Annotated in this window: 57 protein-coding genes and 5 pseudogenes (2 of these 62 running past the window's edge); 31 read left to right on the forward strand and 31 right to left on the reverse strand. The window is 65.7% G+C overall.

What is annotated here, in order from left to right; all coding sequences use genetic code 11:
* The 6 genes from MCBMB27_RS12770 to MCBMB27_RS29590 all read left to right on the forward strand — a co-directional run.
* Positions 1–112 carry the 3' portion of a hypothetical protein gene (locus MCBMB27_RS12770; RefSeq protein ID WP_159020334.1) on the forward strand. The gene continues 89 nt to the left of window position 1, outside the view, so the window shows 112 of its 201 coding nt (coding positions 90–201); the start codon falls outside the window, past its left edge; it ends in the stop codon at positions 110–112.
* Between the two features lie 104 nt (positions 113–216).
* Complete coding sequence (locus MCBMB27_RS12775) at positions 217–573, forward strand: hypothetical protein (protein WP_075380586.1); 357 nt, start codon at positions 217–219, stop codon at positions 571–573.
* Positions 570–1,043 (forward strand): hypothetical protein, encoded by a 474-nt coding sequence (locus tag MCBMB27_RS12780; protein WP_139231590.1) that lies wholly within the window; start codon positions 570–572, stop codon positions 1,041–1,043. The genes MCBMB27_RS12775 and MCBMB27_RS12780 overlap by 4 nt, the downstream gene beginning before the upstream one ends.
* Positions 1,040–1,294, forward strand: a complete 255-nt coding sequence (locus tag MCBMB27_RS12785) for a hypothetical protein (protein ID WP_075380588.1) — start codon at positions 1,040–1,042, stop codon at positions 1,292–1,294. Before MCBMB27_RS12780 ends, MCBMB27_RS12785 begins: the two co-directional genes overlap by 4 nt.
* The gene (locus MCBMB27_RS12790) at positions 1,291–2,658 is read left to right on the forward strand and encodes a metallophosphoesterase family protein (protein ID WP_091955129.1); all 1,368 of its coding nucleotides are present in this window, start codon (positions 1,291–1,293) and stop codon (positions 2,656–2,658) included. Before MCBMB27_RS12785 ends, MCBMB27_RS12790 begins: the two co-directional genes overlap by 4 nt.
* A complete protein-coding gene (locus MCBMB27_RS29590; RefSeq protein ID WP_075380589.1) occupies positions 2,655–3,215 on the forward strand; it encodes a deoxynucleotide monophosphate kinase family protein in 561 nt (186 codons plus the stop codon). Before MCBMB27_RS12790 ends, MCBMB27_RS29590 begins: the two co-directional genes overlap by 4 nt.
* Before the next feature lie 21 nt (positions 3,216–3,236).
* Here the strand turns inward: MCBMB27_RS29590 and MCBMB27_RS12800 are convergent, their stop codons facing one another.
* The 3 genes from MCBMB27_RS12800 to MCBMB27_RS12810 form a co-directional block, all read right to left on the reverse strand.
* Positions 3,237–3,572 (reverse strand): hypothetical protein, encoded by a 336-nt coding sequence (locus MCBMB27_RS12800; protein WP_075380590.1) that lies wholly within the window; start codon positions 3,570–3,572, stop codon positions 3,237–3,239.
* A gap of 659 nt (positions 3,573–4,231) precedes the next feature.
* Positions 4,232–4,483, reverse strand: a complete 252-nt coding sequence (locus MCBMB27_RS12805; RefSeq protein WP_075380591.1) for a hypothetical protein — start codon at positions 4,481–4,483, stop codon at positions 4,232–4,234.
* A 15-nt stretch (positions 4,484–4,498) separates the two neighbouring features.
* Positions 4,499–4,744 carry a DUF6894 family protein gene (locus tag MCBMB27_RS12810; RefSeq protein ID WP_075380592.1) on the reverse strand — a complete coding sequence of 82 codons (246 nt, stop codon included), beginning with the start codon at positions 4,742–4,744 and terminating at the stop codon, positions 4,499–4,501.
* Positions 4,745–4,894: 150 nt separating this feature from the next.
* Between MCBMB27_RS12810 and MCBMB27_RS12815 the strand changes: the two genes are divergently transcribed.
* The 4 genes from MCBMB27_RS12815 (at position 4,895) to MCBMB27_RS30225 (ending at position 6,439) form a co-directional block, all read left to right on the forward strand.
* Positions 4,895–5,086, forward strand: a complete 192-nt coding sequence (locus tag MCBMB27_RS12815; RefSeq protein ID WP_236952961.1) for a hypothetical protein — start codon at positions 4,895–4,897, stop codon at positions 5,084–5,086.
* A 4-nt stretch (positions 5,087–5,090) separates the two neighbouring features.
* Positions 5,091–5,570: a hypothetical protein gene (locus tag MCBMB27_RS12820; RefSeq protein ID WP_075380594.1), complete on the forward strand. Its 480-nt coding sequence runs from the start codon at positions 5,091–5,093 to the stop codon at positions 5,568–5,570.
* 131 nt (positions 5,571–5,701) lie between these two features.
* Positions 5,702–6,184 (forward strand): hypothetical protein, encoded by a 483-nt coding sequence (locus MCBMB27_RS12825; RefSeq protein WP_075380595.1) that lies wholly within the window; start codon positions 5,702–5,704, stop codon positions 6,182–6,184.
* Positions 6,185–6,268: 84 nt separating this feature from the next.
* Positions 6,269–6,439 (forward strand): hypothetical protein, encoded by a 171-nt coding sequence (locus MCBMB27_RS30225; protein WP_167380417.1) that lies wholly within the window; start codon positions 6,269–6,271, stop codon positions 6,437–6,439.
* Between the two features lie 203 nt (positions 6,440–6,642).
* On the opposite strand, the gene dnaQ is transcribed toward MCBMB27_RS30225, so the two are convergent.
* The 7 genes and pseudogenes from dnaQ to MCBMB27_RS29140 form a co-directional block, all read right to left on the reverse strand.
* A complete protein-coding gene (gene dnaQ / locus MCBMB27_RS12830) occupies positions 6,643–7,350 on the reverse strand; it encodes a DNA polymerase III subunit epsilon (RefSeq protein WP_075380596.1) in 708 nt (235 codons plus the stop codon).
* Positions 7,347–7,817: a hypothetical protein gene (locus MCBMB27_RS12835; protein WP_139231589.1), complete on the reverse strand. Its 471-nt coding sequence runs from the start codon at positions 7,815–7,817 to the stop codon at positions 7,347–7,349. Before MCBMB27_RS12835 ends, dnaQ begins: the two co-directional genes overlap by 4 nt.
* 181 nt (positions 7,818–7,998) lie before the next feature.
* Entirely contained in the window at positions 7,999–9,414 is a 1,416-nt protein-coding gene (locus MCBMB27_RS29595; protein ID WP_139231588.1) for a hypothetical protein, read from the reverse strand.
* Between the two features lie 100 nt (positions 9,415–9,514).
* Positions 9,515–9,712 (reverse strand): hypothetical protein, encoded by a 198-nt coding sequence (locus tag MCBMB27_RS29600; RefSeq protein WP_139231587.1) that lies wholly within the window; start codon positions 9,710–9,712, stop codon positions 9,515–9,517.
* 2 nt (positions 9,713–9,714) lie between these two features.
* On the reverse strand, positions 9,715–10,350 hold the full coding sequence (locus MCBMB27_RS12840) for an HNH endonuclease signature motif containing protein (protein ID WP_139231586.1): 636 nt from the start codon (positions 10,348–10,350) through the stop codon (positions 9,715–9,717).
* Between the two features lie 101 nt (positions 10,351–10,451).
* A complete protein-coding gene (locus MCBMB27_RS12845; protein WP_075380599.1) occupies positions 10,452–11,009 on the reverse strand; it encodes a 3'-5' exonuclease in 558 nt (185 codons plus the stop codon).
* Positions 11,010–11,785: 776 nt separating this feature from the next.
* A pseudogene (locus MCBMB27_RS29140) lies at positions 11,786–12,058 on the reverse strand (integrase core domain-containing protein); the annotation flags it as partial.
* A gap of 215 nt (positions 12,059–12,273) precedes the next feature.
* Between MCBMB27_RS29140 and MCBMB27_RS12855 the strand changes: the two are divergent.
* Positions 12,274–13,488 carry an IS110 family RNA-guided transposase gene (locus MCBMB27_RS12855; RefSeq protein WP_418287736.1) on the forward strand — a complete coding sequence of 405 codons (1,215 nt, stop codon included), beginning with the start codon at positions 12,274–12,276 and terminating at the stop codon, positions 13,486–13,488.
* A gap of 98 nt (positions 13,489–13,586) precedes the next feature.
* Here the strand turns inward: MCBMB27_RS12855 and MCBMB27_RS12860 are convergent.
* Positions 13,587–14,500: pseudogene (locus MCBMB27_RS12860) on the reverse strand (IS3 family transposase); the annotation flags it as partial.
* Between the two features lie 279 nt (positions 14,501–14,779).
* On the opposite strand from MCBMB27_RS12860, the gene MCBMB27_RS29605 reads away from it, so the two are divergent.
* Complete coding sequence (locus MCBMB27_RS29605; protein WP_158498458.1) at positions 14,780–14,923, forward strand: hypothetical protein; 144 nt, start codon at positions 14,780–14,782, stop codon at positions 14,921–14,923.
* Here the strand turns inward: MCBMB27_RS29605 and MCBMB27_RS12870 are convergent.
* Together MCBMB27_RS12870 and MCBMB27_RS12875 are read right to left on the reverse strand one after the other, a co-directional pair.
* The gene (locus tag MCBMB27_RS12870; RefSeq protein ID WP_236952962.1) at positions 14,920–15,225 is read right to left on the reverse strand and encodes a hypothetical protein; all 306 of its coding nucleotides are present in this window, start codon (positions 15,223–15,225) and stop codon (positions 14,920–14,922) included. The genes MCBMB27_RS29605 and MCBMB27_RS12870 overlap by 4 nt on opposite strands.
* Before the next feature lie 36 nt (positions 15,226–15,261).
* On the reverse strand, positions 15,262–16,743 hold the full coding sequence (locus tag MCBMB27_RS12875; protein ID WP_075380602.1) for a methyl-accepting chemotaxis protein: 1,482 nt from the start codon (positions 16,741–16,743) through the stop codon (positions 15,262–15,264).
* 224 nt (positions 16,744–16,967) lie between these two features.
* Here MCBMB27_RS12875 and MCBMB27_RS12880 point away from each other — a divergent pair, with 224 nt between their 5' ends.
* Positions 16,968–17,438, forward strand: a complete 471-nt coding sequence (locus MCBMB27_RS12880) for a PAS domain-containing protein (protein ID WP_075380603.1) — start codon at positions 16,968–16,970, stop codon at positions 17,436–17,438.
* A gap of 763 nt (positions 17,439–18,201) precedes the next feature.
* On the opposite strand, the gene MCBMB27_RS29610 is transcribed toward MCBMB27_RS12880, so the two are convergent.
* The 6 genes from MCBMB27_RS29610 to MCBMB27_RS29615 all read right to left on the reverse strand — a co-directional run bounded on the left by MCBMB27_RS29610 (position 18,202) and on the right by MCBMB27_RS29615 (position 25,615).
* A complete protein-coding gene (locus MCBMB27_RS29610; RefSeq protein ID WP_139231644.1) occupies positions 18,202–18,756 on the reverse strand; it encodes a hypothetical protein in 555 nt (184 codons plus the stop codon).
* A 100-nt stretch (positions 18,757–18,856) separates the two neighbouring features.
* Positions 18,857–20,317 (reverse strand): methyl-accepting chemotaxis protein, encoded by a 1,461-nt coding sequence (locus tag MCBMB27_RS12890; RefSeq protein ID WP_043758578.1) that lies wholly within the window; start codon positions 20,315–20,317, stop codon positions 18,857–18,859.
* A 438-nt stretch (positions 20,318–20,755) separates the two neighbouring features.
* Positions 20,756–21,076: a hypothetical protein gene (locus tag MCBMB27_RS12895; RefSeq protein WP_075380604.1), complete on the reverse strand. Its 321-nt coding sequence runs from the start codon at positions 21,074–21,076 to the stop codon at positions 20,756–20,758.
* Positions 21,077–21,214: 138 nt separating this feature from the next.
* The gene (locus MCBMB27_RS12900) at positions 21,215–22,912 is read right to left on the reverse strand and encodes a methyl-accepting chemotaxis protein (protein ID WP_043758580.1); all 1,698 of its coding nucleotides are present in this window, start codon (positions 22,910–22,912) and stop codon (positions 21,215–21,217) included.
* 128 nt (positions 22,913–23,040) lie between these two features.
* Positions 23,041–25,479, reverse strand: a complete 2,439-nt coding sequence (locus MCBMB27_RS12905; protein ID WP_075380605.1) for a putative bifunctional diguanylate cyclase/phosphodiesterase — start codon at positions 25,477–25,479, stop codon at positions 23,041–23,043.
* Positions 25,472–25,615 carry a hypothetical protein gene (locus MCBMB27_RS29615; RefSeq protein ID WP_158498459.1) on the reverse strand — a complete coding sequence of 48 codons (144 nt, stop codon included), beginning with the start codon at positions 25,613–25,615 and terminating at the stop codon, positions 25,472–25,474. Before MCBMB27_RS29615 ends, MCBMB27_RS12905 begins: the two co-directional genes overlap by 8 nt.
* Positions 25,616–26,039: 424 nt before the next feature.
* Here MCBMB27_RS29615 and MCBMB27_RS12910 point away from each other — a divergent pair, with 424 nt between their 5' ends.
* The 3 genes and pseudogenes from MCBMB27_RS12910 to MCBMB27_RS30230 all read left to right on the forward strand — a co-directional run.
* Positions 26,040–27,137 (forward strand): PAS domain-containing protein, encoded by a 1,098-nt coding sequence (locus MCBMB27_RS12910; RefSeq protein ID WP_236952963.1) that lies wholly within the window; start codon positions 26,040–26,042, stop codon positions 27,135–27,137.
* Positions 27,134–27,352 (forward strand): hypothetical protein, encoded by a 219-nt coding sequence (locus tag MCBMB27_RS12915; RefSeq protein WP_091955328.1) that lies wholly within the window; start codon positions 27,134–27,136, stop codon positions 27,350–27,352. Before MCBMB27_RS12910 ends, MCBMB27_RS12915 begins: the two co-directional genes overlap by 4 nt.
* An 80-nt stretch (positions 27,353–27,432) precedes the next feature.
* Positions 27,433–27,637 (forward strand): annotated as a pseudogene (locus MCBMB27_RS30230) (IS3-like element ISAav4 family transposase); the annotation flags it as partial.
* Here MCBMB27_RS30230 and MCBMB27_RS12920 read toward each other — a convergent pair.
* Together MCBMB27_RS12920 and MCBMB27_RS12925 are read right to left on the reverse strand one after the other, a co-directional pair.
* Positions 27,626–27,784, reverse strand: a pseudogene (locus tag MCBMB27_RS12920) (IS3 family transposase); the annotation flags it as partial. The pseudogenes MCBMB27_RS30230 and MCBMB27_RS12920 sit on opposite strands and share 12 nt — an antisense overlap.
* Before the next feature lie 93 nt (positions 27,785–27,877).
* Positions 27,878–29,317 (reverse strand): aminotransferase-like domain-containing protein, encoded by a 1,440-nt coding sequence (locus MCBMB27_RS12925; RefSeq protein WP_043758585.1) that lies wholly within the window; start codon positions 29,315–29,317, stop codon positions 27,878–27,880.
* A 355-nt stretch (positions 29,318–29,672) separates the two neighbouring features.
* Here MCBMB27_RS12925 and MCBMB27_RS12930 point away from each other — a divergent pair, with 355 nt between their 5' ends.
* From MCBMB27_RS12930 to MCBMB27_RS12970, 9 genes are all read left to right on the forward strand, one after another.
* A complete protein-coding gene (locus MCBMB27_RS12930) occupies positions 29,673–30,155 on the forward strand; it encodes an MSMEG_0572/Sll0783 family nitrogen starvation response protein (protein ID WP_012317268.1) in 483 nt (160 codons plus the stop codon).
* 82 nt (positions 30,156–30,237) lie between these two features.
* The gene (locus MCBMB27_RS12935; protein ID WP_075380607.1) at positions 30,238–31,314 is read left to right on the forward strand and encodes a Nit6803 family nitrilase; all 1,077 of its coding nucleotides are present in this window, start codon (positions 30,238–30,240) and stop codon (positions 31,312–31,314) included.
* A complete protein-coding gene (locus MCBMB27_RS12940) occupies positions 31,268–32,371 on the forward strand; it encodes an MSMEG_0568 family radical SAM protein (RefSeq protein ID WP_075381954.1) in 1,104 nt (367 codons plus the stop codon). Before MCBMB27_RS12935 ends, MCBMB27_RS12940 begins: the two co-directional genes overlap by 47 nt.
* Entirely contained in the window at positions 32,368–32,913 is a 546-nt protein-coding gene (locus tag MCBMB27_RS12945; RefSeq protein ID WP_043347225.1) for an MSMEG_0567/Sll0786 family nitrogen starvation N-acetyltransferase, read from the forward strand. Before MCBMB27_RS12940 ends, MCBMB27_RS12945 begins: the two co-directional genes overlap by 4 nt.
* Positions 32,913–33,908 carry a sll0787 family AIR synthase-like protein gene (locus MCBMB27_RS12950; protein WP_075380608.1) on the forward strand — a complete coding sequence of 332 codons (996 nt, stop codon included), beginning with the start codon at positions 32,913–32,915 and terminating at the stop codon, positions 33,906–33,908. The genes MCBMB27_RS12945 and MCBMB27_RS12950 overlap by 1 nt, the downstream gene beginning before the upstream one ends.
* Complete coding sequence (locus MCBMB27_RS12955) at positions 33,905–35,080, forward strand: MSMEG_0565 family glycosyltransferase (RefSeq protein ID WP_075380609.1); 1,176 nt, start codon at positions 33,905–33,907, stop codon at positions 35,078–35,080. The genes MCBMB27_RS12950 and MCBMB27_RS12955 overlap by 4 nt, the downstream gene beginning before the upstream one ends.
* A complete protein-coding gene (locus MCBMB27_RS12960; protein WP_075380610.1) occupies positions 35,073–35,354 on the forward strand; it encodes an MSMEG_0570 family nitrogen starvation response protein in 282 nt (93 codons plus the stop codon). The genes MCBMB27_RS12955 and MCBMB27_RS12960 overlap by 8 nt, the downstream gene beginning before the upstream one ends.
* Before the next feature lie 37 nt (positions 35,355–35,391).
* Positions 35,392–36,660 carry an MSMEG_0569 family flavin-dependent oxidoreductase gene (locus MCBMB27_RS12965; protein ID WP_075380611.1) on the forward strand — a complete coding sequence of 423 codons (1,269 nt, stop codon included), beginning with the start codon at positions 35,392–35,394 and terminating at the stop codon, positions 36,658–36,660.
* Positions 36,661–37,061: 401 nt separating this feature from the next.
* Positions 37,062–38,075 carry a SphA family protein gene (locus MCBMB27_RS12970; RefSeq protein ID WP_075380612.1) on the forward strand — a complete coding sequence of 338 codons (1,014 nt, stop codon included), beginning with the start codon at positions 37,062–37,064 and terminating at the stop codon, positions 38,073–38,075.
* Positions 38,076–38,543: 468 nt separating this feature from the next.
* Here the strand turns inward: MCBMB27_RS12970 and MCBMB27_RS12975 are convergent, their stop codons facing one another.
* Positions 38,544–41,075 (reverse strand): arylsulfatase, encoded by a 2,532-nt coding sequence (locus MCBMB27_RS12975; RefSeq protein ID WP_083683513.1) that lies wholly within the window; start codon positions 41,073–41,075, stop codon positions 38,544–38,546.
* Complete coding sequence (locus MCBMB27_RS12980; RefSeq protein ID WP_075381955.1) at positions 41,072–42,079, reverse strand: formylglycine-generating enzyme family protein; 1,008 nt, start codon at positions 42,077–42,079, stop codon at positions 41,072–41,074. The genes MCBMB27_RS12975 and MCBMB27_RS12980 overlap by 4 nt, the downstream gene beginning before the upstream one ends.
* 456 nt (positions 42,080–42,535) lie before the next feature.
* On the opposite strand from MCBMB27_RS12980, the gene MCBMB27_RS12985 reads away from it, so the two are divergent.
* Positions 42,536–43,171 (forward strand): DUF938 domain-containing protein, encoded by a 636-nt coding sequence (locus tag MCBMB27_RS12985; protein ID WP_075380614.1) that lies wholly within the window; start codon positions 42,536–42,538, stop codon positions 43,169–43,171.
* Entirely contained in the window at positions 43,168–43,896 is a 729-nt protein-coding gene (locus MCBMB27_RS12990; protein ID WP_075380615.1) for an SDR family NAD(P)-dependent oxidoreductase, read from the forward strand. The genes MCBMB27_RS12985 and MCBMB27_RS12990 overlap by 4 nt, the downstream gene beginning before the upstream one ends.
* Before the next feature lie 252 nt (positions 43,897–44,148).
* Here the strand turns inward: MCBMB27_RS12990 and MCBMB27_RS12995 are convergent, their stop codons facing one another.
* Positions 44,149–45,579 carry an 8'-apo-carotenoid 13,14-cleaving dioxygenase gene (locus tag MCBMB27_RS12995; protein WP_075380616.1) on the reverse strand — a complete coding sequence of 477 codons (1,431 nt, stop codon included), beginning with the start codon at positions 45,577–45,579 and terminating at the stop codon, positions 44,149–44,151.
* A 99-nt stretch (positions 45,580–45,678) separates the two neighbouring features.
* Positions 45,679–46,314, reverse strand: coding sequence for an NAD(P)-dependent oxidoreductase (locus tag MCBMB27_RS13000; protein ID WP_043347254.1), 636 nt, complete (start codon positions 46,312–46,314; stop codon positions 45,679–45,681).
* Between the two features lie 213 nt (positions 46,315–46,527).
* Between MCBMB27_RS13000 and MCBMB27_RS30560 the strand changes: the two are divergent.
* The 4 genes and pseudogenes from MCBMB27_RS30560 to MCBMB27_RS13020 form a co-directional block, all read left to right on the forward strand.
* Positions 46,528–46,977, forward strand: a pseudogene (locus MCBMB27_RS30560) (pirin family protein); the annotation flags it as partial.
* A 217-nt stretch (positions 46,978–47,194) separates the two neighbouring features.
* Positions 47,195–48,496: an oxalate/formate MFS antiporter gene (oxlT, locus tag MCBMB27_RS13010; RefSeq protein WP_051044668.1), complete on the forward strand. Its 1,302-nt coding sequence runs from the start codon at positions 47,195–47,197 to the stop codon at positions 48,494–48,496.
* Between the two features lie 287 nt (positions 48,497–48,783).
* The gene (locus MCBMB27_RS13015; protein ID WP_051044669.1) at positions 48,784–49,485 is read left to right on the forward strand and encodes a GntR family transcriptional regulator; all 702 of its coding nucleotides are present in this window, start codon (positions 48,784–48,786) and stop codon (positions 49,483–49,485) included.
* Between the two features lie 27 nt (positions 49,486–49,512).
* Positions 49,513–49,695 carry a hypothetical protein gene (locus tag MCBMB27_RS13020; protein WP_043347259.1) on the forward strand — a complete coding sequence of 61 codons (183 nt, stop codon included), beginning with the start codon at positions 49,513–49,515 and terminating at the stop codon, positions 49,693–49,695.
* Between the two features lie 396 nt (positions 49,696–50,091).
* On the opposite strand, the gene MCBMB27_RS30235 is transcribed toward MCBMB27_RS13020, so the two are convergent.
* The 6 genes from MCBMB27_RS30235 to MCBMB27_RS13045 form a co-directional block, all read right to left on the reverse strand.
* Positions 50,092–50,229, reverse strand: coding sequence for a hypothetical protein (locus MCBMB27_RS30235; protein ID WP_164706370.1), 138 nt, complete (start codon positions 50,227–50,229; stop codon positions 50,092–50,094).
* Between the two features lie 543 nt (positions 50,230–50,772).
* Entirely contained in the window at positions 50,773–51,939 is a 1,167-nt protein-coding gene (locus tag MCBMB27_RS13025) for a M24 family metallopeptidase (protein ID WP_075380618.1), read from the reverse strand.
* 48 nt (positions 51,940–51,987) lie between these two features.
* Positions 51,988–52,668, reverse strand: a complete 681-nt coding sequence (locus MCBMB27_RS13030; protein WP_075380619.1) for a GntR family transcriptional regulator — start codon at positions 52,666–52,668, stop codon at positions 51,988–51,990.
* Between the two features lie 71 nt (positions 52,669–52,739).
* Complete coding sequence (locus MCBMB27_RS13035; protein ID WP_043758608.1) at positions 52,740–53,549, reverse strand: transporter substrate-binding domain-containing protein; 810 nt, start codon at positions 53,547–53,549, stop codon at positions 52,740–52,742.
* Between the two features lie 66 nt (positions 53,550–53,615).
* Positions 53,616–54,299 carry an amino acid ABC transporter permease gene (locus MCBMB27_RS13040; RefSeq protein WP_043758610.1) on the reverse strand — a complete coding sequence of 228 codons (684 nt, stop codon included), beginning with the start codon at positions 54,297–54,299 and terminating at the stop codon, positions 53,616–53,618.
* A gap of 34 nt (positions 54,300–54,333) precedes the next feature.
* Positions 54,334–54,410 carry the end of an amino acid ABC transporter ATP-binding protein gene (locus MCBMB27_RS13045; RefSeq protein ID WP_075380620.1) on the reverse strand. 730 nt of this gene lie beyond the right edge of the window, so only the last 77 of its 807 coding nucleotides appear in the window; the start codon falls outside the window, past its right edge; it ends in the stop codon at positions 54,334–54,336.

The raw sequence follows: 54,410 nt of genomic DNA on the forward strand, positions 1-54,410 counted from the left end.
CATCGTCCGCATCGTCGGGCAGGCCAAGGTGCTCGACCGCGCCAAGACTGCCTGCGGCCTGCGCGCCCTCGACTGGATCGCGGCGGTGCGCGCCGACTTCGCCAAACCCTGACGGCGGCCGGGCGCGCGTCGCCCGGCTCCGCTTCTCCCGACCATCCCGAACCGGCCCGACGACATTCGCCGCGACCGGACAAACCGGCCGGCCAGGGGGACACCATGACCGAGGCCCTGCCCGCCGCTGCCGGCGATCCTGAGGTGGTGCTCGCCGCCATCGCCAAGGCGGCCGCCCGGCTCGCCGTCCAGGACACCGGCCGCCGCGCCGAGCCGCCCGACGAGGCGGCCGTCGAGGAGATCTGCGAGCGCGTCGTCAACGAGGCGTTCAAGCAGTTCGGCGTCGACCTCACCAGCGTCGCCTCGGTCGAGGATTTCCGGGAGACGCTGGCCCACCTCCGGCGCTCGCGCAAATGGTGGGACAAGGCCGGCGCGGCGGTGGTGACCGCGATCATGTCCTCGATCGGCCTCGGCCTGCTCGCGGCGGTCGGGAAGTACCTGTCGCTCGGGGGCGCCAAATGATGGCGCTCCTGTTCATCCTGCGCGTCGCCGCCGCCCTCACGGTGCTCGGCGTCTCCGGCCTGCTCGGGCTCTGGGTCGGTCCCGACCTCGAGGCGGTGGTTGCCCCCGTGCTGCGCGACCAGCGTGTCGACCACGTCGACCGCTTCGACGGCGGCGCCCGCGCGTGCTGGACGTGGCGGCTCGGCAAGGTCCGCACCGCCGAGGCGGTCGACGCCGGTTGGACCATTCGGGCGGGCGACCGGATCTACCCCTACCAGCGCGTGGTGCGGGTCGCCGACAGCTTCGAGGACGGCAACGCCCTCGTCGCCCGCCCCGTGCGACCGGGCCAGTGGACGCGCAAGTGCATCGACGTGCCGCCTGACCTCTGGGGGCGGCCGTTCCGCATTACCGGCTTCGTCGAGTACCGCACCGCGCTCACCGGCGCGCTGTGGACCGTCCGACAACCCGCGGCGGAGGTCAGCGTGCCATGAGGGAGTTCGCGCTCGACCTGCGCGCGGAGGCGCTCTTGCTCACGGTCGTCGAGACCGTTGGCGGGGATCTCCGCGCCGCCTTCGCTGTCCTGTGCAGCCGCGCCAGCCTCGCCGACATCAACGGCGAGAGCTTCGAGGCTGCCCTCACCCGCGCCGTCGCCGAGCTGTTCAGCCGGCCCGCTCCCACCCACGCCGCCATCCACGCCGCTCCGCTCGAGCCGGTCGAGGATCTGCCGGAGCCTCAGGCATGACCGCACGCCTCGACGTCACCCGCGAGGAGGCCGAACGCCACGTCGGCTTGGTGACCCGCTTCCTCGCCCTCGGGCACCCGGTTGACACCAAGCAGGGTGACCGCACCATGAAGTCGGCCGTGCGCATGGCGGCCGACCTGCTCGGCCTCAACCGCGTGTCGTTCGCCTACCGGATCGGCAAGCCGGACGCGCCCGGCGCCTACTTCCGCGCGTTCCAGATCGCGCCCGATTGGTCGATCCCGGCCGCCCGCGGCGAGTTCTGCACCCGTCCGGCGATGGCGGGATTTGCCATCAAGGCCGTTGCGACCCAGCGCGACGCCGAGGGTAACCTCGAACGCGAGTGGGTGCAGCAGACGCGGGCCCCGGGCCCCGTCGAGGCGGTGCCGGATGGGCACGTGGTCAAGGGCGTCTCCATCCTGCAGGACGGCCAGGGCCGCACCCTGGCGAAGTGGGTCAAGACGCGCGAGGGCGCCGACCCGCTCGACGTGGTCGAGGCGATCAAGGCGGCGTTCGCCGACTATCCCGGCTGCGCCGCGCCCGTGGCCGCGCCTAAGGCCGTGCGCGAGGATCTGCTCACGCTTCTGCCGTGCGCCGACTGGCATATCGGCATGTACGCCTGGGGCGCCGAGGCCGGCGCCAATTGGGATCTCAAGCTCGCCGAGGAAGCGATCGGGCGCGCCGTCGCCGAGGCGATCGAGCGCTCGCCCGCCTCTGCCGAGTGCGTCGTGCTCGGCGGCGGCGATCTGCTGCATGCCGACAATTCCGAGAACCGCACGGCCCGCTCGGGCAACGCCTTACAGGTCGACGGCCGATGGCCCAAGGTTCTGATGGCCGCCTGCAAGCTCATGGTCCGCACGGTCGAGCTGTGCTTGCGTCGTCACCGCCACGTGACGGTGCGGATCCTGCCCGGCAACCACGACGAGAACTCGGCGGTGGCGGTCGCCTATTTCCTATCGGCGTGGTTCCGCGACGAGCGGCGGGTGACCGTCGACCTCGACCCTTCGCTGTTTTGGTGGTTCCGCTGGGGCAACGTCTTGCTCGGGGCCACGCACGGTCATACCGTGAAGGCGGCGGCGATGGCCGGCATTATGGCGCACCGCCGTGCTGCCGATTGGGGCGTGACACGGCACCGCTACGTCCACACCTTCCACCTGCATCACACCGCCAAGATCGCCACCGAGGGCGAGGGCGTGATCACGGAGGTGCATCGCTCGCCCGTCCCGCAGGACGCGTGGCACTTCGGCTCCGGCTTCCTGTCGGGCCGCTCCATCCCGATCATCACCTATCACCAGCGTCGCGGTGAGTACGGCCGCTCAGTCGTGCCGATCGACGACGCCGGCGAGGCCGAGGAGGCCGCCGCATGATCATCGCCCTGTCCGGCCGCGCCGGCTGCGGGAAATCCACCGCGGCCGCCTACCTCGTCGAGCGCCACGGCTTCGCCCGCGTGCGCTTCGCCGGCCCGCTGAAGGCCATGCTGCGTGCCTACTTGGCGGAGATCGGGCTCGGGCCCGAGGCGATCGAGGCGCTGATCGAGGGCGACCGCAAGGAGAAGCCCTCGCCGGTGCTCGCCGGGCGCTCGCCGCGCTACGCGATGCAGCACCTGGGCACTGCCTGGGGGCGCGAGCTGATGGGCCCGGATTTCTGGACCCGGGCCTGGGAAGAGGCGGTGGAGCGCGCCTTCGAGCGCGGCGCGCTCGGCGTCGTCGCCGAGGATTGCCGCTTCGAGAATGAGGCCGCTGCCGTGCGCGCCGTCGGCGGATCCGTGCTGCGCATCGAGCGGCCCGGGCTCCCGGCGATCGCGGGCGGCCACGTCTCCGAGAGCGGGATCAAAGACGCCTACGCCGTGCTCAACGACGGCAGCCCCGACACCCTGTTCGCCCGCCTCGACTTCGTGGTGCGCCGCATCGAGCGCGCCGCGTGAGGAGCATGCCGTTTGAGCGCCTCAGTGGTAGCGCGGGCCGTGCTCGACGAACTCCGTGACGGCATCAAGCACGCGACCGATCAAGGCCATGCCCGCCGCGTCCGGCTGGAGCGACTGACCGTCTTGAACGGTGAGAAAGCCCGCGCTGATCGCACCGTCAGACCGATTTTCTCTGACGGTGACGACGAATTGCTGGTCAGGAAACTCGGCCACGAGGTACGTCTCCAAGCGCCGCAGACGATCCGCGTCCCGGGTGACGTCCAAAGGCGCGAACACGACGATTGCGCCGACCTTGTTCTCGATGTCGGGAATGAGAAGTGGCTCTGAATCAATCGGCATCGCAATCACCTCGACCATTGGAACCAACGGCCACGTTCGCGGCTTCACCCCGCCGCGAGCCGGCGGTCTCAGCCCCCGATCCCTTGGCTCATCCCTTCGCCCGGCCCTTGCGTGATGCGGGGCCGGGCTTTTTGTTTTTCAGCCCCCAGATCTTGCAGCTTGCAGCAGGAACCCCATCTCTCGCGCCGGAGGTGTTAAATGCCTGAAGCTTGGGAACAGATCCTCGACAACTGGACTACTACCGCTAAGGGTCAGTGGGAAACCTGGCACAACGACCAGAGGACCCGTCAAACAGATAGCGAAAGTGCTTTTGCTTCGACGATATCTTTCGTGCGAGCGCTTGATCAACGCTTGAAAGATACCCTCGGGGAAGCTGCTGGAGCCGAGACAGGTCCAGTTACTCTTGAGCCTGGCGCTAACAATGCGAAGCTTAACGTTCGAATTTATAGCGCTATCGGATCGAAGAATTTCACACTGCTCCGCGATGGAGATACCATCTCTTATGCAGGTGATCACTGGAATTTGAGGGATGGGGCGCTGGCTCAGAGAATATTGAGCGACGCACGAGGTGTGCTGCTTCCACCTCAGCCCAGTACGGCGCGCGCTTATCGCACGCTCCGCTAAGCCAAGCGCCGACTGAGCGACATCAAAAATTCGGATCGAGAGTCCGCAGAGCATCAGCCCTGAAGGCTCTCGGCGAAGTCGTCCGGCACCTCGCCCCACTGCCCGAGGATCGTGACGCCCTCCAATTCGCCGGTCTCGTCGTCGGCCACAATCTTGAGCGCCGCTGCACCCGGTACGCGCTTCGCAAGGTTCTCCGCCTTCTTCAGCGCGCCGCTCTCGGTCTGCGCGGCCTCCTGGCGTGCCGGCCGGAGCCGCTTCCGGTGGATTTCGAACGGTTGCACCAGGAAGCTGGTCTTGAGCGCCATGATCGTCTCCTCCTCTCACGCGGCCCGCGCGTCGACATCGACCTCCAGGAAGGGACGGGTCAGCACCCGCCGGCCCTTCGGATCGTAGACCTCCACCTGCCAACGCGCCCACGCGACGTGGTCGGCGGCCTCCATCAGCGCGAGCGCGACTCGATCCGCATGGCGGCGCACCTGAACGGCGGACTGGCAGGTGCGCCCCTGCAGGTCGGTGACCAACTCGCGACCGTCCGTGCAGTGGAAGCGGTAAAGCTTGGCTGGCATTGACCTTTCCCGAAAGCTTCCACAGCGATCCACCGCGATCTGACCCGCCCAAAAACCGGCGGTTGAACCGCGGCCGTCCCTGCGCTTTGTTCTTTATATGTTCTAACAGGGATTCGATCCGCGATGCACGCTCAACCGCACGAAGCGCCTGTGGACATTCGCCTCACCGAGGCCGAGGCGATCGCCCTGCACTACTACCGGGCGGCCCACCGGGACGGCTGGATCGCGCTTGTGCAGGCGATTTCGGATGCGCTCGCCGACCTTGATGCGGCTGACCGGCACGCCATCGAGCAGCGCCGCCTCGTGTCCCACGGCTACGCGCGCGCCCGTTTAAACGGCTGACGCGATGCAGACCCTCGGTGACATCGCCGGCGACCGGCTGGCGATCGACTGCGCCACCTGCCGCCGGCATGGCAGCTACCGCCTCGACGGCCTGATGCAGCGCTTCGGGCCGGAGATCTCGACGCTCGACCTACTCCGGGCGCTCACCGCCTCGTGCCGCCACCAGCGCGGGCCCGGCGCCAAGGTCGCGCGCAAGTACGAGAGCCAGTGCCTCGCGACGCTACGCCTGCCGAAGGCCGTCAGCCTGGAGCCACCGGTCCCGCCCGGCACGCCGTTCGCGATCGAGGTCTGGGATGAGCGCGGCCGCGTCGAGATGCGACTGGCTGTGATCTACCCCCTCGACGGCGCGATCGCCGCGTTCGAGGCGGTGCAGGCGGCCTATCCGAAGAACGAGGTGACGCTGCGCCAGGCCTGCCGGGTGGTGCGCTCCCGCGATCGGCCGGGCGCGCTGAACCACGCCGACGCCGATCCTGGCGGCAGGTAGCGCTGACATTCAGCCCCCAGCTTGCGACCATGAACGCCCGCTGAAGACATCACCCTAGTCGCGATGGCGGGCGCACCTATATCTATCTGAGATTGCATACCGGCAGACTTGCCACGCATGAGGCGCGATCCGTGGCGTTCGTTTGCACCGTCAGCGAGAACGATCTGAACGTTGAGATCTTCAAGCGCGGCGATGCTAGCCTGTCCGTCCTGCCGATCGGCTACAACGACGATCTCGGCACGGTCTACTCAATGGCGGTCGGGTTTGAACCGTTGCCGGGCGGCGACACCGAATTTTTCTTCCACGTCGTCGAAGCCCATCCCGAGATGGACGAGGAGCACATATATTGGAGCGGGCGGGAAACCCGGTTCATCTCCGATCCCGAGGATCGGAAGGCGATCTTGGCAGCGATGCTCTATCTCACGCAGGGGCTGCTTCGAAGCTCGCAGCCTGAAACCGTCCGCTGGTTCACGCACGACGAGGATCCACCGGACAAGGCGCTTGTTAAGCACTTCCTTATTGCGAACGTGTTTGACGTGAACGGTTACAGCGTCATTACGCCCGATCCCTACCACGGTCGCCGAGTCTGGTTAGCGGAACGACGTGCGGGATAAGGGCGTTCGGATTAAGGGTGCGCATAACAACCGCGTTGACAGGATGCGTGTTACGGCTAAGGGTCATATCTCAGGAGCGATGCGATGAAGCGCGACGAACAGATCGAGCTGATGCAGTCTGCCGAAGCGCGGACCACGGGCTATCTGCGCGCGTGGATGAAGGACGCATCCGTGAAGGCGGCTTTGCGCCGTACGCCGCGTCCCGCTGTATCGAATGATGATCACAGCGAGAATCGTTCACGGCGGTTTGGCTAAAGCCATTTTGCGCATCTTCATCGCATAGGCTAAAGCCCTGCTTCGGCAGGGCTTTTTTATTCCGCAGAACAACCGGCGCTGCCCCCCGCCGGACGCACAAATTTGACCGTTCGCCAAGCATGGAGCACCCTCGTCCGGCGAATCGCCGGACGAGGGTGCTCCATGCGGGCAAATCGGCGGCTATCTTGCAAGCGCGCGTTTAATCACCCCTCGCTTTCGCTGAGGTACTCCGCCCAGATCGGCGTCTTGAGCGTGCCAACGAACGCGGCATGACGCTCGCGCTCCGCATCCGTGAGCCGGGACTTGAACACCCGCGGCGCCGACGGCCGGTCGGCCTGCGCAGACACCTTGGTCGGCGTGGCAGTAACTGGCCCCAGATCGAATCCGACCTGCTTGCCGCCAAGCAGCTCGACGTAGACCTCGGCGAGGATCTGCGCGTCCAGAAGAGCCCCGTGCTTGGTCCGCCGGCTCCGGTCGATGCCATAGCGGGTGCAGAGTGCGTCGAGGTTGTTGGCCGCGCCCGCGTGCTTGCGCCGGGCGATCAGCAGCGTGTCGACGACGTCATCGAGCCGGATCTCGGCCGGCCGAGGTTCGGGCAACCGCGCGAACTCGGCGTTGAGGAAGCCGACGTCGAAGGGCGCGTTGTGGATCACCAGCGTCGCATCCCCGATGAAGGCCATCAGCTCGGGCGCGATGGCGGCGAACAGCGGCTTGTCGGCGAGGAACGCGTCGGACAGGCCGTGGACCGCAAAGGCGTCCGGATGCACGGCCTTCTGCGGGTTGCAGTAGCGGTGGAAGGTCCGGCCGGTGGGCGTATGGTTCACCAGCTCGACGCAGCCGACCTCGATGATGCGGTCGACCTTCGAATCGGTGCTGGTGGTCTCGGTGTCGAGGACGATCTCGCGCGTCATGCCGCCTTGCTCTTTCGCTCCGCCTGCCACGCTTCAAAGGCGGTCCGCATGCGGTCGTCAATGATCTTGATCGGGCCTTCGTGGAGGTGGCCAGCTTCCTCCCCGCGGCGGATCCGCTCAAGCAGATCGACCTGGTGCGGCAGGAGGAATTTGCCGCCGTACCGCTTGGTCACAGTGCGGTGACGCTCCAAGATTTCAGACGCGACCTGTTTCCATGGGCGTAAGAAGCCGTCCCGCGTGTGGAGGCCCGCTTTGGGCGGCTTCTCCTTGCGTCGAGTGCTGTAGTAGTAGGCCGTTCCGCTCATCGGTCTGGGTGAGATCAGCGCATCGGCGAGATCGTGAAAGTCGAGACCGTCTGACCTCAGCACGCGCCCGATTGCGAGCACAGTGGCGACGATCTCGCCTTCTTGATCCGTTGCAAGTCGCGGTATCAGCTTTGACAGCCTGTCGGAAATTTCAGCTTTCATAGATCGCCCCGCATTGCTTAATACGATAACGATCTCCCAAGACTTAGTTCCAAGATTTGCAACCAGATATCCACAAGGTGGCACGCATCGCACATTTCGGTGCCGAGTTCGACCGATACCCCTTTGCCATTTGGTGACCGCCCGCCATCTCCATCCCGAACAGACAGAACGTCCGCCGAGCCTATGCTGCGGCGTCGTCCCGCACAATTCTGACCACAAGCTTGCCTTCGACCCTGTCGACAAGCTCGTTTGAAGTTACGACGTACTGAACTTCGAAGTCCGCAATATCATCCACAGTTTGCGGTCGAACTTTTACAACCGGTGAATTGAAGTGGTGGTGATGTTTTACATTGTCGGCATGAAAACTGAAAAGACCTTGCTCGGCGTCAACTGTATACGTCTTGTTGAAGGACTTTAAATTTAAGCCCGGCGGCCCAGCCGTAAAGAGCGCGGCGGCCCTCCCCAAAGGCGCTTTTTCGGGCGGTTTCGGCGCTTTGGGCTCCTCGATATCGTCGGCGCTATCGAAGATAGTGATCTGCGGCGGGAAGTAGACCTTAACGTCCACGTTTGTTGCCGGCGCAGAGCCTGAATTGACGATGGCGAAACGCAGGGACAAAGTCCTCATTTCATCCAATTTGTGTGACTTCAAATGCCCTTCATATAGCGCGTAGTCGTCAAGATATTTCCTGACGCGCCCATTATAGCCGTCGATGTCATCTTGATCCCAATTTATGAACGGAATAGGAACGCCCATACTCCGAAGCGCGGAATTTATCCCCTTCGAAGATGCAGGATCGCCGGCGAAAGTCGGCTTTCGTTTTTCGACGAATGGATGCTGCTCCATGAGCTGCTGGCGTGTTTTAAAAGACATCGCAGGCAGCGCTTGAGAGATCACGTAAACGCCCGCGCTATCCCTAGCGAGTTCCAAGGCGAGCACCGGTTCTCGGGTCACGCGGCGAAGCTCTTCCACTTGTGCACGGCGTGCGGTGGTGAGGCACGGTCCGACCGCTCGTCTCAGATCAACCCTAAGGCTCTCGAAAACCTCAATTTTGACCTCCTCAGGGGCGTCTCGCTTCAAGTTGTAGGTGATCGGCCCGCGCCAATGCTTAAGATCGAACGGCAGCCGCTCCCGTTTGCCGCCCTCGGCTTGGTTCATGACCAAAATAATGCGCTCATGACCTAAAGACCTGAGCGCATACCCCAACTCGATCATGACATTCGGGTTCGGAACGTATTTCCCGCCCGCCGTCCGAACTATCGGAGTAACATCTGCGACGAATACCGCCGCCTCGCGGATCTTCTGCAAAATCGTCTCGGCGATAGGGGGAGAGCCACCAACACCCTGAGTGTCGTGGTCGATCGTCACGGCGCCCTCTGGGGGCTCAGCGAGCTCGTCTTCGTCAGACTGGTGCGCAATTGCGCCGTCCGCCTCACCGGCACCTTCGTCTTCGCTTTCAGGTCGATCTGCTGCCTCTGCCTCAATCCCGCTGAGCCCCTTGGCCACCGCTCTCAGCACGTCGGCTACGAAATATCGGCCACTCGGCTGGTGGGTGTCGCTCTGCCAGGACCAGAAAATCTTCATAATGCCAAGATGCATGCCACTGGCCGCCAGTCCACTCGCAATGAGCAACAGTCCATGCGATCCATCAGCCCCTGAACCGATTGCGACCTGAGTTCGACTCCTTTCCCTTCTGCCCTCATCGCTTGCGCAGCTGCCGCGCGATTTTCGTAAGCTGCGCCTTGGCAGGCGCTGCGATAGCGTCGTGTCTGAGGTTGAGCAGATCTTCGGATGGCGGCGGGCTGCGCGCCTCTGCCGCTTCTTGGGACAGGGCGCAACGCATGACTTCGGCAATGGCCGTCGCTTCGCCTTCCGCCTCAATCACTAGAACGCGCATCCTCAGCGTTTTCCATCCGACGGTGAAAGTCCCGATTCGTCATTCAGCGCGCGGGTAGCTGCCTCCACCATTTCCTCAGCATGAGTCATTCTTGAGATCTGTTGAAGCACGTCCTTCAGGCGGCTAACCTCGTTTCGAAGGCTTTCGACGCGCGGCGCCCTGTGGCCCCTTCCTTCGGCGGATTTGAAGCTTTTAACTGTGTTGAACTTCAATCCGTATTCTTCAGCGATGACGTGATAGGGGCGAGGATCACGCCTTATTTTCTCCTTCAAGTCTTTTGGGTGCCGCCACTCTGGCCTACCTCCGCGCTCTCTGCCCTTTTTCACCATATCTGCTTGATTAGCGCCTGGCGTATCAGCGAAAAAATGGTCGGGATTTACACAGGTTCTCTCGTCGCAACGATGACAGACGTACATGCCCTTCGGCACAGGCCCGTGATGAAGCCTGTAAGAGTACCGATGCGCTCCCACAATTCGCTCGCCATCGTGGATGCTTCCATACCCATTCCCAGCGACAGTGCCCGTCCAGAGCCAGCAGCCTGTATTGGGTTCAGGAAGCGCTTTCGCCATGAAGCGTGCTGGCGCGGTGCTGGGCTTTGTTGACGGCGGTCGCCATTTGGTCGGCGTCTTAGCATCCACGTTTCGCTCCCAATAGCGGTCTGATCACGATCCGTTCTAACTTATCCACTTCCGCTCCGGCTAAATCCAGCGTTTCGCGTAAGCGGTGATGATCCCTCCGCCTACACGGCGGCCTCGGGCCAAAGCCGGTGCGAGCCGAGGATGCGGGCGGCTTCGATCACGGCGAGCGCCTGCGCGCGTGCGTCTCCTAGGGCGTCGTGCTTAGCCGCTTCCGGCGTGGCGATCTTGACCTCGGCAAGCTCTAGAATGGTCCGCGTGTCGCGGGCGGCGCTATGGTTCCATGGGATAGGGTGGCCGCAGGCCCGGAATGCAGACTCGATGATCGGGAGGTCGAACGACGAGCCGTGCCCCCAGACGCGGACCTTGGCGGGCGGAACGTTGAGATCGTTCAGGAACCAACAGAACCGCTGCAGGGCGTGCGCCAAGGGCACCCGCTCGCCAGGATAGGCGGCGCTCAGAACGTGACGTGCGACGCCGCTCTGGCCGAGCCACCATGCCACCGTTTCTGGGTCTATGTGGCCGACGGCGCCGGCCGGGTCGATCACGATCGACAGCTCGGCGCCGAGGCCGTCCGGACCGAACGCTACGGCGCCGATCGACCGGATCATGGCGTCCGGCCGGGTCGACAGGGTTTCGAGGTCGATCATCACATCGCGCATGGGCATCCCTCTCGTGGTCAGGCGGTCGAGCCGCGAGACGAGGGACGAGGGCGAGCTAGATCAGAGGCTTACCTGTGCTTCCCAAGCTGAATGTCGTCGGTTCGATCCCGATCGCCCGCTCCATCAATTTCCGCCAAGGCGGCAAAGGCTTGTGACGCCAGACCTCGGTCTATCTCTTGACGGACCGCCTGCGTTGTACAACGGTCGTAAAACGGTCTCGTGCGATTTAGCCTCATCGACATTATCGGCCCTACCTGGCGGCTGCTTCGCAGTTCGTTCATAAGGAATCATAATCGTTGTGTCGGGGGTTCAAATCCCTCCCTCGCTACCGCTGATTTTATTGGGCTTTTCGGCGCCACGGACGAGCTGACCGGCAAACTCGTACCGGATTGGTACCGATATCGCCTGCGTGCATGGACCGCTTCAGGTCCATTGCTTCAAAATGGTGCTTTCGTTCTTTCAGCTCAAGCGATAACGACCGGCAATTGCGCCGATGGCGGTCGCACGTAGGCCACCGGTCCTGCGCCAGCAAGGGGGTCGCATCGGCATCTTTTTGTAGTTGCATCTTCGAAGCTGGAACCAGGGTTCGACTCCCTCCGTCTCCGCCATTTACCTCATACCGCCGTAAGTCCTTGTCACCGCTCAGCGGCGACTTGCGTCGAATGAGGATATGACTCCGATTTGTCCCCGCAGATCCAGAGGTGGATAAGCCTGGCCTGCGGGTCAGCCGCTGCTTCCCGGGGCTCGCAGTGACCTTGCCCCGTGTTTGCCCCCGTTCATAACCAGAGTCCGTTCTGGTTCTGGTCCTGTTGGGACCGGGTTGCAAACGCGTTCGGGGTGAGCCCATCGAGGCTCGTGTGGGGGCGGCAGGTGTTGTAGTCGACTCGCCACGCCTCGATGATTGTCCGGGCCGCCGGCAGGCTCCGGAAGAGATGCTCGTTCAGGCACTCGTCGCGCAAGCGCCCGTTCAGGCTTTCGACAAAACCGTTATCCGGTATGTACCTGTGCGGTGCCTTCTCGTTCCGCTGTTCTCCCCGGAGAACGGCATTATGGTGAGCCCATCTGGGACGCGGGGCACCGGGAGCACGAAGGTGCGGGCAGGCCGTCGATAGACAGTGGGCTGAGAGCCCGAACTCGTTACATGGCCGCCCCTTGCGACTTTCCCGGATGCGCTGCGAGCGCGGATCAGTAGGTGTCGTGTTGCCCGCCAGCTCCCGTTTTTGTCGACGAACCATCATGGGGAGTGGGCATGCGGATTATCGGACTGGATATTCACCGCGCCTTCGCGGAAGCGGTAGCGTGGGATGATGGCAAGCTGAGGCGGCTGGGTCGCGTCGACATGCGTCGCGATCTTCTGACCGCCTTCGCTGAGCAACTTTCGGCGGATGACGTCGTGGTCGTTGAGGCCACTGGCAATGCCTCGGCCGTTGTGGCGGTTCTCGCGCCGCACGTGAAGAAGGTGGTGATCGCCAACCCGATGCAGGTGCGGATGATCGCGCATGCCAAGATCAAGACCGACACGATCGACGCCGGCGTGCTGGCGCAGCTCTACGCGAGCGGGTTCCTGCCGGAGGTGTGGGTTCCAGACGAGCCGACCCAGGCGCTGCGCCGGCAGGTTACCCGCCGCAACCAGATCGTCCGGCAGCGATCCCGGCTAAAAAACATCATCCAGTCGATCCTGCACAGCCACCTGATCCCATCCTGTCCCCACGCCGACCTCTGCGGGGCCAAGGGCCGGGCCTGGCTCGTCGAACAGGTCGTGCCAGAGGACGAACGGCTCGCGATCGAGCGGCACCTGCGCGAGTTTGACAGGCTTGGCGAGGACCTGAAGGTCATCGAGCGCGATCTCGCCCGTTCGGCCCTCACTGACGAAAGCGTCAAGCGACTGATGACGGTCCCCGGCATCGACATGGTGGTGGCGCTTGCGTTGACAGCGGCCATCGGCGAGGTGACCCGCTTCGACGAGCCGCAAAAGCTTGTCAGCTACCTCGGTCTGAACCCGAGCGTGCGGCAATCAGGACCGGGACCCGCGCACCACGGCCGGATCACCAAGCAGGGTCGCGGTCACGCCCGCGGCATGTTGGTCGAGGCCGCCTGGGCCGCAGCCCGCGCTCCAGGCCCACTCCGAGCCTTTTTCCTGCGGGTCAGGGCGCGACGCGGCCAGCACGTTGCCGCTGTCGCAACCGCCCGCAAGCTCGCGGTCGTGATCTGGCATCTTTTGACCAAGAGCGAGAGCTACGTCTGGGCCCGCCCCTCGCTTCACGCGAAGAAGCTTCGCGATCTTGAGCTGAGGGCCGGCTACAAGGCGGCTCGCGGTCAGAAGGGGGCAGCTCACGCCTACAACAGCAAGAGCCACCGCGATGGGGAGCGGCGCTGGGTCGAACAGGCTGAGACGGTCTACGCCCGCTTCGTGACGGGCTGGAATCCGCAAGGGCCCAAGAAGGTGCGCACGGGCGCCGCAACTGAGGTGCGCCGATAGAGGCTGCGCGGCAGGGCTCCCACCTCACGCCCTGCTCTTCGCCACGCGGTCGCCCGTGCGCCAGCCGAAAATAGCGCAGATCTACGAAGAAAGCTCTTGTCGATTACATCAGTCTGCTGCGGCTTGCCGGGGGCGATGTAGTGCCACTCAACCGTACGCTCCTCCTGCCAGCGCAGGATGGCGTGCGAGGTCAGCTCGGTGCCGTTGTCCGAGACGATCATCAGCGGCTTGCCCCGGCCCACGATGATCCAGTCGAGTTCGCGCGCGACCCGCTGTCCAGACAGCGACGTGTCGACCACCAGTGCCAAGCACTCCCGCGTGCAGTCATCGACCACGACGAGGATGCGGAAGCGCCGTCCGTCTTCGAGCGTGTCGGAGACGAAGTCGAGGCTCCAGCGCTGGTTCGGCTCCTGCGGCACCGCGGCCGGCGCTCGCGTGCCCAGTGCTCGCTTGCGACCCCCGCGCTTGCGCACCGACAGCCGTTCCTCTCGGTAGAGCCGGAAAAGCTTCTTGTGGTTGAGCGTGAGGCCCTCTCGCCGCAGCAGGATGAGCAGGCGCCGGTAGCCGAACCGGCGGCGCTCGCCGGCCAGGCCACGCAGGCGTACCCGCACGGCCGCGTCGTCACCACGGGTCGAGGCGTAGCGGTACGTCTTCGGCTCCAAGCCGATCAGCCCGCAGGCGCGACGCTGCGAATAGCCCTTCTCCTCGATGGCCCAGCTCACGGCTGTTCTCCGTGCGCCGGGCGTCAGAAGTTTTTTCCCAGCGCCTCACGCAGCGTCGCCACGTCGAGCATCGCCTCGGCTAGCAGCTTCTTGAGCTTGCGGTTCTCCTCGTCGAGCGCCTTCAAGCGGCGCGCGTCCGAGATCTCCATGCCGCCGTAGCGCGAACGCCACGTGTAGAACGTCGCATCGCTGATGCCGTGGCGGCGGCACATCTCAGTGACTGGCAGCCCAGCCTGCTGCTCCTTCAGGATGCCGATGATCTGCTCTTCGCTGAACCGGCTCTTCTTCATCGTCCGTCTCCTGATCGACGGACTCTAGCTTCAGAATGAGGGCAGACCAGGGGGCAAGGTCAGCTTTTATGCTGCAATATCTCTGGGATAAATCGGCTTATGGTTTATTTTATGTCAAAAAATAGAGATTGAACAACAGATCTGTTTATATTCTATCTTGATACGGTGCGTAGGCATGAATCATCCGCCGGAATTTCGACTGTAAAAATTTCATTGATAGCGTCTGATTTGAATTGAAATCTTCAATCGGACTGAGTGGCGAGCTTGAGCGATCCGTCGATGAACACCGACATGAGGAGGATCGCCGACACGCCGAGCAGGCCGGCGTCGAAGGAACTCGTTGGGGTCGATGACGCTCACCGCGAGCAGAAGAACGCCCGCTGCCCGCGCGATCCGAACCGCGCCCCGCGTTTTGCCGCTTAGCGCGTCGCGACAGCGACGCGCGGCGATGGATCGGTCGAGGCTTCGGGCTCGACCGTCGCGACCAGCGCCTCGACCTCATCCATGAAGCGGCGCACCGCATGCTCGGCCGTGCGCCGCGTCGGGTCGTCCGACGAGAGTGTTCCCGCTGCCGCGGCCAGCGCGATCGGCAAAACCCGCAGCGCCTCGCGGATCGACCTGCGCAAAACTTCGATCTGATGTTGACGCGGTCCTGGATCCTCGCCCGCTTCGAGGGCGGCGACAAGGTCATCGGTCAGGCGCCGAGCGGCCTCGCCCTGGAGCATGATCGGAAGTCTTTGGATGCGGGCCATAGCGTCCTCTCAGCGTGCCAGGACGCGGGCGGCGCCCTTGGTGGTCTCGACCGCCTGGGACACGCTGCCCACCGCCTGCGCGATGGCGCCGATGTTCTGCGCGATCGCGCCGACCGCGCCGGCAGCATCCTGCATGTTGGCCGACATGTCCTGGGTGACCACGCTCTGCTCCTCCACCGCGGCTGCCGTGCGCACCACGTAGTCGCGCATGGTCTCGACGGAGGTCAGGATCGTTTGAAGAGATCCCACGACCTGCGCGGACACGGATTGCACGTTGCCGATCTCTCCGGCGATCTGATCGGTGGCGCGCGAGGCCTGGTTGGCGAGGTTCTTCACCTCCTGGGCCACGACCGCGAAGCCCCGGCCCGCCTCGCCGGCCCGGGCGGACTCGATCGTGGCGTTGAGCGCCAGCAGGTTGATCTGGCTGGCGATGTTCTGGATCAGGCCGACGATCCCGCTCATGGCCGTGGCCGTGTCGCTCAGCTTCTGGGTCAGGTCGCCCGCCGCCTGGGTCTGCTGATGCGCCTCGTCGCTCGTCGCGCGGGCCTTGCTCATGCTTGCGGCGATCTCGTTGACCGAGCGTGCCAGCTCTTCGGCGGCGGCGGCCACCGACTGGACGCTGTCGGAAGTCTTGCCAGCGGCGATCCGGGCCTGTTCGGATTCCTCGTTCGAGCGGCCGACTGCGCGGTCGACCTCGGCAAAGTTCTCGTCGATGAGGACTTTCAGCTCCGTGAGACGCTTCACGTCTTCGGTGACGTCGGTCGCGAACTTCACGATTTTGGCGACCCTGCCGTGCCGGTCCAAGATCGGGTTGTATGAGCCCTCGATCCAGATCGGCCGGCCGTCGCGCGCCAGCCGCTTGAACTGCGCGGCTTGATACTCACCCTTGCGCAAGCGATCCCAAAATTCGTGGTATTCGCGGCTGGCCCGGGTCTCCGGCTCGACGAACAGGCTGTGGTGCTGACCGCGGACCTCTTCGAGGCGATAGCCCATCAGGTCGAGGAAGTTGTGGTTGGCGGTGACGATGGTCCCGTCGGACTGAAACTCGATCACGGCCTGCGAGCGGCTGATCGCGGCGATCTGGGACGAGAAGTCGAGGTTGAGCAACCGCTCCTGGGCATCGGCCCATTCCACGACGAAGCCGATGCGCTGGCCCCCATCCGAGAGCGGCGTCACGAGCAGGTCGAACACGCGCTTGCCGACGCGGATGGTCGCCTCATGGGGCCTGTCGAGCGCGGCCAGCATCCGGCGCTGGTGGGAGGGGTCCTTGTGGAAGATGTCGATGTTGCTGCCGATCAGTTTGGCGGCGTCGAAGCGGGGCAACTCGGCCTTCAAATCGGCCTCCGCCTCCTGCATGAAGCGGGTCAGGGCCGGATTCATGTAGGTGATGTTCATCGCGGCGTCCGCGATCATGACATTCGTGCGCAGGGCCGCCAGGGCCGCGATCTCGCTGGTGTTGCCCGCCGACCTGATCTTCCGGATCCAATTCATCGCGCGCCCCCGAACATTGGCTGTGCCTCGATTGGGTGTGGAGACGCGCCTGAACACTCTGAGCTCGCGGGCGTTCCATCGCCGGATAGATGATCTGCCGGCCTCTAAAAGTTCCTGAATTTTGGCGACGAGACCTCGAAAATCGGTGGTATATTTCCTGTCACGCTCTTTAAGCGGGAGTTAACGAAGTCTGAATATCCCTCGGGTACCCGAGGAGTGGAGCCATGAACCTGATCGATCTCGTGCGGCACGTCGCTGACGGTCTCGACGTGGGCGTTCTGGTCACCAATACAGATCTGAGGCGACCTGGACCGACCATTCTGTACGCGAACGACGCATTTCTGCGGATGAGCGGCTATGGCGCGGCCGATGTCCTGGGCCAATCGCCCCGGATGCTTCAGGGGGCGGGAACCAGCCGGGAGGGCACGCGCCAGGTCCAGCGCGCGCTTCGAGGCGATGGACGATTCGTCGGGCGCCTGCAGAACTACCGAAGGACTGGCGAGTCTTATCTGTGCGAGCTCGATATTCGTCCAATTTATGGACTGGATGGGCATTTGGAAGCGTTCATCGCTTTCGAGCGGGAAGTCGTTCGCAGGCGTGGTCGGCCTACGGAAGGCGGAGCGGGCCGATACAGGGCTGTTGAGCAATCGGGTTGCAGCAACCTCCCGTTCCTCAAAACTCCGATTTTTGCTTGAGATTGCAAAAACTGATAATTTTCGCCCGCCGTCTTGCGGATGTAGAACCGGCCAATTACCTATTTTCAAATACAGCAAACATTATCAGGATGCCGCCCTTGTACTCGCGCCGAGGCGCATACGGCCCCTTCAATAACTGATCATCTTCGTAGAAGCTCCGGGGCTTTCCGTCCGGAGCACGCTGAGCGGCGAACATCTGATGTTCGCGTTCGACGCTCGAAAGCAGAACGTTGTAAATCCACGCTGATCAGCCGTCTCGCGTCCGATACCACGCAATCAATCAAGGACGGCCGTTTGATCCCAAGAGCGGACGCATCTCCCACTGCTTTTACGTCCGTAACGCGCTCAGCATGGCTAATCAGTGAGTTCCTACCGCATCCAATAAGTCGAATAAATTGCTGCATTCGGCGTGAGCCTAACGATCATTTCATTCTTTCAAATGATAGCTTTTTTGAAATTCGCCCAGCGGTTCATCGTCCATAAGTACTTCAGACTGAACTTGTCAGACGCTATTGGCAGACAACCGGTCCGCGCCAACGATGACACCAGCGCATAGCTTTTAGGAAGACGCTCTTCCGAGCGCCGTTTGCAAGCGATGGGTCAACTCGAATCGATTGCGCCGCTCCCGAGTGCGCCGCCTGAGGCGACCATGGCCACGATCCACGTCCTCACGATACGACCTCACAGGTGGGACCGATCCGGCCGGCAGCACGGGGATCCCGCCGTTGCTCCAGGTGGGGCGAACCTCTCGGTTTCTCGTGGTTCAGCGCCAGCTTGTCGCGATCAGGAACTCAGAGAGCGCAGTCATGCCTGCCGCGGTGATCGTCCACTCAATGACGGAATGACCGCGCAGATGATGCAGGCGCGGACCTCCGATCCGCTGGATAAGGCCCAGGCGTTCCAGAAGGAGATTTCTCGTATCGTCGGCCGCCATCTCGCGGTTGCGTGCACCGATCAGAGCAAGGCGTTCGCCTTGCGTCTTCTTCAAGAGATCGCTCACCGCCTGGCCTGTTCGCCTGCGCCGGTGGCCGATATTGAGATCACAGAGGCCGACATGCGATCGTCTTACCTCCCGCGTCGCGCCACTCTGCAACAACCGCGTGTCAGAAGGTCTGATCACCTCCTCGCCGTCAACCATGATGATCGCGGGTGTTATGCAATTAACCATCACAGAGCGCTCGACTCTCGTTACAAAGCGACGCCACGAGCCGTGATGTCGGCGGCTCGTGGCGAGCTTATTGGTCTCGGCAATGGCGCGGATGGTCGCCGCATCCGGCGTTGCGCGATCTCTCTCCGGCGCGCCATGAAGCAGGCTCACGCCGGCGCTTTTACAATGGGTCGATGGAGGAGCGTTCGCTCCAGGCCGCCCCCGGGAGAGCCTGGAGCGGGTCGCTGGACAGGCCTCCTGATGTCTTTCATCAACCCGCCTTGAGGTACTTCTCCATGCTGGCACCGAGGCCGGCGGAATGCGCCTCGAGCTTGTCGGAGATCCGCCGGACCATCTCGGCGAGCTGTCCCGTCTCTCCGGCCGCGGCCGAAACACCGGTGATGTTGGACGACATCTCCTGGGTCGAGGCGGCTTGCTCCTCGACGGCGCTCGCCATGGCCAGCGTGAGTTTCGAGAGCTCGGCCACCTCGTCGGTGATCAGGCGGATCGCCGTCACGGCCTCGCCGGTTGCTTTCTGGATAGCGTGGACCTTGTGGGTGATCTCGCCGGTCGCCCGGGCCGTCTGGCCGGCGAGTTCCTTGACCTCCGTGGCCACCACCGCGAAGCCGCGCCCGGCCGCGCCCGCGCGCGCCGCCTCGATCGTGGCGTTGAGCGCGAGGAGGTTGGTCTGGTCGGCGATCGACTTGATCATTCCGACCACTGCATCGACCTCGCCGGCATTGGCAGCGAGGTTGCGCACCGTCGCATCCGTCGCCGTCGCCTGATTGGCGATCTGCTGGGTGCGCTCGGAGACCCGCCCGACCTGGCCCGAGATCTCGTGGATCGAGCTGGTCATCTCCTCGGATCCGGCCGCTACGGAGTTCGCGCGCTCGCTCGCCGCGTCCGCCGAGCGGTTCAAGCCCTCCGCCGATTCCTTCATCTCGCCGATCGCGGTTCCGAGTGCCTCGACGACGCCGGCGACGTCTTCGGCCATGGCGAGTTGTGCGGTGATGACCGACCAAGTCAACATCGGCCCGACATAGGCGCCGTCCGCGTCGGTGATGGCGGAGACTTGCAGGTCGAGGGTCTCGGGTCCGACCTTGATCTTGGTGCGATGGGGCAGTCGGCGCGCGTCGGCGAGCATGTTTCGCTGATGATGCGGGTTCTTGTGAAAAACGTCGAAGGACTTGCCCATCATATCGGAGACCTTGATCGGCAGATACCGCTCAATGGCCTCCAGGGTCTTGCGCGAGGTATTGTTGATGTAATTGATCTTGAAGTCGTTCTTCGGGTCTGCGGTCATGACCGCGACCGGCATCTCGTCGATCATGCGCAGCAGCCTGTTGGTCTCGCTCTTCTTGGCCGTGATGTCGCTGGCGAACTTGATGACCTTGAACGGCTTGCCGTCGGCGCCCAGGATCGGGTTGTAGGTGGCTTCGAGCCAGACCTTCGCGCCGGACCGCGCGCGGCGGGGAAATTCGCCGGACGCGAACTCGCCGGCCCGAAGCCTCGACCAGAATTCGTCATACTCCGAACTGCCGGCCATCTCGTCGGTGACCAGGATCCGGTGATGCTTTCCCTGCAAGGAATCCAGATCATAGCCCACGACGGCCAGGAAATTCGGGTTGGCGCGCAAGATGGTGCCATCCATGCCGAACTCGATGATGGCCAATGAGCGCGTCAGCGCATCGATGGTGGCCTGGGTTTCATTATAGGCGGACTTACGGAACATGGTGCAACTCTCATTGGACACCGTATCGTGAACTCAAAACCATAAGTCGTCCTTAGTCGCATCGCTGAATTCGACCCGTAACGTGCGGCACGAGGTTTCATTTCGAACGCATATGTGGAGCGTGAAACAGAGCTCGGTCGCATCATGACCTATTTCCTGTCAGATCGACCCTCGTCCCCGAGTCTGGGCGCCTGCCGACGAGCGAACAGCGGTCGTCAGATCCCCAGGACCGGTCCGAGCGCGCGCATCGAGAGCTGCTGCGTGCAGTGGCAGGCCTGGCGACGGCTTGCTTCGCGCGTGAGATGGAGCGCGGTCTTACCGATCGCGCACCGCGCCTTGGATCGCGCGGGCACGTCCTCGGTGTGCGGAACTCGCTCAGTCTTGGACAGGGCCGTGATCCGGATCGCCGGCCCCGCATCGGCGAGGTTGGCACGACGGCTATCGCGAAGCCTGTTCCGAATCCTCTTCGTCCGCGAGCCGAAGCAATTCCTCGACCTTCGCGACGTTGCACTCGGCCATGCCAAGGACTTTCCAGGCCGCGACCAGAAACTCCGGCTCCGCGGAGAGCCTCTCGTCCGGGGCCTGGAGGACCCGCCGGAGGCCACCGGCTAGAGCCCGCATGGACGCCGCGGCCTGACGGATCTGCGCGATCCGGGGACCGATGTCCTCGCCGGAATCGAGGCGACGGCGCAGGTCGAGCAGCATGGCGCGGGCGCTCTCGGCGCCCGGGATGATGCCGAGGGGGATAATGTCGGCCATGGCGGTCACGCTTGCCCGACCCGGTGCGGCCCGCCGTGCCGGTGCCCCGCCGGGGCTTCTCCCCGGCGATCCGGCCGAAGCGTGGGATCGGTCCCGAGCTCCGGGGCGCTGGCGGTGCGGCACTTCATCGGGACCGCCTCAGGCCGCGCGCACGGTGGTGAGGAAGCGCGTCATCTCCGACGCGAGTTGCTCGGCGTGTCGCGACAGCTCGCCGGAGGACGCCAGCACCTGGGTCGCCGCGGCGCCGGTGGCCTCCGAGGCCAGGGCGACACCGGCGATGCTGCTGGTCACCTCCGCGGTGCCGGTCGCCGCCTGGGCGACGTTGCGCACGATCTCCTGGGTCGCCGCGCCCTGCTGCTCGACGGCGGCGGCGATGCTGGCCGCCACCGTGTTGATCTCGCGGATGCGCCCCGTGATCGCGCCGATGGCCGAGACCGCCTCGCCCGTCACACCCTGGATGCGGCCGATATGGCCACCGATCTCGTCCGTCGCCCGGGCCGTCTGCGACGCGAGTTCCTTGACCTCGGCGGCGACGACCGCGAAGCCCTTGCCGGACTCGCCGGCCCGCGCCGCCTCGATGGTCGCGTTCAGCGCCAGGAGGTTGGTCTGGCCGGCGATGGCCGAGATCATCGCGACGACGTCGCCGATCCTCGCAACTGCCGCCGTGAGGTCCTCGACGAGCCGCGCCGTCCGGTCGGCCTCGCCGACCGCGGCCTGCGCGAGGGATGCCGATCCCTGCACCTGACGGCCGATCTCCTGAACGGAGCTGCCCAGTTCCTCGGAGGCCGCCGCAACGGTACCGACGTTCGATGCTGCCTGCTCGGCGGCCGCCGCCACGGCCGTGGATTGCGTGGCCGTCTCCGTCGCGGTCGCCGTCATCGTCGCGGCGGTGACCTGCAACTCCGTCGCGGAGCCCGAGACCATCCCGACGATGCCGCCGACGGTCCGCTCGAAGCCGTTCGCGAGGTCCATCAGGATGCGGCGTCGGTCGGCGGCGGCCGTCGCGTCGGCGCCGCGCTTCGTCTCAGCCTCTGCGGCGGCCTTCCGCGCGACCATGGCCCTGATGCCCTCGACCGCCTTGCCGACTTGGCCGACCTCGTCGCGACGGTGGGCTTCCTGGATGGCGGCGTCGATGTCGCCCTCGGCCATGCGCTGCAGGACGGCGACCAGGCGCGCCAGAGGCCGCGTCAGTCCGAAATGGACGATGGCAAACGCGATGGCCAATGCCGCGAGCAGCCCGGCGACCGCAGCGGTGACGAGGACGGTCGTCGCTCGCTCCGCGCTCGCCTGGGCCTCGGCCTTCGCCTGGGCGAGCTCGGCCGTCAGATTATCGATGCGCGGCTGGACGAGGTCGCGGACCTTGGTGCGGGCGGCGAGACCTTCGGAGAGCACGATTCTCCGCGCGGTCTCGGCGTCCCCGTCGAGAGCCGCCGCGTTCGCCCGCCCGACGATATGGAAATAGGCTTCGACGGTCTCGTGCAGCTTTTGATTGATCGCCCGCCGCTCAGGCGAATCGGACAGAGCGATCAGCCTGTCGACGGCCACGAAGGCGTGTCTCACGGCCTCGTCGTAGCGTGATCGGTACGTGGCTATCTCCGGCGGCCGGTCCTCGATGAGAATATTGCGACTCTGAACCGTCGCCTCGAGAATGTTCGTGCGGACATTCAGGATGTTCTCAAGTCGACTGGACTGAACGTCGACGATGTGCCGGGTCTTCTCACTCAGTTCGTCGAAGACGCCGTGCGCGCGATACACAAGGCCGGCCGCGACGGCGGCCACCAGCAGCAGCGGGATCGTGACCTTTGTAACAATCCTGACATCGGAAAGGCGCGACATGTACTGCTGATCCACTGTTTTCAATTTTTGGCATGGCCGCAATTAAAGCCGCCTTGCTGGCGGCCGCGCTCTGGAGGCATTCTCAGCGCCATAAGCGACGTTTTCTCTCATTTGGGCGTCGACGGAGGTCACGAGGCGCGGGCCATCGACAGGACCGGCCGCGCGACGGAGGTCGGGCTCCTCTCGAGGGTCGGCGCGGGCGCCTGCGTGGCCGGACTCCCATCCGGGTCGCCGTCGCCTGCAGGCGGCGGCGTCCCCTCGATCCGCGCGATGAGCGCCGCGACCTCGTGGACCGGGCGCGCCGGGCTGTAGAGGAAGCCCTGCGCGATGTCGCAGCGCTTGTCCCGGAGGACGTCCAGTTGCTGGCGGGTCTCCACGCCCTCCACCGTGACGCTCATCGACAGGGCCCGCGCCATCCGGGCGATGGCCTCGACCACGGCGACCTTCTCGGGCCGCCCCTGCAGGTCGCGCACGAAGGAGCGGTCGACCTTCACCTTGTCGAACGGGAATTCGGTCAGGTAGCTCAAGCTCGAATAGCCCGTGCCGAAGTCGTCCAGCGCGATGCGGACGCCCGTCGCGCGCAGGCGCTTCAGGTTCTCCAAAACCTCCGGACCGTGGTCGAGCAGCACCGACTCGGTGATCTCGATCTCCAGCCGCTCCGGCGCGAGGCCGGTCTCGCGGAGAATGGCCGCGACCTCCGCGTGAAAGCCCGGCATGCGCACGTGGATGGAGGATATGTTCACCGCGATCTTCAGGTCGGGCCAGGCACGGGCGTCGGTGCAGGCGCGGCGCAGCGCCCAGCGGCCGATCTCGACGATGAACCCGGTCGCCTCGGCGATGGGGATGATCTCCCCCGGCGAGACCCAGCCGTGTCCGGGCTTGTTCCACCGCAGCAGCGCCTCGAAACCGGCGACGCGCCCGGTCTTCATATCCACCAGGGGCTGGTAGTGCAGCTCCATCGCGTCCGCCGCCAGGGCCGCGCGCATGTCCAAGTCGAACTGCCGTTGGCGGACGACCCGCCCCTCCAGCGACGGGTCGAAGGTCCGCCAGCAGCCCTTGCCGCCGGCCTTGGCGGCGTAGAGGGCCAAGTCGGCGCGCATGAGCAGGGCGGCCGGCTCGATGGCGTCGTCCGGCACGTAGGCGATGCCGACGCTGACGCCGACCTCCAGCCGGGCCTCGTCGATCTGGAACGGGCGGCGCAGGTCGGCCACCACGCGCGCGGCGAGGGACTCGGCCGCGGGCCGACCGAGGTCCCGGACGATCATCGCGAACTCGTCGCCGCCGAGGCGGAACAGGCCGTGTGGGTCGCCGATGGCGAGCAGGCGCGCCGTGACCTCTCGCAGCAGTCGGTCGCCGACGAGGTGGCCGCGGCTGTCGTTGACGGCCTTGAAGCCGTCGAGGTCGAGATAGAACAGCGCGCTCGGGCTCCCGGCCGTGCCGACCTCGCGGCAGAGCGTTTCCAGCGTGTCCTGGAAGCCGCTGCGGTTCGGCAGTCCCGTCAGGCTGTCGTGACCCGCCAGGAAGGCGATGCGGGCCTGCGCCTCCCGACTCTCGGTGGCGTCCGACCCCACGCCGCGATAGCCCGCGAACGCCCCTTGCGCGTCGAGGACGGGCTTGCCGTTGAGCGTGATCCAGCGCGTGCCGTTCGCGGTCCGGAGCCGGACGGTTCTGTCGCGGAAGGGTGCGCGCGCCGCGATCGCCGCGGCGACCGCCTGGACGTCCGCGCCGTCGCCGTCCGGGTCGGCGAACGCCTGCAGAAGCGCAGGCAGCGTCCGGTGGCGCAGCCCGGCGGCCTCGACGCCGAGCAGGGCGGCGATAGCGCCGCGGGCCTGCCGGAGCCGCCCGACCGTGTCGGTTTCCCAAAGCCAGTCACTCGTGCCCTCGGCGAAGTCCTTGAGCAGGAACCCGATGGTCTCGCTCTGCGCCTGCACCATGACGCGGTCGCGGATGCGCTGGTACGAGTGCCGACACATCCGACGCGCGCTCACGAACACGAAGGCCGCGTACATCGACAGCAGGACAGCGACATACTGGCCGATCGGGCTCTCGCAACCGGCGAGCCCGACGAACATGCCGGCCACGACCGGCGCCACGGCGAGGAGCGCCAGGGAGAAGATCGGGCCCGCGACGTAGGCGTGCGAGATCAGGGCGGCGCAGACGGCCCCGACCACGATCCGGTAGGCGTTGTCGACGGATGGTAACAGGATCGCCGGCATGCTCGCCCAGGCGAGCCCTCGGCCGAGTGCGAGGCCGTGAAGGACCGCGAAGGCCTCGCGGGCGGTCGACCGATCGCCGAGGCGGCCGCGATAGCGTCGCATGGCGATCAGGGCCGCCGCGCAGAGCGCGGTCACCGCCACCGCGAGACCGGATAGGTAAGCGTGCGAGGCGATGCCCCAGAAGATGGCGGCCAGCGCGAGCACGACGGCGGCCTGGGTCACCGCCGAGTATCTGCCGAGCTGCAGTGTCTCGGCGAGCATCGTCGCGCGTGTCGCCTCGCGCAAGCGCGCCTCCTCGTCGGGCAGGTGCACCGCGTCGTCGGCGTCCATCGGCAGGATGATTTCACTCATGGCCGGGCCCGTCCGAGTACGTCGAAGTGTCGGCATCGGCGACGATCACCGCGCCGTCGCGGTCGAAAGCCGTCAGCGCCCGCGCGGGGTCGAGCATGCTCGACTTCACCTTGAGTTCGGCATTCGACAGCGACATCGACGCATCCAGGCAGGAGACGCCCCTTCGCGTCTCGCCCGCGAGGATGAACGTCCCGGACTGCCAGAGTCTCAAGCCGATCGACGGAATTCGGGTGCGACCGAAGATGCGAGGGCGGTATTTCCTGTCATTTCTTTGCGCATTCTCCGACCTGTCGGCCGCGTGGAATTTTCTGTTTCATTTCGCTGCATATTCGTCGCACGTCCCCGGACAATCGAATTTCGAAAGCTGATATCGACCAAATAAACCGGCGCACTCCGACAGGGGTACTTTTTCCTAGAAGTTCGATTGACTGCGAGGCACTGACAATCGCCATCGGATGTCAGTCAATATGGGGCGAATGCTGTCTTCTTAACGTCCCGATCGCCGCGATAATGGCATGCTGCAGCTCACGAGATGGAACGTTGGCGACCGAGGTGAGGCGATGCCGACACGGGCACTGATGCGTCCGCAGGCGACGACCGAGGCCGGCGCCGCCCCGCGCGGCTTCTCCTCGCGCCACTATCTGAAGCTGATCGAGGACACGGGCAAAGTGGGCTTCTGGTCAGCGGACCTGCGCTCCGAGCGGCTGGACGCATCGCCGGGCCTCTACCGGATCCTGGGCCTCGACCCGACCACCGAGATGACCTTCGGCTTCGGGCTCGACATGATCCATCCGGAGGATCAAGCCGCGCACGGTGACCAGATCGCTGTGCTGCGCTCCGGTCAGCCGGTCAGTCGCGAGTTCCGCATCATCCGGCCGGACCGGACCCAGCGCTGGCTCCTGCACCACGCCGAGGTCATGCTGGGTGCGGACGGGCGCCCGAGCCAGGGCATGGGCGTCGTGTTCGACGTCACGGCGCAGCACGAGACCATGAACGCGCTCATGCAGCGGCATGACCGCCTGAACGCGCTGATCGCCGCGACGGCAGCGGTCTTCTGGGTCAATAAGGCGAACGGTGAGCCCAGCGAGATGCCGCAGTGGATGGCCCTGACCGGTCAGTCCCACGCGCAGATGCAGGGTCTGGGCTGGCTCGACGCCGTCCACCCGGACGACCGCTCCCGCACGCTCGCGGCCTGGACCACGGCTGTGGAGCACACGGCGCCCTACAACACGGACTATCGCGTCCTGTGCGCGGACGGAATCTATCGCTGGTTCAACGCCCGCGGCGCGCCGGTCCTCAACAAGGACGGCTCTGTCCGCGAATGGGTCGGCGTCTGCCTCAACGTTCCGGGACGTACCCGCTACGGGGCGTCACCGCCCGAGGCTGCACTGCAGCAGAAAACCGTGTCGACCGCGCCCGCCGACGAGACCCTGATCCCGAGCCAAATCCGCGCGGCCCGTGCGATCACGGGCCTTTCTAAGGATGATCTTGCCGCGTTGGCCAATGTCTCGGTCTCGACACTCAATCGGCTGGAGGACCCAGCCTCGGCCGTTCGGTCGCGCTCGGACACTTTGCTCGCCGTGCGTCGTGCCCTGGAAGAGGCGGGCGTCGCATTCATCTTCGAGGCAGGCAAGAAGCCCGGCGTCCGCGAGGCGTGACTGCGCGTCAGACCATCCAGAACTGGGTTGCGGAGGCTGACCGCAGCGAAGGCCGCCGCGCGGCCAAGCCGGCGACGGCCGATCCCAGCTTGACCGCGCCCGAGCGGGACGAACTCGTCCGGCTGCGGCGTGAGAACCGACAGCTGAAGGTGGAGCGCGACATCCTCTCGCTCGCGACGGCCTGGTTTGCGAAGGAGACCGGAGTTCTGCCGTAGGGGTCTTCCGGTTCATGAGCGCGAACCAGGCCGACTTCCTGGTCGCCGCCATGGCCCGCGCCCTCGGCGTGTCGATGGGCTTCTCCACCCTCGAATGCGAGTTGCTGGCTCGCCGTCCGCCTCCGCGCGCAGACCGAGGCACGGATGGCGGTCTTCAGCTCCATCGAGGGCTTCTGCAATCCGCTGCGCCGTCACTCGGCGCTCGGCGACCGCTCACCCGTCGTCGACGAGCAGAAAAAGGGGTTAGAACCGACGATCGCGACCCTGCTCTCCCAAGCCCCCTAACCGTCCACAGAAACGCGGCAATCCCAGCTCGGAATTCTCTATCTCCTTGCTCGCCGGCGCCAAGCTCTTGCCTGGGACGGTCCGAACCTCGATCTGGCGCAGCTTCAGCACCATCTGTTGCGCGCTCGTCTTCTGGCCTCGCCGCATGTCCGACTCCTCCGGTCCTGGCCGATCCCCTCAATCAGCCCGGCCCAAAGCCGGCCGGTCAGGTCACTTCGACCTGTGCGCGGCTCGGACGGGTCAGATATAGGCGGAGGCCAGGGCCGGCGAGCCTTCGAGCGCGTGGGCGAGCACTTCCAATCCGTGCGTGATCTGCTGCCGGGTCGAGGGGCCGCCGAGACAGAGACGCACCGCCTCCGGCGGCGTCCCCGCGATGCAAAACGGGTCGCTGCCGATGACGCCGAGCCCGGCCGACCGACCTTGGCTGGCGAAGGCCGAGCGCGTCCAGCCCTCCGGCAGCGTGATCCAAACGTGGAAGGCATGCGGGTCGGCAGTATAGGTCCCGGCCGGAAGCATCGCGGCCGCGATGCGCTGGCGCGCGGCCGATTCCTCGCGAACGAACTGGACGATGGCCTCCGCCGTGCCATCCATGATCCAGCGCGTTGCCAAGGCCGTCGCGATCGGCGAGGCCATTACGGTCGCGGCCCGGAGTGCACCGCCGAGCGGCAGGGCGGAACGGGCGCTCGGGGCGACCAGGAAGGCGAGGCGAAGTCCGGCACCCAGGCACTTGGCGAGACCCGCCACGTAGTAGGTGATCTCCGGAGCAAGCTCCGCAAAACTCGGTGGCGGAGTCGGGCAGATGCGCGCGTAGGCGTCGTCCTCGATGATGGTGACGGCGTATCGCCGCGCAACCGCGATAATGGCCTCGCGCCGAGCCCTGGGCAGGGTCGCGGTGGTGGGGTTCTGCAGCAACGGATTCAGGTAAATGGCCTTCGGTGCGACTTTGGTGCAGGCGGCGGCAAAAGCATCCGGGTCGACCCCGAATCGGTCCATGGGCAGATCGACGAGGCGCAGCCGCAAATGCGCGGCGAGTGCGCGGATGCCCGGATAGGTAATCCGCTCCGCGCAGATCGTATCGCCCGCCTGGGCGACCTGACCCAGTATGCTGAACAGGGCGCTGTGCGCACCGGGGCAGATCAGCAGACGCTCCCGGGGCGGGACGATTCCGCGGCCTTTCAGCCAGCGCAGAGCCGCTTCCTTATCCTCCTCGGTGCCGCCGAAGCCCTGGTAGCGCAGCAGGCTGGTGAGATCGCCGGACAGGTCCACGAACGCGGCTTGCATGCGGGCTTGCAGGGCCGGCGCGTCGGGCTCTGGGGGCAGGTTCATGGTGAAGTCGACCGGCCCGATCCGACGCGCTGCCGCCGCACCGCTCGAACGGGGCGGACGCGCCGGATCGATCACGAAGGTCCCCTGGCCGACGCGCCCCTCGATCAGCCCGCGCTTGTGGGCCTCGACGTAGCCGCGCGAGATCGTCGTGAAGTTCAGGTCGAGCGCCTCGGCGAGTGCGCGCTGGGTCGGGAGGCGCGTCCCCGCCGTCAGACGCCCGGTCCGGATGTCATCGGCCAACGCCTCTGCAATGGCGAGGTAACGAGGCTTACCCCACCGCTTCAGATCCGGCACCCAGAGTCCGACCGCACCCGTCTGCGGCTTGGGTCGTGCGTCTCGCTCCGGCGAAATCATGCGTGGCGGCCCAGATCATGATGCGATCAATGCGTGATTGTATGGCTTGCAATAGCCATACCGCGGCCATACCTCGAACACTCCCTGGGTTATTTCCATACAATCCATATAATCGCAGATCCGCGAATGCGCACGCGTTGGCGATTTTTTGTCCACGTCACGCCCATCTGGTAGGCCCCGGATACAGATCTGGCGAAGCTAAGCCGTAATTATTGATCGCATTATTGTATGAATATAACACCCGCGCTTTGTATGGCCCATTGATCGAAGATCTCTGGCACACCGCTTGCCATGAATGGACTGCGACCGCTCGAAGATCAGTCTGCCGCGGTTCGTCCATCGAGGAGAACGATCAATGCCTGCTGTGAACCGCGAGCCTCACAAGAAGGGCGATGTCCTGGTCGATTACGAGGAGAAGGTCTTCGAGGACGTCAAAGCCGAGCCGGGCCAGAAGGCGCTTGTCACCTTCCACACCGTCGCGTTCGAGGGCTCCATCGGCCTCGTCAACCTGCTTCAGGCGACGCGCCTGCAGCGCAAGGGCTTCGAGACGTCCATCCTTCTCTACGGCCCGGGCATTACGCTGGGCGTCCAGCGCGGCTTCCCGAGGCTCGGCGACGAGGCCTTTCCAGGTCACCTCAACTTCAACAACCAGCTTGAGAAGTTCATGGCCGAGGGCGGCAAGGTCTATGCCTGCCGGTTCTCGACCCAGGCGCTCTACGGACACGGCGAGGCCGCCTTCATCGAAGGCATCCGCATGATCAATCCCCTCGACGTCCTCGACTGCATCCTCCTGCACAAGCGCGACAACGCCGTGATCATCGACACCTGGACCGTCTGACCGGGCCCTCGGCCCCCAATCCGGGACGTCGCATCCGGCGGCCATGCGGGACGTGGCCGCCGTCACAGCCGGAGGTTCAACCATGTCAGAGAACCGGATCGTGCGGGCTGCCGCCGTCCAGATCGCGCCGGATCTCGACCGGCCGGAGGGGACCCTGGAGCGGGTGCTGAACGCCATCGATGAGGCCGCCGCGAAGGGCGCGCGCTTCATGGTCTTCCCCGAGACCTTCGTCCCCTACTACCCCTACTTCTCCTTCGTGCTGCCGCCCGCGCTGCAGGGCGCCGAGCACCTCCGCCTCTACGAGCGCGCGGTGGCCGTGCCGGGACCCGTGACGCAGGCCGTCTCGGCCGCCGCGCGCCGCCACGGCGCCGTGATCGTGCTGGGGGTCAACGAGCGCGACCACGGCTCGCTCTACAATACGCAGCTGATCTTCGATGCGGACGGCTCCCTGAAGCTCAAGCGCCGCAAGATCACCCCGACCTACCACGAGCGCATGATCTGGGGTCAGGGCGACGGCGCCGGGCTCACCGTGGTCGAGACGGCGGTCGGCCGCGTCGGCGCGCTGGCGTGCTGGGAGCACTACAACCCCCTCGCCCGCTACGCCCTCATGGCGCGCCACGAGGAAATCCACGCGGCGCAGTTCCCGGGCTCGCTCGTGGGCCAGATCTTCGCCGATCAGATGGAGGTGACGATCCGCCACCACGCGCTGGAGGCGGCCTGCTTCGTGGTCAACGCCACCGGATGGCTCACCGACGCGCAGGTGGCACAGGTGTGCCCGGACGAGCGCCTGCGCGGCGCCTGCCGGGGAGGCAATTGCACCGCCATCGTCTCGCCGGAGGGCAAGCACCTCGCGGATCCCCTCGGGCCCGGCGAAGGCATCCTCGTCGCCGACATGGACCTCGCGCTGGTGACCAAGCGCAAGCGGATGATGGACGCGGTCGGCCACTACGCGAGGCCCGAACTCCTCAGCCTCCTCCACGACGACCGGCCGGCCTCGTTCGTGCACCAGCCGATCCATTCCCAGACCGATTTCCGGAGCCTCGACCATGAGCCGTTCTCCGCTTCCGACGAGCCGTCCCGCGTGTCCGCCGGTGGTAGCGGGCCTGGTCGGGATGCCAACGGAGCGCCTGATCAACGCGTTGCAGTCCTACGGCGTTAGGCTCGCCGACACCCGCGCCGGGGCGCCGAGCCGTCGGGGCGGGGCCGGACCGTCGGACCACAAGGCCATGACCATCGCGGGCCGCACCGTGATGGTGCCGGTCCACACCGAGGCCGCCTTCGACTCGCCCTTCCTGGTCCGTCACCCGGACGCCAACGGGGTCTCGGCGATCGAGCATGACGGCGTGGTGATCGGGCAGGCGACCTTCCCGGGCAAGCCGCGCTTCTACGCGCTCTCGACCCTCGACGGCGTGCCTTACGCGAAGATCGCCGTTCTGCACGGGCGGGACGTGCTCGCCACCACCGTGCTCCAGACCTGTATCCGCTACGCCAGTCGCACGAAGACCTGCCAGTTCTGCTCCATCGGCCAGTCCCTCGCCGCCGGTCGCACCGTCGCGCACAAGACGCCCGAACAGCTCGCCGAGGTCGCCCGCGCGGCCGTGCTCCTCGACGGCGTCAAGCACATGGTCATGACCACAGGCACCCCGAACGCGACCGACCGGGGCGCCGCCGTCCTCTGCGCGAGCGCCTTCGCCGTCAAAGCCGCGGTCGACCTGCCGATCCAGGCGCAATGCGAGCCGTCGGATGACGACCGCTGGTTCGAGCGCATGAAGGCCTCGGGCATCGATGCCCTCGGCATGCACCTGGAGGCCGTCACGCCCGAGGTCCGGGCCCGGATCATGCCCGGCAAGGCGAGCGTGCCACTGGAGCGGTACTATACGGCCTTCGAGGCGGCCGTTCCGGTCTTCGGGCGGGGCCAGGTCTCGACCTACATCCTGGCCGGCCTCGGCGACGCGCCGGCGGCGATCCTGGAGATGGCCGAGCGCCTCATCGGGATGGGCGTCTACCCGTTCGTGGTGCCGTTCGTGCCGATCTCCGGCACGCCGCTGGAGAGCCACCCGGCGCCCGGCCCCGAATTCATGCACGGCATCCTCAAACCCCTCGCGGACATGCTGGTCGGCGCAGATCTCCGCGCGACCGACATCAAGGCCGGCTGCGGTCGCTGCGGCGCCTGCTCGGCGCTTTCCACCTACGAGCGCGCGGGGGCGACCTCATGATCCTCGAACCCGTACCGCCGTACTGGCCAAGCCACTTCCGCATCAAGTTCGCCACGAATTCGTGGGAGCGGCGCGCCTGCGCGGCGCTGCGCCGCCAAGTCTTCTGCGCGGAGCAGCGCATCTTCACCGAAGACGACCGGGACGCCGTCGACGCGCACGCCATCCCGATCTGTGCCCTCTCGACGCTCGGCGGCGACGCCGATGCCGTCGTCGGCACCGTTCGCATCCACCACGGATCGGAGCGTCCCGGCGAGTGGTGGGGCTCGCGCCTGGCCGTCGCCGGACCGTTCCGCGGCACCGCCGCGCTGGGCGCCGGGCTCATCCAGGTCGCGGTCGCCTCGGCCCATGCGCGGGGCTGCACGCGGTTCCTGGCCCATGTGCAGGACCGGAACGTCCCGTTGTTCCGGGCCCTGAACTGGACGAGCCTCGAGGAAGTCGCCTTGCACGGGCGAGCCCATCACCTGATGCAGGCGGACCTCGCGGCCTACCCGCCGATGCACGATCCGGAGCACGGGCTCGTCACGTTCCGCAAGGCCGCGTGATGACGGCAGGCTTCGACCTCCAGGCCCTGGCCGGCCAGATCCGTGACGCGCGCGGCGTCGCCCATAAGCGCGACATCGATGCCGTGGTCGCGCGGCTCGGCCTGACCAGCCGGCGCGCCGCGGTGCCGGTCGGTGACGATTGTGCCGCCATACCGGATGGCGACGGCCACCTGCTGTTCGCCATCGAAGGCTTCCTCGACAGCTTCGTCGCGGCCGATCCGTATTTCGCCGGCTATTGCGGCGTCATGGTCAACCTCAGCGACATCGCCGCCATGGGTGGGCGGCCGCTCGCCGTGGTCGACGCGCTGTGGAGCCGGGATGCCGCGGCGGCGGACCCGATCCTGGCAGGCCTGTCCGCCGCTGCCACGCTCTACGGGGTCCCGATCGTCGGCGGTCACACCAACACGCGCGCCCAGGCGAGCAACCTGGCGGTCGCCGTGCTCGGCCGGGCCGGGCCGCGTTTGCTCACGAGCTTCGACGCGGCGCCCGGCGACGACCTCGTCGCGGCGATCGACCTGCGCGGACGCTTCCGCGAACCCTACCCGTACTGGGACGCTTCGACCGGCACGGCGGGCGAGCGCCTGCGCGGTGATCTCGCGTTGCTGCCGGGCCTCGCGGAGGACGGGTTCTGCCGGGCGGCCAAGGACATCAGCATGGCGGGCGTCGTCGGCACCGCCCTGATGCTGCTGGAATGCTCGAAGGTCGGCGGTGTCATCGACCTCGACGCGATCCCGCGGCCTGCGGATATACCGCTCGCCCGCTGGCTCACCGCCTTTCCGAGCTTCGGCTACCTCCTGAGCGTTCGCCCTGAGCGCACGGCCGCCGTGTGCGCGCGGTTCGCCGAACGGGGCATCGCAGTCGCCACGGTGGGTCAGCTCGATGCAAGCCGGGTCGCCCGAGTGCGCGATGCCTCCGGCGGAGAAGCCGTGGTCTGGGACTTCACGGTCAGCCCGCTGATCGGCTGCGGCCAGGACGGTTTGGATGCCGTCCGATGACGGCCCTGCGCATCGCCGTCCTGACCCACTCCACCAATCCGCGGGGCGGGGTCGCGCATTGCCTCGCCCTGGCCGAGGCCCTGTGCGCGCTCGGGCATGAGGCCGTGGTCCACGCGCCCGATCCGTCCGGGCGCGGCTTCTTTCGCCCTGCCGCCTGCCCGATGGTCTCAGTGGCCGCAAGGCCGGTCGCCGGCACGACGGTTGACCTCGTCCGGGCTCGGATCGACGATTACCTGCGCCACTTCGCGTCCCCCGCCGCCTGTGACTTCGACGTCTTTCACGCCCATTGCGGCATCGGCGGCAATGCCCTCGCGACGCTCAAGCACCGCCGCTTGATCCCCGGCTTCGTGCGCACGGTCCATCACCTCGACAGCTTCTCCGACCCGGTGCTGGCGGATTGGCAGGATCGCTCGATTCGTGAGGCCTCGCGCCTGCTCTGCGTCAGCCGCGCCTGGGCGGACCGGATCGCGGGCGATCTCGGTACGGAGATCCCCGTTGTCGGGAACGGGGTGGACCTGTCGATCTACCGAGCGATGCCGACCGAAGCCGACGCGATCGTGCGGGCGCGCTGGGGCCTCGATGGCGGGCCGATCGTCCTGAGCGTCGGCGGCTTCGAGGAGCGCAAGAACACCGCCGGGATCATCGAGGCCTTCGCGCTCCTGCGCAGTCGCCACCCGCAGGCGCAGCTCGTGGTCGTGGGCGGCGCATCGCTCCTTGATCATGCGTCCTACGGCGCCCGATGCCGCGCCGCGCTCAGCGCCCACGGACTTGTGGTCGGGCGCGGCGAGGCAGTCATCGAGACCGGGCCGGTCTCTCAGGAGGAGATGCCGGCCTTCTATCGGACGGCGGACGTTCTCGCCTTTCCCTCCTGGACGGAGGGCTTCGGCCTCTGCGTGCTGGAGGCGATGGCCTGCGGCCTTCCGGCGATCGTCTCCCGCCGGCCGCCCTTCACCGAGTATCTCCGGAGCGACGACGCCCTCTTCGTCGATCCTGGCGATCCCCGGGACATCGCCGACGCCATGACGGCCGCCCTGGCCCCGATGACCCGCGCCGGCCTGCACGCTGCCGGGTCGGCCCGGGCCGCCACCCACTCCTGGCGCGCCTGCGCCGAGCGACACCTCGCGACCTACGCGGCCTGCGCCCGCGTCGAACGGGAGCCGATCCATGTCTGAGATGCATTTCCACATCCGCTGGCCCGATGGCCGGCGCGAGGCCTGTTACTCACCTTCCCTCGTCGTGAAGGACTTCCTCGCCCCAGGCGAGAGCTACGCCCTCGACGACTTTGTCGAGAAGACCCGCACGGCCCTCAACATCGCGAGCGAGCGGGTGCGCGAGAAGTACGGCTTCGCCTGCTCGTCGGCGATGGCCCAACTCGCCCGGATCGAGGCCGCGGCGAAGCGGCAGGCCCCGGGCGGCCTCGTCACGGTCGAGACCTTCGAGCCCTGAACCAGAGCGTCCTTAGGAACATCCCGGAGTCAGAGCCATGACGTCCACGTCCCGTCACGTCCCTGTCGCCATCGTCGGTGGCGGCCAAGCCGGCCTCTCGGTCAGCTACCACCTGAAGCAGCGCGGCATCGAGCACCTCGTGTTCGAGAAGGAATCCGCGGCGCATACATGGTCCTCGCAGCGCTGGGACACGTTCTGCCTGGTCACGCCGAACTGGCAGTGTGACCTGCCGGGGCACCCCTACGATGGGCCGGATCCTCACGGGTTCATGAAGAAGGACGAGATCGTCGCCTACCTGAAGGGCTTCGTCGCCAAGGTGAACCCGCCGATCCGCGAGGGTGTCGCGGTCACACGGGTCGAACGCCGCGAAGATGGTCTTTTCTCGGTCCGGACCTCGGACGGCGACTACACGGCGAGCGAGGTCGTGGTCGCGTCGGGCGGATATCATACGCCGATCATCCCGCGCATGGCCGAGAAGCTGCCGGGTTCGGTCACGCAGATCCACTCGAACCAGTACCGCAACCCGGCGCAACTGCCCGCGGGCGCGGTTCTGGTGGTGGGATCGGGTCAGTCCGGCGCCCAGATCGCCGAAGACCTTCAGCTCGCCGGCCGCATGGTCCATCTCGCGGTCGGCGACGCGCCGCGCTGCGCCCGGTTCTACCGGGGCCGCGACGTCGTCACGTGGCTCGCCGACATGGGCTACTACGAGATGACGGTCGACAACCACCCGCTGCGCGACGGCGTCCGCGACAACACCAATCACTATGTGACCGGCCGCGACGGCGGGCGCGACATCGACCTGCGCCGCTTCGCCCGCGAGGGCATGAAGCTCTACGGCGCGTTGGACGACTACCACGACGGTACGCTGCGCTTCCGCGACAACCTCAAGCGCTCACTCGACGGGGCAGACCGGACGTACAACGGCATCAACGCGGCCATCGACAAGTACATCGCCGAGAACGACATCCAGGCTCCTGTTCAGGAGCCCTACACACCCGTTTGGGAGCCGGGTGAGCCCGTCACCGGCCTCACCCTTGCGGGCTCCGGCATCACGTCGATCATCTGGTGCATCGGCTTCACGCCGGATTTCCGGTGGCTCGATGCGTCCGTCTTCAACGGCGCAGGAAGCCCCAAGCACAAACGCGGGGTGACGAAGGAGGACGGTGTCTACTTCATCGGCCTGCCCTGGCTGCACACCTGGGGCTCGGGCCGCTTCGGCGCGGTCGGCCGCGATGCCGAGTTCGTCGCGCAAGCCATCCAGAAGCGCCTCGGTGCCGAGCGGTTCGCTCTGAAATTCGCCGTGTAGCCATCCACCCCATCCGCTTTCCGACAGTCGGTGCGATGACGCGCGGACATTGCTGCATCCCGGCTTGTAAGTCTTAGTCGCGCCACTTCCAGAGATTCGTCTTGAAATCGCCAGGGCCGGGATTCGCGTAGGCGGCTCGAAGGAAAGACGTTTCACGTCGGTCGATGCCTGTGTTCCTGCAAACGAAGCATCCTGGCCCGATCGGCCACCCGGAGCCGAATCGCGCACATCGGGCGATCATTTTATATCGACCTGCGGGATGATAGATTTTGCATCCATCTCGCTCCAGGAAAATAAATAATATCGCGACGATCGGGGCGCCAGCATCCTAGCTTGGCCATTGCCACTGCATTCGATTTGTGAGATCATTCAGCAACGTCGAATATACCGAGGGCGTTGCGATGCACAGGGCTTGGCGAATATTTTATTTGGCCATAGCCTGCGCCGCGGGGCTCGTTGCTGCGCCGGATGCACAGGCGGCGGAATATGCGCAAGGCATCTACGTTCTCGGCAACCGTGGCCCGCTCGCGGGCGTGACACCGCCGCCGGGCTTCTACTTCGAGAGCGAGACATACTACTATTCCGGCAATTTCGGCGGAAACCGCCTCTTCCAGGGCGGCGGCGTCGTCGCCGCTAACATCAAGAACGACACGAGCGCGAACTTCGTTACGCCGATCTGGGTCACGCCGTTCGAGATCCTGGGCGGCAATCTCGGCTTTTCCATCACTATTCCGTTCGGCACGCCCAATGTCAGTGCCGGGGCCGTCCTCGCCTCGCCGCGCATCGACCGCATCATTGCCGGCCGCGAGCGGGACGCCAACTTTACCGTCGGCGACATCTATCTCGCCTCGTTCGTAGGCTGGCATTCCGGCAACTTCCACTGGAGCGGCACGCTCCTCGGCGTCGTCCCGTCCGGCAGTTTCGAGAACGGCCAGCTCTCCAATATCGCACTCAATCGCCCGGCGATCGATCTCAGCGCCGCGCTCACCTACCTCGATGCGCTTCTCGGCTACGAGCTCTCGGTCGTCCCGGGCATCACATTCAATTGGATCAATCCAGCGACGCAATACCTCACTGGCACGGAGTTCCATCTGGAATGGTCGGCGTCGAAGTACTTGAGCAAGGAACTGTCGGTCGGTCTCGTTGGCTACTATTACAACCAGCTCACCGGCGACAGCGGTTCGGGCGACAGGATCGGCTCGTTCAAAGGTCGAGTCACGTCACTCGGTGCCCAGATTGGCTACACCTTCAAGCTGGGCGAAATCCCGGTCTCGACGAATGTGCGCTTCTTCCGCGAGTTCGATGTCAAGAACCGCTTCGCCGGCACGGCAACGTATCTAACAATCTCTGCGCCACTCTGGGTCGCTCCGGCACAGCAGCCGGCGGACCTTAAGCCGCTCGTGACGAAGCTCTGACGTCGGTTACGGATTATCTCTGCCCAAGAACGCGGCCACACGGGCTAGCCTCACATCCGAGGTCGATTTGGCCAAGTGGGACGGTGAGGGGTCAGACACCGGGCGTCGTCATCGGCCGGTAGTGAGAACCCGGATATGCGATGCAGACAGGCTTGTTCTTCAAGCATGCAGCCTGCTTGGCGCGTTCCCGGACCGCGCCAGAACACGACCGGTGACAAGCCAAAGCTGCGTGGACGCCTGCAGCCGACGGACCTGCCGCGCGGGAGGAGCGTGCATCGTTGGCCACTGCGCTGAAGGACAACGTCCCCGAACGCCGATCCAAGGCCGGCCTCCACCTGCGCCAATCGCCTCCGGAGAGGAGTGACCCATGCCCTGCAAGGCCGCATCACGGGCTTCTTCAAGGGCGGGCAGATTGGGAGAAGGTCTGCAGCGCGTTTGATGCCGCCGCAGGCAGAGCTTGCAGATCGTTCATCCGCGCTTTTGCGCCTGCGATTGAAAATCGCGGAGCGCTTCAGGTGTCACGCTCGACTCCCCGAGATCCACAATGATCCGATTCAGCTTGCCGGTGAAGTTGAACGGAACCTGATAGTCAGAGTCATCGACAGGCGTACCGGTATCGAGACCGACATCCAGGGTTTCATCCCAGGCAAAGGTGAAGGGCAGCGTACGCGGCAGGGAACGCCGTGCCACTTCCTGGCCGTCGACGGAAAGCGTACCCGATCCGCCTCGCGAGAACGGGGCGCCGTTCGCGTCCATCTGCCAGTCGAAGACAAGAGTGTGCCGACCGGGCGACAGCGCGACCGCGGCTTCCCATTTCGGTCGCTCCATGCCCAGCAGGTTCATTGTAAACACAGGCTTGCCCTCGCGCAGGTACAGGCCCCAGCCGGCAAAGCGGCCGCCTTGGGTAATCAGCATCCCGTTGGCCCCGCCCTGCGGCACCTCGATTTCGGCCGAAATTCGATATGAGCGATTGAGGATATTGGGCGCCGAATTCGCCTGAATGCCGAAGACCGGCGCTGTATAGATGAATTGCTTGCGGCCGGCGGCCGGGCCCGGTCGTGGCGTGATCATACCCGTGATCACCGAATTGTTTACAGGAAGCACTTGATAGCGGGTCGCTTCCACAAGCCAGAGCTCCTGCATGACACGCAGTCGCTCAGGCTCCTGTCTCGCAAGATCGTTCAACTCTGTGGGATCCTGCGCGAGATTGTACAGCTCCCAATTGTAGCCGTTGATCGCATCATCGGGAACCGGGGCGCCCGGATTCCACGGCGTGGCTATGGGTGTCGTGCACGCGACCCATCCGTCGTGGTAGATCGCGCGGTTGCCGAAGATTTCGAAATACTGGGTCTTGCGATGGGACGGCGCATCCGCGTTGGGCTTGTCCCAGGTGTACACAACACTGGTGCCTTCCACCGGCGCTTGTGCAATCCCGTTCACCATGGTGGGAGGTGGAATGCCGATCGCTTCGAGCAGCGTTGGCACAATATCAATCACGTGATGAAACTGCATTCGTATTCCGCCCTTATCGGCGATACGCTTTGGCCAGGAGATTGCCATACCATTGCGTGTGCCGCCGAAGTGCGACGCCACCTGTTTGGTCCAGCGATAAGGCGTATTGAATGCGAACGTCCATGGCACGGCCATGTGATTATAGGTGCGGTCGCTGCCCCAGGCCTCGATCAGCGGCAACTGCTGCTCGACCGTGAATGACTGAAGATTGAAATAGGCGACCTCATTCGGCGTGCCGTTCATGGAGCCTTCGGCACTGCTGCCGTTATCGCCGCTGATGTAGATGATCAGCGTATTGTCGAATTGTCCGAGATCTTCGACCGCCTGGATGACGCGGCCGATCTCGTGGTCGGTGTAGGCGAGATAGGCCGCATAGACCTCCACCTGCCGCGTGAAGAGCCTCTTCTCGTCGATCGTCAGGCTATCCCACCGCTTCAGGAAATCCGGCCACGGCGGCAATTGCGCGTTCGCCGGAATCACGCCCAGCGTCTTCTGATTGTCGAAGATCTGACGGGCAAGCGTTTCCCAACCGGCGTCGAACTTGCCCTTGAACGTCTCGATCCAGTCTTTCGGCGGCTGGTGCGGCGCGTGCGTGCCGCCTGGCGCGTAGTGGATGAACCAGGGACGGTTGGGCGTGACCGCCGCAAGCGTCCTGATGTGGCTGATGGCATCGTCGGCCATCGCGGTCCCGAGATTCCAATCCTTCCGTCCGACGTAAGGATGGATCGGTGTTGTGTTGCGGAAGAGGTTGCCCGGCTGCCATTGGCTCGTATCGCCGCCGACGAACCCGAAGAAATAGTCGAAGCCCATGCCGACAGGCCAATTGCCGAACGGGCCGACGGGATTGGCTTCCCACGCAGGGATATTGTGGTTCTTTCCGAACCAGGCGGTGGAATAACCGTTCAGACGCAGCGTCTGCGCCACCGTGGCTTTCTCCGGCGGAATAATCGAGTTGTATCCGGGAAAGCCCGAAGACATTTCCGAGATATTTCCGGTCCCTGCCGAGTGATGGTTGCGGCCCGTGAGCATGGCTGCACGCGTGGGCGAGCAAAGGGCCGTGGTGTGGAAGGCCGTGTATCGAAGACCGGCCGCAGCGATCTTGTCGAGCGCGGGGGTCGGGATGAGGCCGCCGAAGGTCGACGGCGCGCCGAAACCGACGTCGTCGGTCAGGATCAGAAGTACATTGGGCGCGCCCTCCGGGGCAGCAACCGCGGGCGGCCAAGCGGCAACGCTATCCTTTGCCGTCGGCATGATCGTGCCGCTGAATTGCGGCGTTGGCGTCGGCAACACACGGCTGTTCGGGAACTCGACGGCATTCGGCGCCCCTGGGCTTCCACGGAGCTGCGCGTGGACAGCGGTTCCTGTCACAGCCAGAGCGGCCGTTCCGGAGAGCAGGGCACGGCGGGTTGGACGGAACGTTGCGCCTTCGGGGGGCGTCGGCAAATCAATATTCGGCGCTGTCTCAGAGGGCTCGCTTTTCTTGATCATCGCAGTCCTCCCGCTGAGGCCGATCGCGTTCGATGCCCGGATCTGACGACGCAACGAAAGCCAAGATGGCTCGTCGAAGTGTCGACTGCCTCGGCATGTCGCGCCGCCGGACGGTAGCGTTGGCAGTAGTTCGGCGAGCACAAGTGTGAACCGCCCTTGATCACCTTCCGGGGAATGTTGATCTCCGGCTGACCAGGGTCGTAGCTGCCTTCCACGCATCCGCCACGCGGATTCATCGGGATACAGCAAGCCTTGGGCGCATCGCCCTCATGCCTTGGCGCATACCAGTCGGTCGTCCACTCCCAGACATTGCCGATCATGTCGTGCAGGCCGTAGCCGTTGGGCGGGAACGCGGTCACCGGCGAGGTGCGCTCGTAGCCGTCCAGGGCGAGATTCTCGTGCGGGAAGGCGCCTTGCCAGGTATTGGCCATGTGCCGGCCGCCCGGCGTGAGCTTGTCGCCCCAGGCGAATTCGGCCCCGTCGAGACCGCCGCGCGCGGCGTATTCCCACTCAGCCTCGGTCGGGAGGACCTTGCCCGCCCAGGCTGCGTAGGCATCAGCGTCGGCGTAGGCGACGTGCACCACCGGGTGATCGTCAAGGCCGGCGATCGAGGAGCCCGGCCCGTAGGGCCGCCGCCAATGCACGCCGAATCTGAAGCGCCACCATGCGCTCCAATCGTGCAGTTCGACCGCGCCCCTGGGCGGCTTGAACACGAGCGAGCCGGGCTTCAGCATGTGCGGCAACGCGCCGGGGTAGTCCTTCGGGTCGGGCCGGCGCTCGGCCATCGTCACGTAGCCGGTGGCGCGCACGAAGGTCCGGAAATCGGCATTGGTGACCGGCGTGCGGTCGATCCAGAAGCCGTCTATGCAGACTCGATGGACCGGGGCCTCTTCCGGATAGTGCCGGTCCGAACCCATCCGGAACGTCCCTCCAGGCACAAAGACCATGTCCGGCGAGGGATCTGACGACATGGCGAACCGGTGGAGGATGGGAACTCTCGGCATCGCGCGCGCCTCAACGCGGACCAACGAGAATGCCTGCTGAAGGCGTGAAGCAACGTATCAAGTCTGCGCACGGCAGCTTGACCGAATGGGACAGGGGATCGGTTTCGGCTCGGAAGCGCACTGTCCCATCCGGCTAGATCTGATGGAAGTTTTTCTGAGCCTGCGTGCCACGGTCCGCACCCGTAGGCCGAGATACCGGATCTCCGGATACTCTTCGCTTCAGCCCCGATCGAAAGAGCCCCTTTCGACGGCCCGTTCAGGGGCGGCACAGGCCGATATGGGACGTCTGTCTAGCCCGCTGGGGCGCCCAAAAGCCGCCGTTCAGATCTCGGCCCAATCCGGCGGGCTGCCTCGTGTTACGATAGCAGTTTCGGGTGCCGCGCATGATCGGCGGAGAACGGGCGCGCCGTGCGGGTAAGCCGTGCGGCCCTTACGGAAAGGCGCTAAAGGCGCTCCATGTCAGACGCTCTGTTTTCGCCGGCCGTGGCTCGCAACGCCGGACCCATCGTCGAAGTCCTGAAGCGCGTCATGCCGCCCGACGGCCTCGTTCTCGAGATCGCAAGCGGGTCTGGTGAGCACGCCGTTCACTTCGCCAATGCGATGCCCGCGCTCTATTGGCAGCCCAGCGATCCAGACGAAGCGGCGCGCCGCAGCATCGGCGCCCATGCGCGGGCCTCGGGCCTGTCCAACATTCGTTCGCCGCTCGCGATCGATGCGGCCCGTCCGCCATGGCCGGTGGCGCGGGCCGATGCGCTCGTCGCGATCAACATGATCCATATCGCGCCCTGGGACGCCACCACCGGGTTAATGGCCGGCGCGGGCGCAACGCTTCCGGCGGGGGGCGTTCTCTATCTCTACGGTCCGTTCCGAGAGAATGGTGCCCACACCGCGCCGAGCAACACAGCGTTCGATGACAGCCTGCGAGCGAGGAACGCGTCCTGGGGCGTGCGTGACATCGAGGCCGTCGCGGCCGCCGCCAGGGCGCAGGGGCTACACCTTTTCGAGCGCGTCGCGATGCCGGCCAACAATCTGAGCCTGATCTTCCGTAAGACAGGCCAATCCCCTGCGCCTGTCCGGGAGGCATCGCTTTGACCTCATCGACCTCGACAAGCGCGGTCGTGATCGGCGCTTCCGGCGGCATCGGCCAAGCCCTGGTCTCCCGACTCGCCGCGAGTGAGGCCTATGCGCCGATCTTCGCGCTCTCCCGCTCGCAGCCGTCAGTCCCGCGTGGCGTCCGCACCCACTCGATCGACCTGGGCGACGAGGCGTCGATCGCCACGGCCGCGGCCAAGGTCGGTGAGGCCGGATCAGCCGGTCTGATCATCGTCGCGACCGGCATCCTTCATCAAGAGGGCGTCTTGCCCGAGAAGGCGCTCAAGACGCTCGATACCGCCGCCATGGCCGCCGTCCTTTCAATCAACACGATCGGCCCTGCGCTCGTCGCCAAGCATTTCGTGCCGTTGCTGGCGCGGGAGGGACGGTGCGTGTTCGCGGCGTTGTCGGCGCGGGTCGGATCCATCGAAGATAATCGGCTCGGTGGCTGGTACGCCTATCGCGCCTCGAAGGCGGCTTTGAACCAGATCCTACGGACCCTCTCGATCGAGGTGGCCCGCAGCCGACCGGACGCAATCGTCGTCGGCCTGCATCCGGGCACAGTCGCCTCCAACCTGTCGCGGCCCTTCCGGCCCGATCCGAGTGCCGAGGGTGTCTTTCAGCCCGATGAGAGTGCGGCTCATCTCCTGCGCGTGCTCGGCGACCTCGAAGTGAAGGATACCGGAGGCGTCTTCGCCTGGGACGGCACGCGTATCCCAGCCTAGGCGCGGCACCCGCTGACGCGCGTCATACGGTTTATGCCGGAGTGATAGCAGACGCCGAAGTCTGGTCTTCGTGTTGCCAGCATATTCGCCTCCAGAATGTGCCCCTTTCGGTTTTGTGAGGCGAACTCCTTCGGACCCTGAAGCGGCCGGGGTCCCTCGGTTGTCGTCGGCACTGTCTCGTCGGGGGACATCGACGCTGGCTCGCGCCGTGGGTCGGACCTGCAAGCCTTGCCTGTGTGCGGCCTGTCCGGCTCAGGGCGTCGGAAACCAGTTTCCGTGGAAACCTGGCGGGATCCGATGCCCGAGCCGGACAATCGCCAATGGGGGCGCCTCGAACGAGCGAGCATCGAGGATCGCAAAGTCCGTCGTTTCATGCGTCGTGTCGATCACGAAGCCCATCAGCCAGCCTTCGTCCTCACCAGCACCTTCGCTTGCAGGCATGAACACGAACTCGCCCGGGACGTGATGCTCGCCGAACGGGTGCACGCGGCGCTCACCCGTCTCAAGATCATGCTTGTAGAGCGTCGTCGCGCCGGCAAGCTGCGGATTGCCGTCTGCGGGTACGGACACCGTGTAGGCATACCGATATTTCTGCCCGAAGCGGCGCTCGTCGATGCGGGGAAACTCCTGCGCGGCTTGGTCGATCACGCGACGCTCGACGCGTTGCGTCGTGGGGTCCAGGGTCCAGCGCTCAAGCCGACCCAGCGTGTCGAGTTCGCCGCCCTCCGAGGCGAACATCGTCGGATAGGCGATCACGTCGAGGATCACGCGCCCATCGTCACCGTCGAAGGCGTTGACGGCATGGAAGACGAAACACGGCTCGACGTCGCACCACACGATGTCGGTGGCGCCCCCGTGACGAGGAAGCAGCCCGACCCGGGCGCGGTGAGCGCTGTTCCAGCGAAACGGGAAGCGGTGGCCGGCGAGCACGGCCCGCATCGAGAAGGTGACGGGAAGGTCGAGCACGATCACGAAGCGTGCCGTGATCGCGCAGTCGTGGACGCAGGGACCGTGCTGGACCGCGATCGGTACGTCGCGGACCACCTTGCCGGCCGCCGAGACGACGACGTGGCGGATGGCGTCCCAGACACGCCCGTCATAGGCGATCGCGTGGGTCTCGCCAGTGATCGGATCGCGGTGCGGATGCCCCGTGAAGGATCTAGCGAGCGTGCCCTCGAACGGATTGTAGCGTTGCGTCTCCAGGGTGTCGGAGAGTTCGACAGGGAAGCTGCCTGCTTCGACGACCGCGAAGGCGCGGCCCCCGATATCGACGACGTTGGTGTTGACGGTGTCGTTTGCGCCCCGACGCGGGCCGGGTGCGGCGGGCCGACCGAGGGCGGCGGCGGCCGTGCGCGAGCCGATCCACCGATTGCGGTACCACAAGGCTTTGCCATCCTTGATGGCAAGACCGTGCACCATGCCGTCGCCGAGAAACCAGTTGTGACCGCCCGACGCGGGCCGCACGGGGTTCGCGCCCATCTTGAGGTACCGACCGTCGAGCTGGGTCGGTATCGAGCCGATCACGGCGAGATCCTGCAGCGTCAGTTCCTCCCGCATCGGCTCGTGGATGCCGATCACGAAGGGGTTCGGAGTCTTTGGCAGCCGCGCCCGGTTGTAGGCAGCCACCAATTCGACGCCGCCTTCGAGGACAGCGCGGACGGCGGATCGAATGGGATTTGGCATCGGGAGCAATCCCTTGGGTGCGTCATGGGCAGAGATGCCCTCATGTCGAGGGCGACCCGGCTCCGACGATGCGGAGCGGGCAAGTCTGCGACCTCCGGCCTACCGGACCAGGACGACGGCTTTCCGCTCGTGGGACGGATGGTCGATCTGGGCGACGATGTACCCTGCCACGTCGGCTCGAGAGATCAGGCCGTTTCGCCAGGACGCGGGCTCGGTCAGGACCTTGTAGCGGCCTGTCGCGGCGCCGGGCGTCAGGACGCCGGGCCTGACGAGCGTCCAATCTAGGCTGCTCCTGCGGATGCGCATCTCCTGCGCGTCCTTGTCGTCGTAGGCGCGTCCGAACACCAAACGGAATGGCAGTTGCTGGAGAAGTCCGATCGCATCCCGGCTGTCGCCCGCACCGAAACCGGTGACGGCGATCAGCCGTTTCACCCCGGCGGTCTCCATTGCGGGCACGAGAAGGTTGGTCGCTTCCGAGAACAAGCGGACGGGCCTGATGAGATCCCTGGTCGGTACGCCCAGCGCCTGCACCACGACATCCACGCCATCGAGGGCGGCGGCGACATCGGCCGCATTCACCGCGTCGCCCGTGAACCGTTCCAAGCTCGGATCCGGAAGACCGATGCCGGCTGCAGACCGCGCGAAGGCGCGCACACGGTGCCCGGCCGCCAGAGCCGCCTTTGTGGTCACCAGGCCGATGCCCTTGCTGGCGCCTATGACGAGAACATGTGCCATGCTTGGTTCCTCACCACCGTGGTGTTCGACAAGACCGCATGGCGGGAAGCCGCGCTATGTGGCCCCTTGACCGGGGCCTGTCGGGTGTGAGTGGCCCGAAGGGGGATCGCGCTTGTTCACGGGCCTGTGGCAACGATCGTGGGCGGCCGAACCAGACCGAGAGTATGACGCCATGAGCGGGAGCAAGCTCTGGAACCGCGTTGCCACAATGGGGTGGGCGTCGACGCGACCGAGACGCTCATCAGTCTCCGTGCAAGGGATCTCGGCGGCTTCGAGATTCGACGCGCCGTGCCGGCACCGGATCGCCGGACGGTTCGGGCATGCCGTGTCTTCCACCAAGCCGGCCCCGCCGCACGTCTGACGGGCCAGGGTATCGATGTCTGGCCGCATCCGCAGATCGGTCTCGCCACCGTGACCGGCCTCTGCCGCGGCGACGTCCATCGCCGGACCCGCCCCGGGGCCGATCGAGTCATCCGTCCGGGCGCAGTGGACTGGATGGTCGCGGGCCGCGGAGTCGCCCATTCGGAGCGCATTACGGCGACGGCGCGCGGCGGGCCGAACAGCCTGTTCGGGATCCAGACTGGGTTCGCTCTGCCGGAGAGCCACGAGGACGCGGCGTCGACCTTCGCGTGTCACGCTGACGAGCCGCCACCGCCGATCGGGATGCACGCGCAGAACCGACTTTTCATCCCGCGCTTTCGACAACAAAAAATGAATTATTTCGCTTGCCATATGATCCTGGCACACAGAATAATGCATGCCGCCAAGTCAATCTCGGAACCCGCGAGATGGTTCCGGCACGGGCAAGCAACCCGCCGACGTGCACGCCAATACTACAGCACGTCGCCGAATGTCAGCGCAGGGACGAGGGAGGAAGCTCATGGCCATGCCAGATGCCGTGCCGGGTACGGCAACGCCTAATACCAATCGATGGCTACAAATTGTGCTTGGCGTGATCTGCATGGTTGCAGCGGCCAACATCCAGTATGCGTGGACGCTGTTCGTCCCCGAGATCCAGAAGACCTTCAACTGGGACCGTGCCGCGATCCAGGTCGCCTTCACGATCTTCGTCGTCGTCCAGACCTGGCTGACCCCGATCGAGGGGTACTTCATCGACAAGTACGGTCCCAGCCGCGTCGTCATGTTCGGCGGTCTGATGACGGGCCTGGCCTGGGTCATCAACTCCTACGCCACGAGCTTGAGCGGCTTCTATCTCGGCTCCGTGGCCGGCGGTATCGGCGTCGGCTGCGTCTACGCCACCTGCGTCAACAACGCGCTCAAGTGGTTCCCCGACAAGCGCGGCCTGGCGGTCGGCCTCACGGCGGGCGGCTACGGCGCCGGCTCCGCACTCACCATCCTGCCGATCGCCAAGATGATCGACGGCGGCAATTACGCCCAGGCCTTCTTCATCTTCGGTCTGATCCAGGGCGCGATCATCATGGCCGCCGCCATCGCCATGCGCGCGCCACTCAAGAACCAGGTGCCATTCTCCACCAAGGTCCTTCAGTCGCGGCGCGACTACACGCTGGCCGAGGCGCTGCGCACCCCCGTCTTCTATGTGATGCTGCTGATGTTCACCTGCACGGTGACGGGCGGCCTGATGGCGGTGGCCCAGCTCGGCGTGATCGCGCAGGATCTCGGGGTGAAGAACTTCCAGGTCAACCTGTACTTCTTTGCCATGGCGGCGCTGCCCTTTGCGCTGATGCTCGACCGGATCATGAACGGCATCTCGCGCCCGCTCTTCGGCTTCATCTCGGACCGGATCGGACGGGAGAAGACCATGTTCATCGCGTTCGCGATGGAGGGTATCGGCATCGTGGCACTGGGCTATTTCGGTTCCAATCCGTGGGCCTTCGTCATCCTGTCCGGGGTGGTGTTCCTGGCCTGGGGCGAGGTCTACTCGCTGTTCAGCGCCACCGCTGCCGACACGTTCGGCTCCAAGCACATCGGCAAAATCTACGGCGTGCTCTACTGCGCCAAAGGCTTCGCGGCGCTGTTCGTGCCGGTGGGCAACCTGATCATGCAGGCGACCGGCACCTGGGCCACGGTCCTCTACACGGTGGCGAGCATGGACCTGATCGCCGCCTTGCTGGCGATCGCGGTGCTGCGGCCGATGCTCAAGCAGCACCACAAGGCAAACAACGACGCGGCAGCTCCCAAGCTGGCGCTGGCTCACGCCTGAGCGTCGGGCTCGGCCACGGCGCGGCCCGGCGAAAGCCTCAAGGCCCCGGCTCCGGAATTCCGGAGCCGGGGTCGTGCTGACCGGCCAAGTTGCGGCACCCGCATGCCTATCGCATCTCCGGGACGCATGCGCGTCGCAGACAGCCTGGAACACTCGGGCCTCCAGCCACCATCGCGTCAGGCACCGCTTTCCAGGCCCCCGTTTTCAAGCGGCCTCCCAGGTGCGCTCCGGCGCGTTCCTCGGATTTGATGCCAAGATCGATTTTTCGGCGCTCTCGGAGCTCGACTGTGCTGCAGCCACCTGAGACCTCTTTGGGTCTAATCTCGATCGGACAGACTGTGAGCCTGCGTGAGCAGGCCTACGACCGCATCAAGCGATCGATCCTCGCGATGGATCTCTACGACGGATCGGCACAGATCCGGCTGAACGAACACCAGATTGCGCAAGATCTCGGCATCAGCCGAACGCCAGTCCGAGAAGCCCTGACGCTTCTGGAACGGGAGGGCTTCGTAAGCACGGTGCCACGCCGCGGACTCTTCGTGACGCGCAAGACCAAGCGCGAAGTCATCGAGATGATCAGGGTCTGGGCCGCGCTGGAGGGCTCGGCAGCTCATGCCGCCGCCACGCACGCCACGGACGCCGATCTCCGCGACCTGAGCAAAGTCTTCCAGGATTTCGATCCCTCGGCATTGCCTGTTCATTTGACCGCTTATGAGGAAGCCAACCTCGATTTTCACCAGATGATCATCCGTCTCGGCGGCTGTGGATTGATGGTCGAGATGACGACCAACCTGTTCATCCACATGCGGGCGGTTCGATCGGCCTTCCTCCATCGGTCGGGGCGGTATGAAGTCTCGATGCGCGAGCATGCCGCCATCATCACCGCGCTGCAGGAACGCGACGCCGATCAGGCTGCGGTCCTCGTTCGCGATCATGCACTTGGTTTGATCGCCCACGTCGAAGCACATTGGGCGTGGCCAGAAGAATAAGGGACATCTCTGACGGAGGATCGACCCATGCTACCGTCCGTTCAGACCACCGACCTGCTCGGCCTCGGCTTCCTGATCATCGGCCTCGTCGGAGCGGGCGTTGCCAGCGCAAGCCGGTCGCCGCGTTTTGCAGAAGAGCCGCGTGAGGAACTCGCGGGCGGAGCGGTGCTTGTGGCGATCCTCGGGCTCGCCTTCGTACTTGCCGAATGACAGACACAGCGCAAGCAGGATCGGCCTCTTCGCGTGCGGCAGCGAACCAGCCCAGTGCCTCCGACGGTCGATCGGTCTGCTCCCGATACGTCTGAAGGGCCTTCCGGCGTCTGCGGAGTGAGATGTCCGTCACACCGCTTCCGGGACAGACATGCCCTAAAGCGGACGGCGTCTCCGCGCCTCCTGTGGAGACCAACGGTGCTTCGTCGGGGACAAACGCGAACGGCCAGGATCGAGGCGGCTTCCGTGCACGGGCAGCCTCTCGTCCGTTGACTCCCCGGGCATTCGCTGAGGTGGTCACGCAGGCGGGCGAATGAATCCCGGAGCCTCACCTGCCGGCCGAACCGAACTCCGGGACATCCTCAAGCGAGGCCGCGTGACGCGGCCCGTCATGGCTCAGGCCAGGGTCGGGACCGGGCCGGTGAAGCCCGCGGCCGGCTTGTCGCCGTCGAAGTGATTGGCGAGCGCGACCACGACTGCGAAGTTGGCGATGGCGGCAACGGGGAGGAAAGCGAGAGCGGCGAGCAAGGTCATCGGCGGCGTCCTGTTGTGCGGTGCGCAAGAAGCGATATCGCACTGCACGCCTTGTCTGGTATGCCACATACCTCAAACCCGATATGCAGAGATTGCATGAGCAGATCGGGATGAGTGGCGTCTGCCGAGTGCCGTCATGCGAAACGTCAAGTCGGGGTGACGCAAAGGCGGCCTGTCGAGGCGACAACAGGGGATCTATTCGACTTGCGATAAACCGATCATCTGCTTTCATTCCCGCCTCACTTGGCGGTCTGTCGCATCACTGTGAAAGTATAACACGCGGAATTTTCGTACCAATCTACCCCAAGTCGACGTTGCGGAACGGCCGACGGACAGCCGATTTCGGGATCTGTTCACGGCAGTCTGCGCGGCCGGCATGGATTGATAGGAGGTTGCCCGCCTTTTCGACCGGTCTTCTCCGAAGCGGCCGTTACACGTTCGGCCAGCCTACGCCATGCTGGATCAGGGTCAGTTCGGTCGCTGACGCTGCAGACGGTCCGACCTCACGTTATGCCCCTACAGAAAGCGATGATGGGGTGAGCCTCACCGCAGCGACAGGGTGCGGGGGAGGTCGGACAGGGGCTCGACCCCGTTGGCGGTGACGATCACGGTCTCCGAGGCGCCGACCGTCCAGGCTCCGTAAGAGCGCAGGGTCGCCGGCAGGTGGAAAACCATGCCGGGCTCGATGGGCCGGTCCTGTCCGGTGAAGAGCGAGAGCAGGCCGCCCTCCCCCCAGTCCGGGGCGAAGGCGACACCCATGGAGTAGCCGATCCGCTTGCGAAAGGCCGGACCGTAGCCCGCCGCATCGATGATGGCCTGTGCCGCCGCGTGCGGGGCGGCGCAGGGATGGCCGGGGCGGATCGCCGCGAGCGCCGCGTCGAGGGCGCGCAGGGCGCAATCCATCATCCGCAACGCCTCGGCCGGCGGCGGACCGATCCAGACGCTGCGCATCAGCGCCGCGTGGTACCGGGCGTGACTGCCGGCGAGTTCGAGGAAGACGGCGTCGCCCGGCTCCAGCCGGCGGCGGCGCCACGTCATGTGCGGCAGTCCGCTGCGCGGACCCGACGCGACCAGGGGCTCCATCGCCACGGCTTCGGACCCGGCTGCGATCGCGGCCCCAAGCATGGCGGCGGCGACGGCATTCTCGTCGGTGCCCGCCGCGCAGGCGTCGAGTCCTGCGGCGAGCCCGGCCTGCGCGTATCGAGCGGCGGCCCGGATCGCCTCCAGCTCAGCCGCCGACTTCACGGCCCGGAAGGGGGCGAGGAGGCCGGAGCCGTCGAGCAGCGGCCCGCTTCCGAGCGCGGCGTCGATCCGCCCCGCGAGCAAGGGCGAGACGAACCAGCCGTCCCGCTCCAGGGCCGGCCGGGTGAGCCCGCGCCCGCGCACGAGGGCCGCCAGGGCCTCGGCCGGGTCGGCGCCGTCCGGATAGGCCTGGATGTCGTCGAGCCAAGTGTTGGCGGCCGCGCCCGGCAATTCGAGCTGCCGGACCAGGAGGGCCGGGTTCCCCTCTACCGGTACGAGGAGGGCCTGGAAGGCGAAGTAGCCCGCCGTCTGGCGGCCGGTCAGCCAGTAGATCGTCTCCGGGCCGGTCACCACAAGGGCGTCGTGGCCGGCCGCCGCGATGGCGGCCCGGGCCGCCGCCTGCCGGGCGGCGAACTCCGCCTCCGGGAAGGCCGCCTCGCGGCCGCGCAGGCCTGTGAATTCGTGCATCGCGCCGCCCTCGCCCCAAACTCCGCTCAGACTCCGCTCAGACTTCGCTCAGACTTCGCTCAGGCGACGGATGATGCCCTGCTTGAAATTCTCGAGATGGGCCGCGATGGCGTCCGCCGCCGCCGCCGCGTCCTTCGCCCGCAGGGCGGCAACCACCGCGAGATGTTCGCGATGGACCGCCTCGAACCGCTCAGGCATCCGGCTCAGGTTGAACATCTGCGTCTTGAGCCGCAGATCCTTGATCGTCTTGGCGAGGATCGCGTTGTGGCTGTGATCCGCGATCAGGTCGTGGAAGCGCCGGTCGACCTCCCAGTTGCCCGGCGCGTCCGGGTCGCCCGCCGCCAGCAGCGCCTCCATCTGCCGCTGCAGATCCGCCAGCACCGCGTCGGCGATCCGGCCGGTGGCCAGCATGACGCTCTCCCGCTCCAGCAGACGGCGGACATGCAGGATCTCCACCAGTTCGCGCAGGGAGAATTCCTTGACCACGAGCATCCCCCCGGGCTGCCGTTCGATCAGCCCCTCGGTCTCCAGCCGTGACATCGCCTCGCGGGTCGGGGTCCGGGAGATGTCGAGCATCTCGGCGAGGCGGCGCTCGTGCAGCACGGTGCCGGCCGGAAGGTCGCGGCGGACGAGCATGTCGAGCAGCCGGTCGTAGGCCATCTGGCCGAGGCTCTGCTCGCGCCGGGCATTGAGCGCCGTCGTGTACGACGCGGCGTCGAGGGTTTTCATCGCGTCCTCCCGGAGCAGCCGGCCAGGCTGCTCCCCGTTTTCTTCTCCTCCGGCGCCGGCCTCGCGCCCGCCTACATGGCGGGCGTGCGGATCGGCGCCTTCGGGGCCGGGTCATAGCCGATCAACGGCGTGATGAGTTTGGCGTAGGTACCGTCGGCGACCATCTCGGCCAGGGCCTTGTTGACCGCGGCGTGCAGGTTCGGCTTGCCCTTCTTGATGGCGAAGCCCTTCTGGACCGTGCTGAGCGGGGTCTCGATCATCACCAGGGGGAGCTTGCGCGCCTTGATGGCGTAGTTGCCGGCCACCGCATCGTTGATCACCGCGTCGATGTTGCCGCCGACGAGGTCCTGCATGGCGTCCGCGGCGGTCTTGTAGCTCTTCAGGGTGGCGCCGTGCTCCTCGGCGAGCTTGCCGAAGGTCGAGGCCGAGAGCGCGCCGACATTGCGGCCCTTGAGATCCTCCGGCCCCTTGATGCCGGTATCCTTGCGGGTGACGATCCGCGCGCCGGATTCGAGCCAGCCGTCCGCGAAGGCGACCTGCTTCTGCCGGGTGGGAGTGATGTCCATCGATTCGCTGGTGATGTCGTACTGATCGGCCATCAGGCCCACCAGCAGGGCGTCGAACTTGATGTTGACCGGACTGTACGCGAGCCCGATCCGCCGGCAGACCTCGCGCATCACCCGGACTTCCAGCCCGTCGAGCTCGCCGCTCGGCGTGCGCATGCTGAACGGCGCGAAGGTGCTGTCCGTCGCCACGATCAGCTTTCCGGGCTCGATCAGCTCCAGCTTGCCCTCGGCCGCGCGGGTCGCGGGGGCGGCGAGCAGTCCGGCGCCGAGGCTGGCGCAGAGGGAGACGAGGGCTAGGACGTGGCGACGGTTCATGGTGATCTCCGGTCTCGAGACGGGGCGGGAAGTGTCGGCCGCGGCCCGTCCCGCGGCGGGGGAGGCTCAGGAGAGGCGGGCGTAGCGCCGCTCGAAATAGGCCGAGAGCTGCGACAGGATCGACGTAAGGCCGAGGTAGATCAGCGCCGCCGCGATGTAGAAGTCGAATGGCCGGAAGGTCGTGGCAATCATGAGCTGCGCGTAGAGCGTCAGCTCCACGACCGTGATCGTCGACAGGAGCGAGGTGTTCTTGACCGCCGAGATCGCCTCGTTGGTCAGCGACGGCAGGATCATGCGGAACACCTGCGGCAGGACGATCCGCACCATCATGATCCGCGGGTTCATGCCCAGGGCGAGCGCCGACTCGACCTGACCCCGGGGGATAGCCGCGAGCCCGGCCCGGATCGTCTCGGCCACGTAGGCGCCGCTGCTGACCCCCAGCGCGATGATGCCGGCCGTGATCGGCGAAAGCTTCACCCCTATCTGCGGCATGCCGAAATACACGATGAAGACCTGGATCAGGGTCGGCGTGCCGCGAATGAACCAGACGTAGAAGCTCGCGAGCGCTCGGAAGGGCGCGAAGGACGAGCGCTTGCCCAGCGCACCGAGCAGGCCGCAGACCCAGCTCACCAGGATGCTCGCCACCGTGACGCCGAGCACTACCAGGGTCGCCGAGAGGAAGCCGGGGCCGTAGGTGACGACCTCGTCCGAGAGGGTGAGCCACCATTCCTGCAACGTCGCGACGCTCATCGCTGTCCGATCTCCCCGGTGATGGGCCGGCGGCTCACGCTGTCTGTCCGAGCGCGGCGGGCTGGTGCAGCACGCGCCGGAGGAACTGGCGCAGCCGCTCGCTCCGGGGCG

It is taken from the genome of Methylobacterium phyllosphaerae, assembly GCF_001936175.1.
GTDB lineage: Bacteria > Pseudomonadota > Alphaproteobacteria > Rhizobiales > Beijerinckiaceae > Methylobacterium > Methylobacterium fujisawaense.

Coding starts and splice junctions, on each gene's coding strand:
- MCBMB27_RS30235 (WP_164706370.1), bottom strand. CDS start 50,229: ATGACCTTGCTCGCCGCTCTCGCTTTCCTCCCCGTTGCCGCCATCGCC.
- MCBMB27_RS12780 (WP_139231590.1), top strand. CDS start 570: ATGATGGCGCTCCTGTTCATCCTGCGCGTCGCCGCCGCCCTCACGGTG.
- MCBMB27_RS12790 (WP_091955129.1), top strand. CDS start 1,291: ATGACCGCACGCCTCGACGTCACCCGCGAGGAGGCCGAACGCCACGTC.
- MCBMB27_RS12775 (WP_075380586.1), top strand. CDS start 217: ATGACCGAGGCCCTGCCCGCCGCTGCCGGCGATCCTGAGGTGGTGCTC.
- MCBMB27_RS12820 (WP_075380594.1), top strand. CDS start 5,091: ATGCAGACCCTCGGTGACATCGCCGGCGACCGGCTGGCGATCGACTGC.
- MCBMB27_RS13030 (WP_075380619.1), bottom strand. CDS start 52,668: ATGAAAACCCTCGACGCCGCGTCGTACACGACGGCGCTCAATGCCCGG.
- MCBMB27_RS29605 (WP_158498458.1), top strand. CDS start 14,780: ATGAACACCGACATGAGGAGGATCGCCGACACGCCGAGCAGGCCGGCG.
- dnaQ (WP_075380596.1), bottom strand. CDS start 7,350: ATGACGCGCGAGATCGTCCTCGACACCGAGACCACCAGCACCGATTCG.
- MCBMB27_RS12895 (WP_075380604.1), bottom strand. CDS start 21,076: ATGGCCGACATTATCCCCCTCGGCATCATCCCGGGCGCCGAGAGCGCC.
- MCBMB27_RS12930 (WP_012317268.1), top strand. CDS start 29,673: ATGCCTGCTGTGAACCGCGAGCCTCACAAGAAGGGCGATGTCCTGGTC.
- MCBMB27_RS12800 (WP_075380590.1), bottom strand. CDS start 3,572: ATGGTCGAGGTGATTGCGATGCCGATTGATTCAGAGCCACTTCTCATT.
- MCBMB27_RS12910 (WP_236952963.1), top strand. CDS start 26,040: ATGCCGACACGGGCACTGATGCGTCCGCAGGCGACGACCGAGGCCGGC.
- MCBMB27_RS12810 (WP_075380592.1), bottom strand. CDS start 4,744: ATGCCAGCCAAGCTTTACCGCTTCCACTGCACGGACGGTCGCGAGTTG.
- MCBMB27_RS29595 (WP_139231588.1), bottom strand. CDS start 9,414: ATGCATCTTGGCATTATGAAGATTTTCTGGTCCTGGCAGAGCGACACC.
- MCBMB27_RS12950 (WP_075380608.1), top strand. CDS start 32,913: ATGACGGCAGGCTTCGACCTCCAGGCCCTGGCCGGCCAGATCCGTGAC.
- MCBMB27_RS29600 (WP_139231587.1), bottom strand. CDS start 9,712: ATGCGCGTTCTAGTGATTGAGGCGGAAGGCGAAGCGACGGCCATTGCC.
- MCBMB27_RS12965 (WP_075380611.1), top strand. CDS start 35,392: ATGACGTCCACGTCCCGTCACGTCCCTGTCGCCATCGTCGGTGGCGGC.
- MCBMB27_RS13035 (WP_043758608.1), bottom strand. CDS start 53,549: ATGAACCGTCGCCACGTCCTAGCCCTCGTCTCCCTCTGCGCCAGCCTC.
- MCBMB27_RS29615 (WP_158498459.1), bottom strand. CDS start 25,615: ATGTCGCTGTCGAATGCCGAACTCAAGGTGAAGTCGAGCATGCTCGAC.
- MCBMB27_RS12975 (WP_083683513.1), bottom strand. CDS start 41,075: ATGATCAAGAAAAGCGAGCCCTCTGAGACAGCGCCGAATATTGATTTG.
- MCBMB27_RS13020 (WP_043347259.1), top strand. CDS start 49,513: ATGCTACCGTCCGTTCAGACCACCGACCTGCTCGGCCTCGGCTTCCTG.
- MCBMB27_RS12945 (WP_043347225.1), top strand. CDS start 32,368: ATGATCCTCGAACCCGTACCGCCGTACTGGCCAAGCCACTTCCGCATC.
- MCBMB27_RS13025 (WP_075380618.1), bottom strand. CDS start 51,939: ATGCACGAATTCACAGGCCTGCGCGGCCGCGAGGCGGCCTTCCCGGAG.
- MCBMB27_RS12960 (WP_075380610.1), top strand. CDS start 35,073: ATGTCTGAGATGCATTTCCACATCCGCTGGCCCGATGGCCGGCGCGAG.
- MCBMB27_RS12925 (WP_043758585.1), bottom strand. CDS start 29,317: ATGATTTCGCCGGAGCGAGACGCACGACCCAAGCCGCAGACGGGTGCG.
- MCBMB27_RS12880 (WP_075380603.1), top strand. CDS start 16,968: ATGAACCTGATCGATCTCGTGCGGCACGTCGCTGACGGTCTCGACGTG.
- MCBMB27_RS12905 (WP_075380605.1), bottom strand. CDS start 25,479: ATGAGTGAAATCATCCTGCCGATGGACGCCGACGACGCGGTGCACCTG.
- oxlT (WP_051044668.1), top strand. CDS start 47,195: ATGGCCATGCCAGATGCCGTGCCGGGTACGGCAACGCCTAATACCAAT.
- MCBMB27_RS12935 (WP_075380607.1), top strand. CDS start 30,238: ATGTCAGAGAACCGGATCGTGCGGGCTGCCGCCGTCCAGATCGCGCCG.
- MCBMB27_RS12970 (WP_075380612.1), top strand. CDS start 37,062: ATGCACAGGGCTTGGCGAATATTTTATTTGGCCATAGCCTGCGCCGCG.
- MCBMB27_RS30225 (WP_167380417.1), top strand. CDS start 6,269: ATGAAGCGCGACGAACAGATCGAGCTGATGCAGTCTGCCGAAGCGCGG.
- MCBMB27_RS12900 (WP_043758580.1), bottom strand. CDS start 22,912: ATGTCGCGCCTTTCCGATGTCAGGATTGTTACAAAGGTCACGATCCCG.
- MCBMB27_RS12845 (WP_075380599.1), bottom strand. CDS start 11,009: ATGCGCGATGTGATGATCGACCTCGAAACCCTGTCGACCCGGCCGGAC.
- MCBMB27_RS12955 (WP_075380609.1), top strand. CDS start 33,905: ATGACGGCCCTGCGCATCGCCGTCCTGACCCACTCCACCAATCCGCGG.
- MCBMB27_RS13040 (WP_043758610.1), bottom strand. CDS start 54,299: ATGAGCGTCGCGACGTTGCAGGAATGGTGGCTCACCCTCTCGGACGAG.
- MCBMB27_RS12785 (WP_075380588.1), top strand. CDS start 1,040: ATGAGGGAGTTCGCGCTCGACCTGCGCGCGGAGGCGCTCTTGCTCACG.
- MCBMB27_RS12980 (WP_075381955.1), bottom strand. CDS start 42,079: ATGCCGAGAGTTCCCATCCTCCACCGGTTCGCCATGTCGTCAGATCCC.
- MCBMB27_RS12940 (WP_075381954.1), top strand. CDS start 31,268: ATGCCAACGGAGCGCCTGATCAACGCGTTGCAGTCCTACGGCGTTAGG.
- MCBMB27_RS12985 (WP_075380614.1), top strand. CDS start 42,536: ATGTCAGACGCTCTGTTTTCGCCGGCCGTGGCTCGCAACGCCGGACCC.
- MCBMB27_RS12805 (WP_075380591.1), bottom strand. CDS start 4,483: ATGGCGCTCAAGACCAGCTTCCTGGTGCAACCGTTCGAAATCCACCGG.
- MCBMB27_RS29590 (WP_075380589.1), top strand. CDS start 2,655: ATGATCATCGCCCTGTCCGGCCGCGCCGGCTGCGGGAAATCCACCGCG.
- MCBMB27_RS12875 (WP_075380602.1), bottom strand. CDS start 16,743: ATGAATTGGATCCGGAAGATCAGGTCGGCGGGCAACACCAGCGAGATC.
- MCBMB27_RS13000 (WP_043347254.1), bottom strand. CDS start 46,314: ATGGCACATGTTCTCGTCATAGGCGCCAGCAAGGGCATCGGCCTGGTG.
- MCBMB27_RS12995 (WP_075380616.1), bottom strand. CDS start 45,579: ATGCCAAATCCCATTCGATCCGCCGTCCGCGCTGTCCTCGAAGGCGGC.
- MCBMB27_RS12890 (WP_043758578.1), bottom strand. CDS start 20,317: ATGTTCCGTAAGTCCGCCTATAATGAAACCCAGGCCACCATCGATGCG.
- MCBMB27_RS12870 (WP_236952962.1), bottom strand. CDS start 15,225: ATGCTCCAGGGCGAGGCCGCTCGGCGCCTGACCGATGACCTTGTCGCC.
- MCBMB27_RS12835 (WP_139231589.1), bottom strand. CDS start 7,817: ATGAAAGCTGAAATTTCCGACAGGCTGTCAAAGCTGATACCGCGACTT.